The sequence below is a fragment of the Paenibacillus sp. 1011MAR3C5 genome, assembly GCF_003591485.1.
Taxonomy (GTDB): Bacteria; Bacillota; Bacilli; order Paenibacillales; family Paenibacillaceae; genus Pristimantibacillus.
Genome location: NZ_QZCF01000003.1, coordinates 518,852 through 576,522 on the forward strand (window position 1 = coordinate 518,852; position 57,671 = coordinate 576,522).

A 57,671-nucleotide genomic window follows, 5' to 3' on the forward strand; every position below is an offset into this window, starting at 1 on the left:
GGGCGAAGGACGCACATGGCCGAACTTTATGACGGCAGAGGGAATTCTGGGAATTGAACATTATATGTGGAGCGGTATGCCGGACGCGAGACATAATTGTACGGTTCCGTTTACACGCAATGTGATCGGTCCCATGGATTATACGCCGACCGGGTTCTCCAACAAAAATCGTAACACGACGTTAGGGCATCAAATGGCGCTTTCCGTCGTTTATGAATCAGGCGCTGCCCATATTGCAGCATCCATATATTATTTGGAGGCATGGAAAGGGACCGATTTTTTACGCCGCATGAAGCCTGTTTACGATGAGGTGAAGGTACTGTCTGGTTTTCCAGGCCATCATGCAGCCATTATGCGCCGTTCCCAAGAAGATTGGCTGATTGGCTGCATTACAGACGAAGCAATGATCCTGCGTCTGAGTATGGATTTCCTGCCTGAAGGTGAGTTTGAGGCTGATATTTATGAGGATGACTACAGCGGCGAATTGATGAAGGTGAAGCGCATCAAGGTGACTTCTGCCGATGTCATAGAGCTTCCACTGCTGAAAGGCGGCGGTGCCGGCATCTATATCACCAAAGAAATCACGGAGCTGCCAAAAGGAATTTGTTCCGGTTACATGAGTGATGCAAGAACAGAGTACTGGGCAACAGCGGGACAAATGCGGCAAGGTAGCGAGCCTGTCGTTTATGACAATGAACAGGAAGCGGTATTGCTGAATGGCAGCCTTGTGTTTTCAGTGAAAACAACGGATGCGCCTCAGACCATCCGACTGTTCTATGCAGCAACAGAGCCTTGGACACTGCGTGTCAGTGACGGAATCAACAAAGTGGACATGGCCATGCCGCAAAGCGGCTCTAATAAAATATTCATGACCAAGGATGTGGTATTTCCGTTCGCTGGCGGCGAGAGTGCCTTGTTCCTGGAGCGTATTGCAGGAGCTGTGCCGGCTTTGGAAAGAATTCATATTATTGATAACAAGCCGCAGAAGGAATTGTATGTTCCTGTTGGAAAAGGCAGCCTGAGCGGTGGTGCAGAACTTGTGTTGGATGCAGCAGGCGTGGAGAAGGTGACAGGTCTTGGTAATGGAGGCGAGCTTAAGTTCGACCATATCATGGTGCCTAAGGACGGCTATTATTTAATGCGCTTTGACTACTGTGCAGGGGAAAGCCGAGACCTCAGCATAGAGCTTAACGGTGGGGCGCACACGTACAGAACGAATTTGCACAACACAGCCGGCTGGGGCTTCCCGGTATGGGATATAAAGGATCAGCGTGAAATTCGCATCTGGATGCAAGCTGGCAATAATACTATCCGTCTATACAATGATGAAGGCCGGGCAGTTCATATTTACGGTTTTGCAATTATTGGGGATGAGTAAGAAGGCTTTGATGTAAGCGGGAAAAGAATGGGGGAAGTCATCCCTTTCGTGTATTTCGATACACGAGGGGAGCCTTCCCCATTATTTTTTTGAAGAGTCGTGAGAAGTAGTAGGGATCCTGAAACCCGAGACGAATGCTAATTTCCTTAATACTCTGCTCGGTGAGGTCCAGATACTGGCATGCGAGCTGAATCTTAAGTCGTAAATAGTAATCGATGGGGGAGTAGCCTGTCGTTTTTTTGAACACATGCGTATAATGCGGAACCGACAAATTGGCTTGATCCGCTAATTGTTGCAAGGAGATATTCTGCTCCAAGTGATCGCTCATGAATTGGAGCGAGAGCTCCAGATCGTGCTTCTTCTTCTGCTTCCCTGGCACATTGGGTTGTTGTTGCGAGAATCGTAAGAGCGCCGCGAGATGGCAAGCCAATTGTGAGACATAAATAATGCGATTGAGGGAGTAGCCTTTCTGCAGAAGATCATAACATTGGTGGAATAACTCGATTATTTTGGCGGAATTTTCAACCGATACCAGTGTTGGTGCCGTATATTGATCTATGCCTTCAAAGAAGGAATCGGCATTCTCTCCTTTCATATGAAACCAATAAATAGTCCATGGATTGGTTTCGGAGGAGCCGTATTCATGGGGCATATTGGCAGGGATGACCATGACGGAGCCTTTCTGCAGGAGCTGTTTCTTCTGACCACTGAGGCTAACCCAGCCTTCACCAGCAATACAATACATAACGATATATGCAGCACTGCCTGCAGGGCGTTCACGATAGTGATGCAGTGCCTGTGGAAAGTAGCCTATATCGGTTATATACAGCGGACGGATGAGCGGGTGAGTCGCGTATTCGGCAATGATATCATCGGGCAGTACAATCAGCTTTTGGGACATGAATCCGTCTTGTTTTTTTATAGTATCCATACTATACACTATGCTTTTTCCAGAAACGCTTGTCAACATTTAAACGCAACAAAAATCATCATATAATCCATCATCATCATTTGATAGTGAATGGTCTTTCGTGATGAAACCTCGTAGGATAAGGGTAACGAAAATACATCTTGTATACGAAGGGATGAGCGAATTGACACAACAAGCTGAAGTTAAGGTATGGGAAGAAATAATTGAAATTCCTACGTATGAAGTAGGTGAGCCGGATAAAAATCCGATGTTCCTGGAAAAACGCGTCTACCAAGGCAGTTCAGGCCGTGTCTATCCTCATCCGGTTATTGACAAAATCTATGATGATAAAGTTATGAAGCCCTATCAAATGGTGTACCTGGAAAACGAATATATTCAAATTCAGATGATGCCTCAAATCGGCGGACGAATTTATAGAGCGATCGATAAGACGAATAACTATGATTTTGTCTATCACAATCAAGTGATCAAGCCTGCATTAGTCGGTCTGATTGGACCATGGATCTCAGGCGGTATTGAATTTAACTGGCCGCAGCATCACCGTCCGAATACGTATGGACCCCTTGAATACAGCATCGAGGCCAATGAGGATGGCAGTAAAACGGTATGGGTAGGCGAAATCGACCGGATGTACGGCACGAAAGTAACAACAGGCTTCACGCTGTATCCTGGCAAAGCTTACTTAGAGGTCCATGCACAAATGTACAACCGCACATCGGAGCCTCAGACGTTCCTATGGTGGGCGAATCCGGCATTGGCTGCTAATGATCATAGCCAATCGGTATTTCCTCCCGATGTACATGCCGTATTCGATCATGGGAAACGTGATGTATCCAAATTCCCAATTGCAACCGGAACGTACTACAAGATGGATTACTCAGAAGGCGTTGATATTTCCAAATACACCAATATTCCTGTACCAACCTCCTATATGGCTTATCAGTCAGATTATAACTTTATTGGCGGCTATGATCATCAAGTCCAGGCAGGTCTGCTGCATATTGCGAATAAACATGTCTCGCCAGGCAAGAAGCAATGGACATGGGGGCATGGAGAATTTGGTCAAGCTTGGGATCGTAATTTGACAGATGAAGATGGTCCTTACATCGAGCTAATGACCGGTGTCTACACAGACAACCAGCCAGATTTCACATGGCTTCAACCGTATGAAGAGAAGAGCTTTAAGCAATATTTTATGCCCTACAAACAAGTCGGCATGGTGAAGAACGCTTCTATTGATGCGGCTGTGAATCTGGAAGTGACCGGTCAACAAGCGACCGTACATGTCTATGCAACTTCGGTATTCGAGGATGCGCATGTCATGCTCAAAAGTGCTCGTCGAACGTATTTGGACAAGACGCTTAAGCTTTCACCCGTGGATACATTCTCGACTGAAATGGAGATCGATAGGAATGAGCATGAGGAAGATTTAATCCTTGTGGTCTTAACTGCAAGTGGCAGAGAGCTGATCTCGTATCAGCCGAAACCGAAGGGAATCGAGCAAACGCCAGCTCCAGCGAAAGCGATCGGTGCACCGGAGGAATTGAAGAATACAGAAGCTTTATATTTGGCAGGTCTTCACTTAGAGCAGTATCGTCATGCAACGTATGAGCCTGATGCTTATTATTTGGAAGGATTAAAACGTGATCCGGAAGATATTCGCCTGAATAACGCATACGGATTATTGCTGCTGCGCAGAGGGTTGCTAGAAGAAAGTGAAGTGTACTTTAGAAACGCGATTGAGACGTTGACCCGTCATAATGCAAGACCTTATGACAGTGAGCCGTTCTACAACTTAGGCAAAACATTGAAATGGCAAGGCCGCTTGGAGGAAGCGTTCACGACATTCTACAAGGCAGTCTGGTCCGCAGCATGGCAAGCAACCGGGTATTATGCTCTAGCGCAAATTGCTAGTGAGAAGCAGCAATATGAAGAAGCACTTGAACTGATTGACCGTTCTCTTACGATGCAACAACGCAATTACAAAGCTCGTAATCTGAAGAGTGTTATCCTGAGAAAACTCAATCGTCTGGCTGAAGCAAAGCAGCTAACAGAGGAAACCATTTCTCTAGATCCGATGGAATTCGGTTCAAGGAATGAATTGATCTGCATCTATGAGCAATCCGGCTATCAAGAGCAAGCTGATCAAGCGAAGCAAACATTAGTGAATCTGATGCGTGACGACGCGCATAACTATATTGCGCTTGCACATGATTATGCTGATGCTGGGCAATATGTAGAGGCCCTGGATGTATTAGGCCGCATTGCTGAACGTACAAGCGGCAACGTGTATCCGATGGTTCATTACTATCAAGGATACTATAGCATGAAGTGTAATGACCTGGCTGCATGTGATTCCTATTATGGCCTTGCGGAGGAAGCGAATCCTGCTTATTGCTTCCCCAACTCGATTCAGGATTATGTAGTATTGAAGCATGTGACATCATTGCGCGAGAATGATTCAAAGGCACCATACTATATGGGCAACTTGTTGTTTGATAAGAAGCGACATGATGAAGCTGTATCCTACTGGGAGAAATCCGTAGCGTTGAACGATTCATTTGCAACCGTACATCGCAACCTGGCTTTGGCTTATTTCAATAAAAAGCATAATCCGGATGCAGCGCTTACTGCATTAGAGACAGCATTTGCTCTGAATACATCAGACGCTCGAGTATTTTACGAGTTGGATCAATTGTATAAGAAGCTTAATTATTCATCTGAGAAACGATTAGCCCACTTGGATCAATACAAGGAATTGGTGATCATCCGTGATGATTTGTACCTGGAGTATATTACATTGCACAACGCCTTGAGCCGTCATGAAGAAGCGATTGCGTTGATTATGAATCGTAACTTCCACCCGTGGGAAGGCGGCGAAGGCAAAGTGCCGACACAATACGTGTTAGCGCGGGTAGAGTGGGCGAAGAAGCTGCTAGAAGCAGGCCGGGCGAAGGAAGCAATAGAGCAATTGCTCGCAGCGAAGCAGTACCCGTTGAATGTGAACGAGGGTAAATTAGAAGGAGCCCAAGAGAATAACATCCATTATTACTTAGGTCTCTCTCATCAACAACTTGGAGAAAAGGAGCAAGCTATGCAGTATTTTGCAGCAGCTTCCCAAGGGTTGGATGAACCGACAAGCGCGATGTTCTATAATGACCAACCGCCGCACATGATTTTCTATCAAGGTGTTGCTTTACGTCAATTGGGTCATGAGAAAGCAGCTCGCAGCCGGTTCAACAAGCTAGTGGACTATGGAGAGCAACATATCTTCATCGATCAAAAGATTGATTATTTCGCAGTCTCTTTGCCAGACTTCCTGGTATTTGATGAGGATCTGAATAAGAAGAATCATATCCATTGTTACTACATGATGGGGCTAGGTCATTTAGGTCTTGGAAACCAAGCAGAAGCGGTGAAGAACTTTAAGCTGGCGCTTGAACTCGAGCCGAGCCATCAAGGTGCTGCCATCCATATGGAACTTGCGCTTCAGGGCGCATTATAAATAAATTCATTATTCAAGGCTGCCTCTATATACGGTCGTTCCTCAAGAATGGCCTCTATAGAGGTTTTCTCATATTTATCAGAGGAGAAAGGGGAAAACAACCATGTTGCAGTGGAAGCAACATCAGATGGATGACCAGGTGGTATGGACAGGTACGAACTCGATCATCGAACTCACGATTGCTGCTAATCTAGGGAGCAAAGTCATTTCATTGAAAAATCTGAAAACCGGAAGAGAATGGTTATCGAGAACAGATAACCCGCTTGGCAACAATGGGTATGCGAGTTCATTCGCAGATAGTGACGGTAGTGGCTGGGATGAGATGTTCCCAACGATTAATGTATGTCAGTATCCGGAATTTCCTTGGAAGGAGGTACAATTGCCTGATCATGGAGAGGTGTGGTCGATTCCTTGGCATGTCCTCGCACATGAAGGAAAACTCAGTTGCGAGGTATATGGGGTGAGGATACCGTATCATCTGAAGAAAACCTATTCGTTCACGAAAGAACAACGATTACGGATTGATTATTCTGTTCAGAATCTTAGCCCATTTCCCTTCTCTTTCTTATGGGCAGCCCATCCGCTGTTTCAAGTTGAAGAAGGTATGGAAATGATAGTGCCCCACGAAATGAATACGATAGTTGTCTCCTATTCACAAGATGGTCGGATGGGCCAGAGGGGAGATGTCCAGAAGTGGCCAATCCCCTATGCTGATCGAGAACAGATACGATTGAACGTGGTGGAAGCGGCCACGGCTCGTACGGCAGAGAAGTATTATTTTCAAGGTGAGTTAGCCGAAGGGAAGGCCTCTCTCTTGGATCCCGTTACAGGAGAACAATTAACGATGCTATTCCCAAAGGACAAGGTTCCTTATCTGTCCATCTGGGCGAATGCTGGCGGATATCTAGGACAGTATCATGTAGCGATCGAACCGGCTACCGGCTTCCTGGACGATTTATCTTATGCAATGGAGCACAAGTCTGTTGCTGTTGTAGAAGCACACGGTACTTATGAATGGTTCTTGGAAATCGAGTTAATTACGGGAAGGAACGATTCAGAGTATAGATAACAAGGAGAGTTCAATATGAGTAAATATAAACTATGGTATAGGCAACCCGCCGCCAAATGGTCAGAGGGCCTTCCTCTCGGAAATGGAAGAATGGGTGCTGTCATTTATGGGGCCGCAGATTCAGAGACATGGAGCATGACTGAAGTAACCTACTGGTCGGGAAAATCGGAAGCAACAGCTACCACGTCTAAGCGGAAGGCTGATCTTGAAGAGATGAGAAAGCATTTTTTTGCGGGAGACTATCCAACAGGAGATAGACTTGCCAAACAAGTGTTGCAGCCGAAAAAAGCGAATTTTGGAACAAACCTGCCCCTGTGTGACATAAAGTTTTATTTCGAAACCGTTGTTGATTTTGATAGCTTCATTCGCGAGCTGGATTTGGATGAGGCTATTTCGCATACATCCTACAAGGTGAATGGCCATACCATCCGACGTGAAGTCTTCGCTACACATGCGGATGATCTTGTAGCCTCCCGCTTATGGGGGGATATTCCGGGTTCGGTTTCCTTCACGTTGGGTATCGAAGGGCGTACAGAAACCTTCCAAACCGAGGTATTGAACACCGACACCCTAACATTCAGAGGCCAGGCTACGGAGCAAGTACACAGTGATGGTACATGCGGCGTATGGAGTGAAGGTCTCGTGAAGGTGCTAGTATCCGGCGGTACTCTCCGCAGTGAAGCGGGAAAGCTGGTTATATCGGGAGCCGATGAAGCCTGGGTGTATTTTGCAGTGAATACGGATTACCGAAGAGAAGACCCTTGGGAGGAAGATGCCAAGCGCCAAGTAGAACACGCACTTGCCAAGGGATATTCGCAACTTAGAGAGGATCATATATTGGACTATAGTGGACTTTATGCACGTGTTGATCTGGATTTGGGGACGTCCGCACAATCCGCTCTGCCAACGAATGAAAGGATACAGTTGTTCAAAAAGGGGCAAATCGATGATCCTGATTTGTTTGCATTATTTTTTCAATATGGCAGATATTTGACGATTACAGGCTCGCGAGCGGACTCTCCATTGCCTTTGAACTTACAGGGAATATGGAATGATGGTGAAGCTTGCCGTATGGGGTGGAGCTGTGATTATCATTTGGATGTGAATACGGAAATGAATTATTATCCGACCGAAATATCCAATTTGAGCGAGTGTCATTTGCCATTAATGCGTTACATTGAGGAGCTTGCGCATGCAGGACGTTCTACTGCGAGTGATTTCTATGGCAGCGAGGGTTGGGTAGCGCATGTATTCTCGAATGCATGGGGATTCACAGCGCCAGGCTGGGACACTTCCTGGGGGCTTCATGTGACTGGCGGGCTATGGATTGCTACACACCTAATGGAGCATTACGACTATACGCTAGATCGTGCATTCTTGGAAGGGAAAGCTTATCCGGTGTTAAAAGAGGCGGCTGCTTTCTTCCTGGATTATATGACGATTCATCCGTCCTACGGTTGGTTGGTTACAGGGCCATCCAATTCACCTGAGAATCATTTCTATCCAAGTCATAAGAGTCTGGGCGTTCAGCAATTATCAATGGGATCTACCTTGGACCAAGTGCTGGTTCGCGATTTGTTTAACTTTTGTTTGAAATCGGCACAATTATTGGAGAGAGATGTGGAGCTGCAGAAGCAGTTAACGGATGCAATAGCGATCTTGCCTCCATTACAAGTAGGTAAGAAGGGGCAGTTGCAGGAGTGGTTGGAGGATTATGAGGAAGCACAGCCAGAGCACAGGCATTTGTCTCATTTGTTCGCATTATATCCTAGTAATCAAATCACTCCACAAGGGACGCCGGAGTTAAGCGCTGCCTCAAGAATTACGTTAGAGAACAGAATGCTGCAAGATGAACTAGAGGATATTGAGTTTACAGCCGCTCTATTTGGTCTCCATTTTGCCAGATTGCATGATGGGGATCGTGCGCATAAGCATATTGGACATTTGATCGGTGAATTATGTTTTAATAATTTATTCACATATTCCAAACCTGGGATCGCAGGTGCGGAGACGAACATCTTTGTTATTGATGGCAACTATGGCGGGACTGCGGCGATCGCAGAGATGCTGCTACAGAGTCATAATGGAGAAATTCACTTATTGCCTGCACTGCCGGAAGCTTGGTCGAGGGGATCCATCAAGGGATTGCGAGCGAAAGGCAATATGGAAGTGGATGTGTCTTGGGAGAATGGCCAATTGGTAGAATCGACCATTTATTCGCATACCAAAGGCAGTATATGCGTACGTTTTGGGAATGACAAGATATTTGTCCATTTGGAAGCGGGCGGTACATACTGCTTCAATAACCAATTGGATATGGTTTAGAGATTTAGAAAAAAGACACAGCAAGAGTGAACACCCCTTAAAGGTAGTAGTTCTGTTCATTTTCTGATTTATGTATGTTAGGCTGAGTGTCGTTTGCCGACTCTCTGCTTACGTTTTTACGAGCAGTCTCTACGTCTTCTCCCTGCCGAGTCAGCTAGTAAAAGGAAAGAGGTTTCAAACCTATGAACTATTCTCCTATGTCGTTCTTTGTCTATCGCAAGGATATACTCCTGATACTTATAGTAAACAGATCGAATGGATGGAGCGGGATGTATTTTATATCAAAATATATGAAATGAATGGCAACCTTTCAAACATGAACATCGTTCTAATAACAGAAAAGAAAACACTTGAATGGTGGTGGATAGCTATTCAGAAGATGATTATGATTTTTTTTCTAACGTTAATGTTGGCCGGTTGCTCGATGGGGAACAAGACTTCAACAGTTGAGGATTTCCAAGAAGTTGCGACTGACCCTGTTGTAGAAGTGACGAATGAACCGGTTGAGGGAGATAATAATTCGAATATTACCGAGCCAACGTACATCGATGAAAGTAAATATGAAGGTGATCAACTAGGAATAGTACAAACATTGAACCTTATAATTAAAGCGTCCTACGAAAGGAATTATGATGTATATAATTCACTCATAACAGAGAATCTAGGGCCGACAACTAGCTTTAAAAAATACTTTATTAGCATCGATAAGTTAGACTTTTCGGTTATACCAACAGAGTTCACGCCACCAAAAGATATAAAACCTGTTGTCCTGGATTATACGGAGCACATCTATGGGGATAAAGGGAATGATAAAGAAAAGCAAATGTTCTTGTTTCAATTAGAAGATGATAAGTGGAAACTAGACGCAATAACAGATAGATGGTAGTAAGTAAACAATATTACAAATCCCTGTTATTAAATAAAGCCCGACACATAATTGAAGTGCACCCCTTATAGCGGACATTGGAAAAACATCCTAGTGTTAAAGCCGATGAAACTATAGGGGTGCTTTCGTTATCGCGAAAAAGGGGCGAAAATTTTTAACGTACAGCATGGAAACGAAGAGGAGTTGCGTCTACAAGGAATGACGGCAGCGAAAATTGCAGAGGAACTGGGGATCGTTTATGCGGGACGGGTAAAGGTCTGGATGCCGGCACAATACCGGAAACAGCTTATCGGGTAGGGCACTTTCTAAATGCCCACTAAATGGGATCTTGACCAAAAGGCATTATCAGTGGGCGTTTCCTTGCAGGATATGACATGATAATGCTTTTTCCTTTGACAGCATCTTAGTACGCCAAAGACGAGCATTCGAATCCAAAACGAGGCAGCAGCTTGTACATCAGTTGTTTTTCGGGAGCAAAGAATTGTACAATGAAATCCAAGATGTTGCTTGCAAAAATCTCATGATGAAGGAGATAATACGTATGAACTTAAGAATGGAACAACTGGAACGTAGGCTGGTCGAACAACATCATAAAGATTTGTTCCTTCAAACGAAACATACGTTGGCTGCGATTGATGTCCTTGCTGATGAACACCGTCGTTTTCAGTCCATACAAGCGATCAGCGGCGTGAGAATTATAGGTTCAGAAGAGGCATTATTTTATGAGACACTGACACAAGTCAAGGAAACAATCGTTGAAACACTTGAAAAAACACTTGCTGATCTCGAGCATAAGGGTGACAAGCACTACCATAATAACTTCAAGGACGGCGTGGAATAATCGTTCATGTTGGCCAGCTATTAGCTGGCCTTCTTTATTACTCCGAGAATGCAAAAATAATAAGAGACCAGCAACTTGTCCATTCCAAATTACCTTTCTCGCATATGAGATATTGAACTTATTCGTGGTAATGGGAAGAGACGTGGGTTATGGCCAAGAGAGTGGAAAACCAAGTCTATTCTAATCGGGTCGCGAGGTCGGAATTTGATGGAAGCTGGTACAGTTCTAGTTGGCTCTGGAGGAACTAGTCATTATAGTAAACCGCATATTGCCAAGGACCTTTAAGCAGCAATAGAGCAGGATAGGCACAGGATGAATACACTTGGCGAAGCGCTTATTGAACAAGTCATTCCACTGTCTGAACTTGAAGAGCATCTAGCCATTAGTCGCAGCGCATCCGGCTTTTTACACCGAGGTTTTAGATTTGAACGGTCCAGATCGCTTACCTGTGTCACTAGCTACAATCGACCGTACCACTCAGCTAACTCTGCTGAGGGCTGAATATGGAGTTCTTGTTTTAACAGCGATTCATACTGCTTGTAGTGCAATTGGAGGGCCAGTCTGTCCTTCAAAGCGGCAAACCCGTGCATAAGCAGCATATTCGCTTCCTCATCCAATTCGTTGCGCCGTACCAACCTTTTAGCAATCTGAACGGCCTGACGAATCTGATTATTGTCGAGCAGCCACTTGGCTAGACGTTTGGCGAACGCCTCATACAAATCACTGAGCCGCTCGCGCTCCACAAGCGCCCACCCGTACGCTTTGTCATCGAACAAATCGCCTGTATACATTTTCTGAGCGGCAATTGCGGCCTCAATATTGTTCTCATCAATGGTGTGAAAACCGGACAATCGCTCCTCGAATTCTATGAAATCGACCTTGATTGGTTCCAAACTCATCAGATAATGTTCGCGATCAGAGGTGATATTTTCCTTTATTCCGCAAGTAGACAGGGTCCTGCGCAGCTGGTATAGCGCAGTATTGAGATACAACTCCGAATTTTTCTCTTCTCTATCATGGAATAAGTCTTCCAGAATACGAACCTTGGCCACACGATTCCCGTGACAGAGCAACAAATACGCAAACAGCTCCTGGCTTTTGCGGGACATCCACTTCAATGAGTCTCCTTGCACGCTGCTGATTTGCAAACCTCCCAAGCCTGCAACCGACAATCGTTTTGAACTGTCCAAGTTACCGGAATCGAGCTTTTCCACCCGTCCTCTTGCTGCTCTAGCAACGGTTTCTTCTAAGCGCTTCAGGGAAACTGGCTTCACAATATAATCCAATGGATATACGTCAAAAGCATCCAGCGCATACCCCTTATGGGAGGTTACGAACACAATATCCAAGTCGGCGTTCATCTTCCGTAACGCAAGGGCTACTGTCAATCCGCTGTCTTCCGCGATCATGATATCGACAAAGGCAAGATCCACGACATGCTGTGCGGCAAACGCAACCGCTTCTGCACTGCTGCGTACCATCCCGACGATTTCCACGCCTTCTATTCGCGACAATAGCTGGCTCAATGCCGTCAACATCGCCTGTTCGTCATCAATAAGCAGTACTTTCATCGTGGCCCCTTTCCGAGTTTGCCGCGCGAAGCGAAAAGTAAAAAACAGTTTTCTGACGCGGTATGCTCTCCACCCAAATTTGTCCGCCGCTCATCCGCACGAATTGTTGGCAGACCTGCAATCCCAGTCCGGTTCCTCTCTCCCCGGCAGTACCTGTAGTGGACACGAGTCTTAGCGGATCAAACAATTCCCGAACCCGATCTTCATCCATACCCACACCATTGTCGCTGACCGATACGATCACCTGCTCGGCATTGGCATCAGCGCTAACCAGAATTTTCTCGCCTCGCTCGGAAAATTTGATCGCATTCGTCATCAGATTACGAACGATCAAATTGACCGCTTCTCTATCCGCATAAACTTCAATGTCGCTGTCGATTTCCAAATGTATAGCGATTTGTTTGGCTTCACCATTAAGTTGCAGCGTGCGGCACACTTCCTCGACCACGTCGGACAGTCGTAATCGTTCGGGCTGTAGCAGCATGCCTTCCTTCTGGCTGCGAAACCATTCCAGCAAATTTTCGATCATCACAAATGTATGTTGAATTTGCCCGCTTAAGGCATCGATCACTTCCTGATGATTGCGGTTAAACATCCCTTTATCTTCTTTCAGCACTTCAATCAAACTAGCCTGGACGGCCAAAGGATTGCGAATATCATGGGAAACGATTGCGAACAACTGGTCTTTTAGCTGATTAAGCTTAACGATCTGCTCCATCTGCCTTTGCTTTTCTGTAATATCGAACAATATGGATACGGTACCTTGCCCCTTTTTTCCTAGGGAAGCCAATGGATACACCTTAACGGAATAGACCCGGGATTGTCCGTTCACCTGCGCGTCGATCTCCATATCGCTCGCTTCCATTCGCTCGCAGGCTCGAAGCCAGTCTGGCCAATTAGCCAACAATGTGTCGATACGCCGCCCGGCAATCGAATCTTCTCCTGCACCCGTAAATAAGGGGGCGACATACGCATTGCTATCGATGACGCTTCCTCTGTGATTGACAATGAGTATTCCTTCCTCCATCGTCTCCACCACGACTTGTCTTGCAAGCGGAACGACCGAGAACATCCGGTAACGGATCACCATCCACAGCATAGCCATTCCGAGGAAGCCGGAGTATACCGATAGGGGAAGCAGCCACGGCGTAAAGCCGGAGTAAGCGGACTTGGCAACCTCCGTCGCAGCGGGGATACAGCCGCATAGGATGATCCAGATACCGGGCTTGCGCAATTCAGGACGTACTCGGCGCAGATAGATAAACAAATAAAAAACGCAAGCAGCAATAATCAGATAACAGATGATATTAAATGTAATCGAATAGACGGTTTTGCTTATTTCCAAATGCCCTTGGTTGAGTTCTATATGATCAAAAATTAGCTGGTGATAGGGGTTCGTCCATATAAGCAATGACCATAGTATGAAAATCGATAGAATCTGCATCATGCGAATCGGACGTAGATATTCGCTCTTCCCAAACAAAGCCAGCACGAAAAAAATCATCATAGGCACCACAAACAACAAGCTGGTCTGTTCTATATTTCGAAACAGCATTTTTGCAGCTAAGCTTTCGCTGTTAATTTCCATGATCACGCTTCCGGCATAAATCACGCGGCAAATCATGACCCACGCAAAATATCGGATTCCCCGTTCCTGACTGTACAGAAAGGCGTAGCATAAAAACGCGATCATCAAAAAAACAGAAACCAGCATGGCCACATTGGATAGCGTTATACTCATAGCTGCAAAATTCTCCTTGGAACAAGAAACATCTGGAATTTCCGACCAACTCTATTATACGTAAAGATCTTTCGCAATAACAAGTGAACAGCGATTCTTTCATAGTTCTTTCATCGTTCTTTTATAGTTCTTTTATAGCCGTCTGATATGCTGATTTCTATAAAATACTAGGATAATGATGCCTCGGGCTATTAAGAAAAGGAGAACATAATGAGAAAATCGACTTTAATCAAGAAAAAAATAATGATTAGTCTACTAATGCTTATTGCAAGTCTGTTATTTATTCCTACGATTACAGATGCTGCACCCAATGACCCCGTATTTGTATCTGTCACTTCCGAAGAAGCGACTACATTTGCTTTGGATCAGGAGGGTCAGATTTGGGCATGGGGAGAGAATGGCAACCAGTATGGGCAATATGGTGACGGTACAACTGTATCCTCCGCACTCCCCAAAAAAGTTCAAGTGATGAATGGTGGTACTCCGGTTAGATTTACAAAAGCAAATCCGGCAGCCAATCATTCTATAGCCTTGGATAATAACGGGAATATCTGGACGACAGGACATGATTCTGACGGACAATTGGGCAACGGACCGTTAGGCGATTCTCTTACATGGACGAGAATTAACATCCCGGGTAGAACGTTTGTAGATATCGCAGCGACAGTGAATGCTTCATTCGCTTTGGACAGTAATGGTTCCTTGTGGGGATGGGGCTATGAAACAACGTTGACTCCCCAAGTACCGGTGCAGGTGCCAGTGGAAAAGGATGGGACAGCTTATAAATTAAAATCGCTTTATGGACATGATCAAGCAGTTATGGCAATAGATACAGATGACCAGGTATGGTACATCCGTGAGGAAGGACGATATCTCCCCCAACGATACTGGACGATGGCAGGCGTGAGATTCAAATCGGTATCCATTGGTTCCGGTTCAAGCGGAGCGGGGCCATTCGTGTTGGCTCTCGATACTTACGGTAACGTATGGGGCTGGGGAGACAATTCCAGAGGGCAGCTTGGACATGGGCTTTCTCCAAATTTCAGCTACAATCCAATCCCCATTCCGATTAAGAACGGCAGCAATCCGATTGAGTTTGCTCAAATCTCCGCAGGGTATAGTCACACGTTGGGGTTGGATGTTAACGGGAAAATGTGGGTTTGGGGAGTAAATGAACAGGGGCAATTGGGCGACGGTACAACTTCGGACACGTCATATGCTAAGACATATACGGTCTCTTCTTTCGAGGATGGCGTTCTACGTATGGTAGGCTTCAGATCCGTGGAGGGGGGATTGGATAGATCGTATGCCTTGGATCTAGAGGGAAAGCTGTGGCACTGGGGAAATGGAGTATTAAAACCAGCAAAGCTCGGTTTGGCAGTAAGTGCGACGAAGGAAATCACCGCGTTCAGCTTCGCAAGCCCGGCAGTGACGGGAACAGTGAACGAGGCGGGCAGAACGATAAGCATAACGGTACCTTATGGAACAAATATTGCATCGCTGACGCCGACGATTACGCATACGGGTGCAAGCATCTCGCCGAATAGCGGCGCGGCGCAGAACTTTACCAATCCGGTGACATATACGGTGAGCGCAGCGGATGGAAGCACGAAGAGTTACACGGTAACGGTGAATGTGGCCGCCAGCCCGGCGAAGGCGATCACGGCATTTGGCTTTGCATCGCCAGCTGTTGCTGGGACGATAAACGAAGCAGCCGGAACAATCACGGTTCATGTACCATACGGAACGAATGTTACTTCGTTAACTCCGACGATTACACATACGGGTGCAAGCATTTCGCCGACCAGCGGTATGGCACGGAACTTTACCAATCCGGTGACGTATACGGTGACCGCAGCTGACGGGAGCATAAAGAGTTACACGGTAACGGTGAATGTGGCCGCGAGCCCAGCGAAGGCGATCACGGCATTTGGCTTTGCATCGCCAGCTGTTGCTGGAACGATAAACGAAGCAGCCGGTACAATTACGGTTCATGTGCCATACGGAACGAATGTTACGTCGCTAATTCCAACAATTACACACACAGGAGCAAGCATCTCGCCGACCAGCGGTACGGCACGGAACTTTACCAATCCGGTGACGTATACGGTGACCGCGGCGGACGGAAGCACGAAGAGTTATACGGTAACGGTGAATGTGGCCGCCAGCCCGGCGAAGGCGATAACGGCATTTGGCTTTGCATCGCCAGCTGTTGCTGGAACGATAAACGAAGCAGCTGGAACAATCACGGTTCAAGTGCCCTATGGAACGAATGTCGCGTCGCTAACGCCGACGATTGTGCATACGGGAGCAAGCATCTCTCCGAATAGCGGATCGGCACAGAATTTCACCAATCCGGTGACGTATACGGTGAGGGCAGCGGACGGAAGTATGAAGAGCTACACGGTAACGGTAAATGTGGCCGCCAGCCCCGCGAAGTCGATCTCGGTATTTAGCTTTGCATCGCCAGCTGTTGTGGGAACGATAAACGAAGCAGCCGGTACAATCACGGTTCATGTGCCATACGGAACGAATGTCGCGTCACTAACGCCGACGATTACGCATACGGGAGCAAGTATCTCGCCGAATAGTGGCGCGGCACAGAATTTTACCAATCCGGTGACGTATACCGTGAGGGCAGCGGACGGAAGCATGAAGAGCTACACGGTAACTGTGAATGTGGCCGCCAGCCCGGCGAAGGCGATTACGGCATTTGGCTTTGTATCGCCAGCTGTTGTGGGAACGATAAACGAAGCAGCCGGAACAATCACGGTTCATGTGCCATACGGTACAGACATTACCGCATTAACACCAACGATTACGCATACGGGAGCAAGCATCTCGCCGACCAGCGGTACGGCACGAAACTTTACCAATCCGGTGACGTATACGGTGACCGCGGCGGATGGAAGCAAGAAGAGTTACACCGTAACGGTGAATGTGGCCGCCAGCCCGGCGAAGGCAATCACGGTATTTAGCTTTGCATCGCCAGCTGTTGCGGGAACGATAAACGAAACAGCGGGTACAATCACAGTTCATGTGCCCTATGGAACGAATGTCACGTCGCTAACGCCGACGATTACGCATATTGGAGCAAGCATCTCACCGAATAGCGGCACGGCACAGAACTTTACGAACCCGGTATCCTATACAGTGACTGCAGCGGATGGAAGCAAGAAGAGTTACACCGTAACGGTGAATGTGGCCGCCAGCCCGGCGAAGGCAATTACAGCGTTTAGCTTCACGACACCAGCTGTCTCCGGTACGGTGAACGAAGCAGCCGGAACAATCACGGTTCATGTGTTATATGGAACAGACGTTACTGCATTAACACCAACGATTACGCATACGGGAGCAAGCATCTCACCGAATAGCGGTACGGCACAAAACTTTACCAATCCGGTGACGTATACGGTAACCGCAGCTGACGGGAGCAATAAGAGTTACACGGTAACGGTGAATGTGGCCGCAAACCCGGCAAAGGCGATCACAGCGTTTAGCTTCACGACACTGTCTGTTGCTGGAACGATAAACGAAGCAGCGGGTACAATCACGGTCCATGTGCCCTATGGAACGAATGTCGCTTCGCTAACGCCGACGATTACACATACGGGAGCAAGCATCTCGCCGACCAGCGGTACGGCACGGAACTTTACCAATCCGGTGACGTATACGGTGACCGCAGCTGACGGGAGTATAAAGAGTTACACAGTAACGGTAAATGTAGCCGCTAGCCCGGCAAAGGCAATCACGGCGTTTAGCTTCACGACACCGGCTGTTGCCGGTACGGTGAACGAAGCGAGCCGCACGATTGCTGTAACCGTGCCATACGGAACAGACGTTACTGCATTAACACCAACGATTACCCATACGGGAGCAAGCATCTCGCCGAATAGCGGTACGGCCCGGAACTTTACCAATCCGGTGACGTATACGGTGACTGCAGCGGATGGAAGCATAAAGAGTTACACGGTAACGGTGAATGTGGCTACCAACCCGGCGAAGGCAATCACAGAGTTTAGTCTCACGACACCTTCTGTTGCTGGAGCGATAAACGAAGCAGCGGGTACCATCACGGTTCATGTGCCATATGGAACAGATGTTACTGCATTAACACCGACGATTACGCATACGGGAGCAAGCATCTCACCGAATAGCGGCACGGCACAGAACTTTACAAACCCGGTATCCTATACAGTGACTGCAGCGGATGGAAGCAAGAAGAGTTACACCGTAACGGTAAATGTGGCCGCCAGCCCGGCGAAGGCAATCACAGAGTTTAGCTTCATGACACCTTCTGTTGCTGGAGCGATAAACGAAGCAGCGGGTACAATCACGGTTCTTGTGCCATATGGAACAGACGTTACTGCATTAACACCAACAATTACACACACAGGTGCAAGCATCTCGCCGATCAGCGAAGTGGTGCAGGACTTCATTAATCCGGTGACGTATACGGTGACCGCGTCGGATGGCTCCACGCAGAATTACACCGTAACGGTGAGTGTAGCCGCCAGCTCAACGAAGGCAATCACAGCGTTCAGCTTCACGACACCAGCTGCTGTCGGTACGGTGAACGAAGCGAATCATACGATTGCCATCACCGTTCCTTATGGAACGGATGTTACAGCACTAGCGCCAACAATTACACACACAGGTGCAAGCATCTCGCCAAACAGCGAAGTGGCACAGAACTTTACCAATCCAGTGACGTATACGGTGACCGCATCGGATGGCTCCACGCAGAATTACACCGTAACGGTGAGTGTAGCCGCCAGCTCAACGAAGGCAATCACAGCGTTCAGCTTCACGACACCAGCTGCTGGCGGTACGGTGAACGAAGCGAATCATACGATTGCCATCACCGTTCCATATGGAACGGATGTTACAGCACTAGCGCCAACAATTACACACACAGGTGCAAGCATCTCGCCGAACAGCGAAGTGGCGCAGGACTTCACTAATCCGGTGACGTATACGGTGACCGCATCGGATGGCTCCACGCAGAATTACACCGTAACGGTGAGTGTAGCCGCCAGCCCGGCGAAGGCAATCACAGCGTTCAGCTTCACGACACCAGCTGCTGTCGGTACGGTGAACGAAGCGAATCATACGATTGCCATCACCGTTCCTTATGGAACGGATGTTACAGCACTAGCGCCAACAATTACACACACAGGTGCAAGCATCTCGCCGACCAGCGAAGTGGTGCAGGACTTCACCAATCCGGTGACGTATACGGTGACCGCGTCGGATGGCACCACGCAAAGTTACACCGTAACGGCGAATGTTGCAGCAAACTCGGGGAAGGCAATCACAGCGTTCAGCTTCACGACACCAGCTGCTGTCGGTACGGTGAACGAAGCGAATCATACGATTGACATCACCGTTCCATATGGAACGGATGTTACAGCACTAGCGCCAACAATTACACACACAGGTGCAAGCACCTCGCCGATCAGCGAAGTGGCGCAGGACTTCACCAATCCGGTGACGTATACAGTGACCGCGTCGGATGGCTCCACGCAGAATTACGTGGTGACCGTTAACGTCGTTCCTGCAAGTGTGCATCAATTGACTGCGGACAGAGCAGACGGCCAGGTCAACTTAAATTGGGGTACAGTGAAGGGTGCAACCTATTACAAAGTGTACGTGTCAACCGTTCAAGGCCTGTTTGACGAACCGGTTGCTGTATCAGTCACAGATGCGACATACAACATGATGGGGCTGATGAACGGAACGACATATTACTTTATCGTAAAAGCGGGCAATGCAGGAGGTTTGAGTGAGGCGTCGAATGAAGCTAGCGCCACACCAGGTACTGTTCCTGACGCGCCTACCAATGTAATAGCTGTTGCTGGGAATGGGCAGGCAACTGTTTCCTTTACTCCACCAGCCAATGACGGTGGTTACGCCATCACCAGCTATGAAGTGACTGATTCATCGGGAGGAATTGTACGAAGCGGATCCTCAAGCCCAATCACGATGACTGGCCTGACCCCTGGCATAAGTTATACCTTTACAGTTAAAGCGATCAATGAAGTCGGAAAAAGCATGGCCTCTACTGCATCCAATGCAGTCATCCCAAGCTCCCCGACCGGCGGCGGCAACGGCAGCAGTAATAATAACAGTGAGACTGCAGCTTCACTAGCGGACGTCTTTCTTAACCATGAAGTGGTCGATGCGGGAGCGCAAACTACAGTGGATCACGGCAACAAGATGCTGACGATCATTGTCGATCGGAACAAGCTTGTGAATCGACTTGCGGCGGTAGAACAAGGCGCGCTCATCACTTATCGGGTGAACTCAAGCTTTGATAGGGTTGTGGCTGAAATGGATGTCCCTTTGGTCAGAAGCATGGCAGCAAAGCAAGCTGTCATCACTTTCGAAACCGACAAAGCCAAGTATGTGTTGCCGGTGCAGCAAATCAACCTTGAAGCTTTGGTCAGCCTGTTTGGCGAATCGGTCGCCCAGCAGGACATCAAACTAAAAGTAGAGATTAACACACGGGGAGCAGAGGACACGGCTAATACGATCAAAGATGCCGTATCCCAAGGCATGTTCACCCTCCTGGTGCCGCCGATTGAATTTAACATCCAGGCGACATACGGAGAGACAACAGTCGAACTTTCGAAGTTCAACACTTTCCTGGAACATTGGATTGCGATTCCGGACAATGTGAACCCGGATTCGGTGACAGCAGCCGTAGCCGTTGAACCAAATGGTATGTTCCGCACTGTACCAATCCAAGTCGTTGAGATTGAAAATCAGCATTTTGTAAAAGTCAGAAGCCTGAATAACGGCACGTTCGCCATTGTATCTCATGCTGCAAAATTCAATGATGTGACGGGTCACTGGGCCGAACAGGCTATCCGCGACATGGGTGAGCGGATGATCGTTGAGGGTGCAGGCAACTTGTTTGAGCCAGATCGGGAAATTACCCGCGCGGAGTTTGCCGCCATACTCGTTCGTGGATTAGGGCTGCCTATGGAGAATGGAGCCGCTCCATTCTCGGATATTCTCCAGTCAGCTTGGTACAACGATGTCGTGAATACAATATATACCTATCGCTTGATTACTGGATTTGAAGACGGCACGTTTAATCCGAATGATCGAATATCTCGCGAGCAAGCGATGGTCATGTTATCCAGAGTCATGACACTCACCGGACTTAAAGCCAAGCGGACCGGCCAAGCGGCAGATGAAATACTGCTTCCGTATACGGATGCGGCTTCTGCCTCCAAATGGGCGTTGGGCGGAATTGCAGATTGTATCCAGTCAGGAGTCATAATGGGGAAAAGCGGTGCAAAACTTGCGCCACAGGACTTCGTGACGAGAGCCGAGGCTGCGACCATCGTGCAACGCCTGCTACAGCTATCTAATCTAATCTGATTTTGGCTAACATGAGGTTATCCCGCACGTGCTTATCTGCGTGCAGGATAACCTTTTTTCTCAATAGCGTGCATTCTCTAGCTAGTGGCTCGGCTTCTATGATGGCGCATTCCGATATGCATTCACGATGAACGGTAAGCTGTTTCCTGACACGCTCATGTTCTCCGTCAATGAAGGCGATCTGGTGAAAATGACGATTAAGCCACATATAAAGTACAGAAATGAAGGGAAAATATTTATTATTTCCGTAATGGAGAATTACTTGTTTTATAGGAATGTTGCATGAATCCGTCCCGCCTTCACACAAGGCGGCTTTTCTTTTGCTCGAATTACGCTTTCCATGGTGACGCGGATATGAGCAGTTTGCTGGTGGTAAGGACTACGGGAACAGTTTTAAATGCAGTAATTTTCATATATAATAACTTGACTGGCAACCGCGGTCAGAAATCGAGCTTTCGTAAGGTGACTCTCCGCATCCATAAATCTTTGAATGACTAAACTATAAGTAATTGAGGGAAGCGAATGAATTTTTTGCGGGAGTTTTTTGCCAATAGTATAGTAAGAAGAATCCTGTTCCTCTTACTGGTCGTTTTGTTGCTGTACAGCTTGAGAGACATGCTCAATTTGATGTTGCTGCTGTTTCTTGTTACCTTCGTCATGGGACGCCTAGAGGGCTTTCTTACGAAGAAAATATCTAAGTTGTTCCCCATATCTCCCATTGTCGTTAATACGGTATTGTACGCTGTATTAATATTTGGGCTCGTATATGGAATTATCAATTATATTCCGAAGCTCATTAATCAAATTTCCGATTTATATGTGTCCATGATCAAATTCTTGGACACACCTCAGTCGGATGAATTTGCTGAGTTTGTCTCCTCCACGCTTAACAAACTGGAATTAGAGCAATACGGGGGCTATGCATTAAATTATATTGTGAAACTCGGTAAATGGGCAGAGGTAATTGTTTTTGTTATCGTATTGAGCTACTTCTACTTAATCCAGAAGCATACCGTCAATCATTTTACGGAAAAGTTGAGCAAGAGCAAAATTAGTTGGGCTTACAATGAGTTTAAATACTTTGGCCAAAAATTCACCTCTTCTTTCGGTAAAGTGATTGAGGTTCAGCTGATGATTGCCGTATTCAACACGATTCTGACGATTGTCGGTTTGTGGATTATGGGCTACCCTTACTTGTTCGCTCTAAGTATCACGGTATTTTTACTGAGCCTTGTGCCGGTAGTCGGTGTTGTGATCTCCTTCATTCCGATCAGTATTATCGGTTACCAGATAGGCGGTATTACAACGGTCATTTGGGCGATTATTATGATTTTGCTTATCCATGCAGTGGAGACATACTTCTTAAATCCTAGGTTATACGCTCACAAAACAAAGCTGCCGATGTTCTACACCTTTATTATTCTCATTTTCTCCCAGCATTTCATGGGGATCTGGGGACTTATTATTGGGATTCCGATCTTTATGTTCCTGCTTGATATTTTTGAAGTGGATCAAAGCAACAATAAAAGTTCAGAAAAAGAAGCGGCACAGCTATCAGGAGAGAACCCTAGCTCCAAATAGAATATGGAACAGGCCTGCTCTCCAAAAGGGGGCAGGTTTACTTTTTTTCACTGATAAGTGACAAGTGCATTAGAGTACAGGAAAGTTGTTTCAAACGGAATCAAAACCTGATCGATGTAGATCGGTATCTTCCTGGGCAGTTGAATGGACTATTCCGCTATCAACTGTACGCGCTGTAACTAAGGCAAATGCCGACAGAGCGAGCGTTGCGACCCGGTACTGCTTACCATGGGGGCAAGCAGATGGAGATGCCTAACCGAAAAAGGAGAACAACAGATGACTATAATCGATAAATTGGCAACGTCGCTCAATCGCAAAGACGAAGGTCCTAATCAGGAACTGGCGCAATATATTGCCGACATTGAAGATAGAGAAGCTGTGAGAGAGCTTATGGATCACTTAACTAACAAAGACAAGGACATCCAAAGCGATTGTATTAAAGTACTCTATGAAATTGGAAATCGCAAGCCGTCTTTGGTTGCCGGATACAGCAAAGAGTTTTTAACCTTGCTTGATCATAAGAACAATCGACTGGTTTGGGGCGCTATGACAGCACTAGATGCGATAACTCTTGAAAGTCCGGAAGTTATATATGCAGCACTTGATCAGATTGTTGATCGTATGGACAAAGGATCGGTAATCACCAAGGATCATGGAGTCAATATCCTGATTAAGCTTTGTTCTGTCCCATCCTATGCTGATCATGCATTCACCTTGCTCATCGAACAGCTTAAGAGATGTCCGACCAATCAACTTCCCATGTATGCGGAGAATGCCATATCCATCGTTAACGATACTAACAAAGCTCCATTCATCCATACGCTTTTCTCACGGCTCGACGATATCGACAAAGACACCAAACGAAAGCGAGTGGTGAAAGTGATTAAGCGGTTGAGTTGATTCGCTAGCTATTGGTAATATTATATAGATGATATCTGAAGACTAAAAATAGATAAGTTGTGTTACTATGAATATATTTTCAAATGATAATAGCGCTGTATCTATAAGAGAGGAATTGAACAGGCAGTGAATAATAATTTTTGGCGTGATTTACCTCGCCCGTTTTTTATACTTGCACCAATGGAAGATGTAACGGATGTTGTTTTTCGTCATGTCGTAAGCAAAGCAGGCAGACCTGATGTGTTTTTTACCGAGTTTACAAACACGGAGAGCTATTGTCATCCTGAGGGGACTTATGGCGTACGAGGACGTCTAACGTTCACCGAAGATGAACAACCGATGGTGGCTCATATTTGGGGGGATAAGCCTGAATTTTTCAAGGAAATGAGTATAGGTATGGCTAAGCTTGGCTTCAAAGGTGTGGATCTCAATATGGGATGTCCCGTGCACAATGTTGCAACGAAAGGGAAGGGAAGCGGCCTTATTCTGCATCCAGATCTTGCGGCAGATATTATTCAAGCAGCAAAAGCGGGAGGATTGCCGGTCAGTGTGAAAACTAGGCTTGGCTACAACGATATAGAAGAATGGCGGGATTGGCTAACCCATATTTTGAAGCAAAATATTGCTAATCTGTCTATTCATCTCCGTACAAGAAAGGAAATGAGCCTGGTAGATGCGCATTGGGAGCTCATTCCGGAAATTAAGGAGCTTCGTGATCGTATAGCACCAGACACTCTGTTGACAATCAATGGAGATATTCCTGATCGGCAAAAGGGGCTAGAGCTTGCTGAGCAATATGGTGTAGATGGGATCATGATTGGGAGAGGGATATTCCATAATCCTTTTGCCTTTGAAAAAGAACCGAGAGAGCATAGCAGTGACGAATTACTGGATCTGTTAAGATTGCATCTTGATCTTCATGATAAATATGCAACAGAATTAACGCTGCGTCCATTTAAAACACTTTTGCGTTTTTTTAAGATATATGTCAAAGGATTTCGAGGGGCAAGTGAATTGCGAAATCAATTGATGAGCACGAAGTCAACGAATGAGGTGCGTGAACTTCTTCATACCTTTGAAAAGAATGTGGATGATGGGATTGAAGAGCATACGGATGTAGAGCATAGGAATGAAGATAGAAATTGTTAACGATAGATACGCTTCTCTCACACGACTCGCCGATATTGAAAAAGACACCAAACGAAAGTGACTGGAGAAAGTGATGAAGAGATTGAATGCTCACAAATAAGCAGAAGTGCACCCCTTAGCATAGACATTGGAAAACCTCTTTCCGATGAAATTCTAAGGGGTGCATTTTTATGACGAGGTACACGCTGCATTGCGCCTGATCTCGTCGGCATGGGCGATTCCGATAAGCTCCCGTACAGCGGGCCTGACGCGTACACCTTCGTCGAACACCGCCGCTATCTTGATAAGCTGCTCGAACAGCTGGGAGTCAGCGAGCGAGTGACGTTCGTCGTACATGACTGGGGATCGGCGCTGGGATTTGATTGGGCGAAGCGTCATCCCGGCGCGGTCAAAGGCATCGCTTATATGGAGGCGATCATTATGCCGGGCAGCTGGGATGATATGTCGAAGGAAGGGCGCCAGGTGTTCCAAGCGCTTCGGTCGCCAGAAGGGGAACGGATGGTGCTGGAGCAAAATTCGTTCATCGAGTTCAATCTGCCGGTTAACATTTTGCGCAAGTTGACGGATGAAGAGAGCGCTCAGTACCGCCGTCCGTTCTTGGAGCCGGGTGAAAGCCGCCGTCCCATGCTCAGTTGGGCGCGCCAGCTGCCGATCGGCGGCGATCCCTCCGATCTAATAGCGATTGTCGCCGAATACGGCGAATATCTGGCGAAGAGCGCCGTTCCCAAGCTGTTCGTTCATTGCGAACCCGGCAGACTGCAGCAAGCCCACATCGATTTCTGCCGTACTTGGCCATCGCAGACGGAAGTTACGGTACCGGGTCTTCATTACCCGCAAGAAGACGCGCCCGAAGCAGTCGGCGAAGCGCTTGCCGTATGGTTGGGAAAATTGGCGTAAGGTATGGCGGTGTTGGTGAAGGAAAACTAATCGTTAAGCTGATTGGCGCATCGCATACTGCAATGGAGCGGGAAAAGTCCCGCTTCTTTTTTTTGATAACAGTTCCGCCATTGCCTGCTTCGCTAAAGAAAAGTATAATTGATAATAATTATCATTTCGTGGCAAGGAAAAAGTTTACTGTATGCAGACATGCGGTATAGAGGGTGACAGAATGCAAAAACCAATGCAAAAAACAGATTTAAGCGAGGTTAGACACTATATAGAAGAGAATTTCACGAAGCAATTGACGTTAGATCATTTGGCAAGTCTGACGGGCCTAAGTCCCAGCTACTTCTCCTCGGCGTTCAAGCAAGAGTACATCCAAAGTCCAATGGAGTTTGTTACCCAGCTGCGTATTCAGAAGGCTAAGCAATTATTGCAAAAGGAAGACGCTCGATTGAAACTTATAGCTGAGGCTGTTGGATACAGCGATGAATTTTATTTTAGCCGAGTGTTCAAAAAGGTTGAGGGCATATCGCCTACGATGTACACCAGCCAGCAAAAATCCCATATCGGTGTGGTAACCGGCAACATGATGGGTTATTTGCATGCGGCAGGCATCGTGCCCTTTGCCGCACCGTTAAGCGCAAAGTGGACTCCCTATTATTATAATCTGTGGCTGCATCAAATCGAGCATAAGGTATCCTTGACGAAAAATAAAAATTACTGCATCCCGAGTGAGCTGTACCATTTGCCAATGGATCTTCTCATCTCTCCCAAGGATATGCCGTCGGAGCTGGTCAAACGGATGGAGGATCATTTTCCCGTCTATTGGCTGGATGATAAGCAAGATTGCTTCATCGCCTTATCGGAGCTTGCTGCCCGATTGAACAAACGAGAAGAGGCGAAGCAGTGGATCGCACAGTATCAAGCAAGATTGAATAACATTCGTCAAGGGTTAGACTGGGCGGCTAATCCGCCTAAGGTTCTAGTTATTCGCATTTATCAGCAGCGAATATTTGCTTATTGCAATTCAGGCATTCAACATCTTTTATTCAAAGATTTAGGGGCGGTATCCAGTTACGAGCATCAGGGCTTATATAATACCGAAATTTCTATTGATGAGTTGGGCCAATTGGAGGTAGACAAGCTGTTTACAATCATATGCCCCGACGATGAGTCGCGAGCAACCTGGCATCATTTGCAACGGGATGCTGGATTCAAAGGACTGGAGGCTATCAAACATCAACAAATCTTTGTTATTCATTCCGATCCGTGGTTTGAATATTCTCCTGTTGCTTTAAGACGAATGCTAGAGGAAGTTGCCGTGATGATGCTACCTTGAAAATGTACATGGCCAATCGTAATATGTTGCATGGTCAACGAGCCTTATCTCTTATATACTCAATAATGAGAATGATTATTATTGAGAATTCGGGAGAGAGGGAAAGTCAATCATGAAGTGGTTCCATGCAAAAAATATAGGTTATGCAGCAATGGTTGGTTTATTATCTATTGCACTGGCAGCTTGCGGCAGCAACAAGGAAGCCGATCCTGGGGCAACGGCTACTCCCGCACCAACAAGCGAATCGAGTTCAACGGATGAAACAGGCGCAAACGAATCGAATTCGTCTCCAAGAGAAGCGTTTGACGTAACGGATCAGGTAGGCAATACCGTAACCATACCCGGAACGGTACAAAAGGTGTATGCGCCTGGTTTGGAGGATTACTTGGTTACACTCGGCGTAACGCCAGTAGCCCAATGGTCCACTGGCGAGAAACCGCAGCAATATTTGCAGGATACGCTTAGTGGTGTCAAAGAAATCAGCTTTGCCAATGGCGTTCCATCTCCGGAATCTGTTGTAGATTTGGAGCCGGAACTAATTATATTCCCAACCGCTTTCTATGCGCAGAATGGCGTTCATGAGAACTATTCGCAAATCGCTCCGACTTACGTATTCAAGAATGCCCTTGGCAACGTAGTGGAAGCAACGGAAACGATTGCGAAGTTGCTGGGGCTAGAGGATAAAGCAACAGAAGCTATTGCTGCTTACAATACCAAGCTGGAAGAAACGAAAGCGAAGCTAACCAGCCTTTCAGCCGGCAAAAAAGCGATATATATTAATGCGAATGCCCGTGCAATCTTCTTGGTAGGCAACTTCCATTACGGCGGTTATGTGCTCAGTGAGCTGGGATTTGCCCAGAGTGCTCTAGTAGAAGGAGAAATGTCCGCTGATATTTCGCTTGAAATGCTGTCTGACATAGACGCCGATTATATATTCATTAACAACAATGATGGTCTGGGAGATGCTTTCCTGGCAGACATCAAAGCTAGCCCGTTATGGACCGCGCTGCCAGCCGTTCAAGCTGGCCAAGTGTTCGACGTAAAAGGCGATCACTGGAGATCGAGCGGATTAATTGCTTACCAGAAAACGATGGACGATATCGTGGCGTTCTTGCAGCCATGATCATTAAGCCATACGTTAAGCACAATTATGAAACGATGTTGATGACGAGTAAAAGCAAGCATTTGGACTATGAAATTTTCATAGCAAAACCTTTTGATGAGCCTGCAGAGGGCGGATATGGTGTCATCTATGTGCTGGACGGCAATGCACTATTCGAAACCGCCGCCGAAATCACGCGATTGTTGACGCGCAAGCCCAAAGGATACCAGCCGGCTATTATAGTCGGCATCGGGTACCCTGGCGGCGAAGCCTTTGATACCGTGCGTCGAACCTATGATTTGACGATGCCGGCCGAGCCTGCCAATTTACCGCAGCGTCCGAACGGAGAGCCTTGGCCTGAATATGGCGGGGCAGATGAGCTGCTTGCCTTTTTTGAAAAGGAGTTAATGCCGGCTATGGCACAGCGGTTCGCCATCAATAAGCGGAAGCAGGCATTGTTTGGTCATTCGTTCGGAGGATTGTTCGTTCTTCATGCTTTATTCACACAACCGGCATTGTTCTCCCATTATATCGCAAGCAGTGCTTCCATCTGGTGGAATGATTACGGGTTATTAGATGAGTATGAAACGTTCAAAGCAGATTTGAAAAGCAATGCTCTTAGTCAATTGCCCAAAACACTTATGATTGCCGGTGAAAATGAGCTTGATCATATGGTCAAGGATAGTCTGAATTTATGCGCTGACATGATGTCGCTGCGCATTCCAGGCTTTGAAGCAAGCTGGGCACTGCTTGAGCAAGAGGAGCATGTGAGTGTAATTCCTGGTGCGATTAGCCGGGCAGTGAAGTTTTTGCTTGCTACAACATCGGAGAATCGTTAGACAGCATATTCGTTCTGCATTGGAGCTGGCCCTTGGCTGGCTCTTTTTGCAAAGCGAAGGGGAAGGGTTGGAAACATTGGCCTCAAATGTTCAAGAATCATCATCAACAAGTGCAAAGAAGTTCTCCTTTGTACTATTGCTTATATTCATGCTCTTGCTATTAATGGGAGCATTAGTGCTTGCTATGGCGCTAGGAGCGAAAAGAATCCCATTTGCAGATGTGCTCATGTCGATCTTTTATTTTGATCAAACGTCTACTTCTCACAATGTGATTCAGACCATTCGCTTGCCACGTGTACTTGCGGCTATGGCTACAGGAGCCGGGTTTGCCGTAAGCGGAGCCATTATGCAAGGCATTAGCCGCAATCCATTAGCTGACTCAGGTATTCTGGGGTTAAATGCCGGGGCAGGCGTCATGCTGGTCCTTGCCATGGTGTTCCTGCCGGCGCTTTCATTTACCGGCACGCTTTGGCTATGTGTATTAGGAGCGGCATTAGGAGCGGGTCTAGTATTTGGTGTCGGCTTATTAAGCAGGCGAGGCTTGACGCCTATTCGGCTTGTATTGGCCGGCGCTGCAATATCTGCGATGCTGACTGCTTTGAGTGAAGGGATAAGCATCTTTTTTTCAGTGGCGCAGCAGGTGGCTTTTTGGTATGGAGGAGGGTTAAGCGGCATTAAGATGGCACATTTACAGCAAATGCTGCCGTGGATGCTCCTGGCTCTATTGCTTGCTATCGTCATTTCAAGATCGATTACCATCCTATCCGTAGGGGATGAAACAGCGGAAGGGCTTGGCGTTCGTACTAAGCTGATTAAGAATCTCTCCCTGGTTGCTGCCTTCCTGTTGGCCGGGATTTCATGTGCGCTAGCCGGATCGGTAAGCTTTATCGGATTAATTGCCCCTCATTTGGTACGTTATTTGGTCGGGGTAGATTATCGCTATATCATTCCGCTATCCGCCATTATGGGAGCTATTCTTGTTGTGCTTGCTGATTTGGCGGCGCGAATCGTCAATGCCCCTTATGAAATTCCAGTAGGTGCTGTCATTGCGGTTATCGGCATTCCGTTCTTTCTCTTTCTGGCGCGCAAAGAAAGGCGGGAGCTATAGTGAAGGTAAGATGGAAATTTATCATCATTGCCACATTCATCCTTCTCGGTTTTATCTACAGCATATCTACCGGTCAAAGCAGCTTAAGCTTGCCGGAATTATGGCAAACCATATGGGGGAATGGCACGGCAAGGCAGGAGCTTGTCCTGTTTCAGTTCCGCATTCCTCGCATGCTGTTGGCTTTTCTAGTTGGCGGAGCATTGGCGCTGGCAGGCATGCTGCTGCAAGCCATCAGCCGCAATGCATTGGCGGACCCGGGAATATTGGGGATCAATGCGGGAGCGGGATTGTCGATGATGCTGTTTTTACTTCTGCAAAATAGCTCTACCGGCTTGCATACGAATGTTCAGCCGTTCTATGCTCTTATAGGCGGATTTATTGTGGTTGCGCTGTTATTTTTGCTTTCCTATGATCGACATCATGGGATTATACCCATTCGATTAATCTATACAGGTGTTGCTATTGCTGCTGCGATTAGCGCATGTCTGATTGTACTGACCTACGTGCTGGACCCATCGCAATATCAAATGATCAAGGTGTGGCTGGCAGGGAATATAGGGAATAGCAACTGGAATCATGTCTATGCCATGCTGCCCTGGGTCATTATCATTGTCCCTTTAATCCTTCGTCATCATCGCATATTGGATGTGCTGAAGTTTCACGATCCGGTAGCCATCAGTGTAGGCGTGTCTGTCAACAAATATCGTATTTGGTTTTTAGTATGCAGCGTATTATTGGCAGCGCCAGCGGTTGCGGTCAGTGGAAGCATCGGATTTGTAGGGTTAGTCGTTCCGCATTTGGTCAGACGGCTATTTCGCGGGCATAAATTAATGATTCCCGGATGCTTGTTGATCGGGGGCGGATTAGTAGTAATCGCAGATGCTCTGGGCAAGATGGCCGTAGCCAATACGGAAATACCGGCAGGCGTAATCGTCGCCTTGATTGGCGCTCCTTACTTTTTATACTTATTAATTAAGAGCGATAAATGACCATCCCAACGAAATCAGCTACTTGATGCCAGGGAGCGAGTGTGGAATCGTAATGAACTTGGCTGCTGCTATGGCAATTACGTAATTGAAGCATAAAGCCGAACCTTGACCTCTCCCATAGCGGGCGAGGTTTTTTTATGTGAAACGCCGGTCCTAATTGGGCTATCGGTTAAGTTCGGTCTTTGCAGAAGTAAAATTTGATATGGGGAGAATGAATTGTTTACAATAAAGGAAGCATGGAAGACTTAATGACGATGAAGGGCTATTATCCATTATTCGTAGGGATGAGGAATAGATTCGACTAATAGAAAGTTGGGATCAAACGGAATGAAAATATTGCTTCTAGTCGTTATAATCGCTTTAGTCATTTATTTGATACAAAAATATTACCCTCCGCTTGGAGGCAGAAGCTCAGCTGAGAGTCATAAAAGGATTATGGCCTCCCCTCAGTTCAGCGACGGGAAGTTCCGCAATCAAATGCCAACGACAATGGTGAACAGTATAAAGGATACCTTCGAGGCACTTATTAAAACGATTAAAGGGACTCCGAACAGCAGGCCGAAAGGCAGTGTGCCGGTCGAACCGTTTGATTCGAAAGCTTTCATGGAGAATAAGGATGATCAAGTGATCTGGTTCGGGCATTCCACGCTATTGCTGAAGGTGGATGGGGTGAAGCTATTAATAGACCCTGTCTTCAGCGACTATGCTTCCCCTGTCCGATTCTTCGGTCCCAAGCGCTACAGCGACAAGCTGCCGGCAGAGATAGAGGATTTGCCTGAACTGGACGCTGTTCTGATATCGCATGATCATTATGATCATCTGGACTATGCATCGATCCGCAGGTTGAGAGGTAAAGCGAAGCAATTTATTGTTCCGTTAGGAGTGGCCGGTCATCTTGCGAAGTGGGGAGTCGATCCTGACCGCATCATAGAGCTGGATTGGTGGGAGGAGCAGCAGCTTCATGGACTAACGTTAATCAGTACGCCGGCCAGACATTTCTCAGGCCGGGGCGGCGGCGCTAGGGCTACCTTATGGAGCTCTTGGGTGATTGTTAGTGATCAAACGAGAATATATTATAGCGGGGATAGCGGATACGGGCCGCATTTCAAGGAGATTGGAGATAAATTGGGACCGTTCGACCTCACTCTCATCGAGACGGGGCAATATGATGAGAAGTGGGCGAATATTCATATGTCTCCTGAAGAGTCGTTGCAAGCTAACCAGGATGTGCAAGGCAAACTAATGATCCCAATCCATTGGGGCGCCTTTACATTAGCGCTGCATAGCTGGACAGACCCTGTAGAGCGGGCAACACGTGCAGCCGAACTTCTGAACACTGTCTTGGTGACACCTAGAATAGGCGAAACCGTTACAATAGGAGCATCGGAATACCCTTCAACGAATTGGTGGAAATAACATTTATTATAGAGGGATCAAAAAGAGCGAAAAGACAGCACAGAACCCGAATGACGAGTTCTGTGCTGTCTTTATGTATTACTGAATACGTTCTGCTCGTATAGTTTGCGAATGATCGTTAAGAAAGGAAGGTTTTTCTGTGAAAAAGAAACGCATAACAATAATGTCTTTATTGTTTTTTTTCATAGCTATTGGAAGCATAGTTGGATTCGCATTGAATAAAAACAATCATCAGAATGATCATGCCACTGCTGTTCATGCACAAAATGGTAGCCTTGAAGATGAATTCTGGAATGTGGATTTAATTATTCAAGGAACTGTTATAGGTCAGGAAGAAACTTTTCAAAGAGATTCAGGTGTAAAAATCAAATATGACAATTCTTTTCCCGTTACCCCTGCAATTGTTCAGGTTAACAAAGTTCTATACGGAGAGACAGATCAACAAAACATTACGTTGCTGCAGCATGGCTCCAATGACAATAAAACAGATAGTAGTAAAATGGTTAAAGAATCTGAAAATGTGATCCTGATTCTAACAAGAACGGAATCAGGACATTATTGGTCATATAACTTCGAAGATGGAATCTGGATAATGAATAACGGAAAAGTAAAATCCCAAACCCAAAAAGAAATATTAACGTCAGGAAGATCCGAGCAAGACTTAGAAAAATTCATAGACAAAATAACTGCGGCAGCTAAAAATAAGAGAAAACCATTAACCGAATAGTAGCCTTCATTGGAATTTTTGTATCTAACCAAACATTCCCGTTCCTTCTACGTTCCGAGAGGCTATACTGCAATTAACAGCAAATCGGATGAAGGTTAGAGATGCGCTGCTAGCGTCTATACAAGCCCAGCCTAAGTGGGGATGGGTTGGGAATGAGCATATCGAGCTGGTCGTACGCCAGTCGGATAAGCAGCGCTTTGAAATCATAAATGGACGTATACGAGCCAGATACGGACATAGCCATGACCGTGTCAATTATTCACCGGCAGAGCCTCCAGCCATCCTATATCATGGCACCAATAAGCAGCGCCAAGCATTCGGGAGTAACGTTCTACTATGCCGGGAATGAAGTATGGTTAGCGGATCATGTTCCAGCAGCAAGCTTTACAATAAAGAATCCAGAGAAATAAGGGGAAATAGAGAGATGAATCAATCCAACCATTATCCGATCATTGATATCGGCGTAAACTTAATGCACCGGTCGTTCCATCAGGATAGGGAGCAAGTCGTACTGAGAGCGTTAGATGCGCAGGTATCACCGCTTATAATTACAGGTACGAGCGTAAGAAGCAGTATGGAGGCATCACGCTACGCGGCTCAATACCCTGGAAAGCTGTATGCCACAGCAGGCATGCATCCCCATGATGCGAAGAGCTGCACAAGCGAGACCATTGCGAAGCTAAGAGAGCTGGCAGCGTTGCCCCAGGTTGTAGCAATTGGGGAATGCGGTCTGGACTACAACCGTGATTTCTCGCCGAGAGATGTGCAGCGCAAGTGGTTCGAGGAGCAGATTCGGCTGGCGCATGAGCTGAATATGCCGCTGTTCCTGCATGATCGGGAAGCGTTCCCCAACTTTGTAGCCATTCTGAAAGAACATGCCGTCTCCAAAGCGGTTGTACATTGTTTTACAGGTACGGCTTACGAGCTTAGAACTTATCTCGATATGGGCTTCCATATCGGAGTTACCGGCTGGATCTGTGACGAGAGAAGAGGGAAGCATCTGAAGGAGCTTGTCCGCATGATTCCGCTGAACCGTCTCATGATTGAGACGGATGCGCCGTTCCTGGCTCCGCGCGACTTGAAAGAGAAGCTAGCGGATGGACGGAACGAACCTTCGATTCTGCCTCATATCCTCCATACGGTCGCTCGCTGCATCGGGAAATCGGCAGAAGAGGTTGCGCAAGCGACAACGGAGACGGCAAAGGCGTTTTTCCGTATCTGATCGTTGCCGTTCGCAAGCAGCAACAGATCGAAAGCATAGAATGGCGGTGCCAGGATTGAACTCCTGAGCACCGCCATTACTCATTTTAATGTGATTTTAATGTGATTCTTTGTCGATCAAGCTAAGCTTGATTAAAAGACGTTTCAGGATGACAACGGCTTGCGCCCGGGTCGCTTGCTCCTGCGGAGCGAAGGAGGTACTGGTTACGCCATTCATGAGGCCTTCGTCCAGCGCAAAAGCTGCCGCATTGCGCGCCCAGTTGCTAATAGCGCCGCCATCGGAGAATGCCTCCAAGGCAGATAATGATGTGGAATCGCCTTGTTTCTCTACGAAGTTAGCTGCACGCAAGGCAAGCACTGCCATCTCTTCGCGGCTTATCGTTTGTGACGGACGGAATGTGCCATCCTCATAGCCTTCGATCAGACCAGTCTTAGCTGCCGTTGCAGCATAGCCGGCAAACCAATTGGACGTTTGAACATCGCTAAACGGCGATCCGTCCAGTTCTTTCAGTCCAAGCGCGCGAATGAGCAATGCGACAAACTCAGCGCGGGTTATGGATGCATCCGGCGCGAACAGACTCTCGGACATGCCTTTCACAAGCAGCTTCGAGGCAAGCCATTCGATATCGGCCCGGGCCCAATGGTTCTCTAAATCTTGAAAGGATTTGGAATAGGAGATGACCGCATATACGCTGTTGCCAGCATGCTTAATCGTCACGACCGTCGCTCCGTCTACTGTAGTGAAACGAGCAGGAATAAAGGATAATTCCCCAGTTGTTGGATCAATTGCAACCGCAGTTGCTTGGCTAATCAAGTTGCTAGGCAATGTGAATGAACGTTCAACATAACGGTTGCCGAAATCACTGAAGGAGACCGATCTGTCGCCAGCTTTTAAGGTGATGCGGAAATCGTAAGCATCGCCGATTAATAAGCCGCCTTGAGCTTCAATGGCGTCTGTTATGCCTTTGGCGTCCGCTCCAGATTTCTTCTCTACTGTGATGATCGCTTGAGCATTGCTCGCCTGGTTGCCTAGCAGTGCCGACAACGTGGCCGCGTCTATCAAATTCGCCGGCAGCCGGTAGGCAGTACCGCCTGTCTTGATAGTCAGAATAGCGTCTTTGATCGAATCGGCAGCCTGCAGCAGCGCTTGCACAGGAACATTAACGATGGAAACAGGTTGATCCCCCGAAAAATCGAGAATCATTTCCTTTTTGTTCTTCCCATCCTTTTGCAGCGCTGCAATGGCTGTGTTGATCATATCTGGATTCAGGGTGACGGCTGCAGCAGGATTTCCGTTTTCGTCCGTCGTTTGGACTTCGTCAGCCGTCATCACTACGCCGGTATTCGTCATGTTGGGTTCCGGTTCTGTTACCCCGCCGCCGCTGCCGCCATCGGGAGGCGTAACAGATGGGGTATACGTCATTTGTATCGACAGCTCATTCGTCTTTAATTCATCTACATATACAGATATGGTTACAGTATTGGCCCCCTGCTTCAGATTAACGATGCCTGTGAAGTCCCCGCCGGAAGCAACCGTTGCCTTTTTATCATTTAAGAAAACATCCACTTTCGAGCCTGGGCCTAATACTTTTATATTTCCTTTCAGCGTGGCATTTGCGGACGACACCGTCTTGCCGTCATAGTCCATATACCCCGTAAGCGCAGCCGCCCGAACATTGTCGCCTACATCATACGTGCTTGCGACAAGCTGCCGCTTCGTGCGAACGCCGTTCTCGTCGAGTGCCGATATGACCATGCCCCCAGGCGTAATAGCGCTGTTGTTGTCCTCAGGCACGCCCCAATTCCAGTCGATGGCTTGCTTTTTGTTGACGACCTTCGTCACCTTGCCTGAGTCGTCCACAACAACCTCAACACCAAACTTGTTGGTGCCGGTTGACGTTCCGAATTCTTCATCCATCACGTTCAGATCGCCGAGATTGCGGCTTGTATTGTAGAAGCTGCCCTCGATGAACGAAGAGGAATCACCCGGAACACTCATTCCCAGTTGGTAGTCCTTTACATATTCCTTATCCTGAATAGAGGCTTTAATGATCGGCCAATTGGCAAGCGACGCATCGAACAACATTAATCCGTCCGAGCTGCCAAGCGCCGTTTGGAAGATTTCCCGCTGAAGAGCAGGGGACTGCAGATTAGACAAGGCCATACCCGAATAAAGCGGTACCTCACCGTTGGTTACAATCGAATCCAGCGTAACGTAACGTTGAATTTCTTGTGTTGTGCTATAGTAGGTTCCCACCATTAGAAAGTCCAGGTGGCTGATATAGCCGGTATTGTAATACTCCTCCGTATAGATCGTATCGTTCGGGAATTTGAGACGGTCGTCATACCGGAAGTCTTTGCTGCCCCAATGGACGCCATTCAAATAATAGGATTCGAACCATGCGCCAACATAGGCGGAGGTTTCAATCTTCTTCTCTTTCTCCGCAGAATAGCGGTCAACAAGCGCTCTTGTTTCTTCTACAAAGCTTGTAATCGTGGCAGACCGGAACTCCCACCAGTCTTGAATAAGCGGTCCATTGACCCGGTTGCCGTTCTCATAATAAAAAATATCATTCGGCCAGCTGCCAAGCGATTTCCCGCGTTGTGCCAGAAACGCCTCGAATTTGGCCTTCGTGACATCGCTGAAATCGGCTGTCTCGTTATCGTAGCGTGCCCGGTCAAGGACAATGCCGTCCACGTCATAGTTTTTCAACACTTCCTCGAAGGTCTTCAATTGGAACTGACGCGTATCATCGTTTGCTGGATTGACGAATAATACGGCAGCGCCGCCAGAAGCGTCTGACAAGCCTTTTTTGCCATATTCGCTTTCTCTTAATGCTAATATTTGCCCGTTATCTTCCGGACGGAATACATGCTCCTCCCACTCCGGATGCTCATGAATGATAGCGAAGTCCTTCACGGCGATGGAGCCTTCTGCGAACACATTAAATGCGGCATGAACCTTCATTCCAAGCGCATGGCCGTGTTCCAGAAACAGCTGGAGCAAGTCCAGATCGGGATTGGAGCCTTTCCGGTCGCCGGCAACCATTTCACTGACATACGGACGGCCCGTCAAGTCATTTTTCTTGTAGGAAACGTAGCCCTCCACGCCTTTCACATCAAACATAACGTCTGTGACCCCGGCGTCTTTCGCTTTGGTCAGAAATTGGAGGACGCTCTCGCTGGACTGAAGCTTCTTGGCGTTCGATGCTTGATCTACCCAAAGCATGATTTGTTTGTCATCATTCAGGGAAGGCCTGCTGTACACAATGATGGATTTCGTGTCCAAGGCAGACCCGTCCTTGGACAACACAACATCGAGATAGTTCGGGCCGGCAGCAAGCGGAATTTGCATGCTGAATGTGCCGTCTGTTTGCAACACAGCCGATTGTTCGCCGATCGCAACGGATGCGCCGGTCTGATTCGTCACTTTGCCGGACACGGTCGCGGTCGCCTCTGGAGTCGTATACATGTTCATGCCATCAAGCTCCATACGCGGAAGAGCGCCAGTGCCTTTCATCAAATCCTTTACCGCTACGACATTTCCGTTCTTCCGCAGCTTAACCATATCGCCTACCTTAAACTTGGTCGCCAGATACTTTTTAATATCATAGGTGGCATAACTATTGTCTTGAGCCATGACGACATATCCGCCTGGCGGAATGTCAAGGTCGCCGCCCTGCGACCAGGATGGGGCGGAGTTGCCAGTTGCTGCATTGAACATCGTGGTCACCTTGCCGGTCGCATCGACTTGAATGGCCACATTGGTATTTCTAACCGAGACCTTGCTTCCGTATTCGTTCGTGAATAATGCAATGATATTAGGAATGGAGGATACATCTGTGTCGATATAATCAATGGGTTTCTTGGGTCCCTCCACAATGACGGTTACATCCGCTGGCGGTGCTTCAATCTCGATCAGATCGCCGCTTTCCTCCTTCGGTATGAAATCCTCCGCTGTCACGATGGCACCGCCTTTTTCGAGAGTAATGGCGTCTTCTGCATGAAAGGTAGTATATAAGGCCTTGCGAAAGTCTTTGTCCAGCCAATTGTTGTCGTTGGCAAGAATAACGTAGCCGCCGGGCGGAATCGTCACTTGCTGTGCAGCGTCCCAAGCAATCGGTTTATTCGTCACGGGATCAAGGCCTCCTTGCGGCCCGATCCACTTCAGAATGGAGCCATTCGCGTCGACTTGGATGGCCACATTGGTGCTTTTGACGAAAACCTCGTTGTTATTGCCGGCTACGTTCGTCACGCTAGTCCCGCTTGTGAACAAGGCTAAGTAATCCTGCCGCTGCGGGCTATCCACATTCGTATTGATGTAATTAAGCTCCAGCTTGGTGCTGCCGTCCGCAGCGACGGCATACACCGAATCGTCGACAGAAGCGGCTTCACCTTCAGCTTGCGCCATGGTTACCCCATTCGAAAAAACTGAAGCAAACAAGCAGACGATAAGAAAAGTAATGAAGTTTTTCCCGTACTTTCTCATAAATCCACCTTCCCTTTGCAGTTGTTTGGATACGGTTTCATTATAGGCAGGGGCGCTTTCCAGATTATAGAGGCGATGATGACAACTTATGGGACATCGATGACATTTGTAAGGGAAAGACCACGGAAGTTCCGGCTGAATGCAATATTCGATGTCGAGCAGGAAAGAGGATAATGTGAAAGCGGTGTCAAAGTTACTAAGGGTACCACTCTAAAAAAAGGAGTGAAGGAGGCATCGCTGTGAGCATACATAAGGTGGCGATCATCAAACTAAGCGTTGTCATGATTATTAGTCTCTTGGCTGGCTGTGATTCTCGTTCTCTGTCTGGATTAGACGAAAGCGGGGAGGGATTATCCGATAGCAACAGGCCAATGATCAGAATGGTGGTCAATAATTCAGAACGCAAATTTCCAGAGGGCATGGATGAAAATGATAATCCCTATTTGAGTTACATTGAGAATGCCACTGGAATGAACATCACTTTGATGGTTCCGCAGTTCAATGGTTATCAAGAAACGTTAAATACGATCATGAATGCAACAGATCAGCCGGATCTCATTCAAACAGCGGACCCGATGTGGATATACCGATATGTGACCGAACAAGAGCTCATGCCGCTTGATGATCTAATTGCAGCCTTTGCTCCGGAATTGTTTGAGCTATTTCCTAAGGAAGCGTGGGAGGCTGTTACCTTTAACGGACAAATCTATGCGATCCCCAGCCTGAATGAAGTATCGGGCAATGAAGTGATCTATGCGCGCAAAGACTGGCTGGATGCGTTAGGCTTGGAGCCGCCGCGCACATTAGAGCAATATTACAATGTGATGTATGCGTTTACTTATGGAGATCCTGATCAAAACGGTGTCGATGATACCTATGGACTCACCATTATTCCATCGGGGTTATCGCGAACAGCTCCATTCTTCGGCGCTTTCGGCGTTCCGCGCGGACTAAGTCAAATAAGCATGTGGAAGGAAAAGGACGGGAAGCTCGTATACAGCGGGGTTTTACCGGAAGCGAAGAGCGCACTTGGTTATCTGGCGAAGCTGTACGGGGATGGGATACTCGACAGGGAGTTTATTCTGAACAAATTGAGCAGCTTCAAAGACAAAATTATTGATGGTCGTGTCGGTTTGTTCTCGGCTGCTTGGTACGATACGCGGGGGCCTATTCTTGAAAATATGAAAAAGGATCCGAAGGCGGAGTGGGTTCGATTGGAATACCCCGTTGGCTACGATGGAGAATACGGGACAGCCGAATATGACTTGATTCAGTCCTATAGTGTCATTCCGAAGGGGAGCCTGCATGCGAAAGAAGTGATCGAGGTGCTCCATTTCATTGCAGGCGAAGGATATCGAGAATTAAAGCTGGGATTCGAGGGTGAAGTATGGACGAAGCAAAATGGTATCTTAGTTACAGATTTTGATGAGCATGAAAAACATATCTATCGTGGCACGCTGCATGCATTAGCTGATCCGAACGATGGGGCTGTTCGCAAGGATCGGCTGAACTCTCTCGGTGAGCAATATGATTTGAATGAAAATGTGGAGTATATTGTCCAAAATGTGCTTCACAGCGATTATCGCGGCCCCCAAACCGTCTCTATGAGAAAATACGGCTCTCAGCTTCAAAAGCTGGAAGAAGAGACTTATTTGAAAATCATTATGGGCTTAAGCGTTGATCAAGAATTCGAAAAGTTTGCAAAGCAGTGGAATTCGAATGGCGGCTGGGAAATTACGAATGAAGTGAATGCGTGGTATAGACTTCAGACGAAAGGGGAGGATTAAGAGCTTGCAAAATGTATGGACTACCCTTTCGAATGCGTACCGCCAGCGCATACAAATCCGGCTGACCCTTTACTTTTTGCTCATATTGATCCCTTTAGTGGGCATCAGCTTGTTTTCAAGCATTAGTTCGATGGATATTTTAGAGAAACAGACGGATGAGCGGACAGAAACGGGCTTGCAATCGGTGCTCGACAATATCGATATCTCTCTTCAGGACCTGGAAAATTTGCTGGTGCTATTATCGGTGGATTATAGTATAAAGCTAACCTTGCATGAAGCGAACGCCATATTATTAACATCGGACCTGTACGGCCTATATTCGATTATGGATCGCCTGACGAATGTGGTAGCCATTAATGGACATATTCGGGAGGTTTCGATCCTGCATTCCGAATCGGGCATGCTGATCTCTACGCAATATGGAGCGAGAATCCTCCAGCACGAGAATGAAGCGTGGTATAAAGCTGTTACGGAGGCCAATGGCAAGACGGTGCTTTACAACCCCCTCCCGGGTGAAGAGAATATTTTCGGTCCCGAGACGATTTCATTTATGAGATTGATGGATTTGCAAAATAAAGAGGACGGCTCTAATGTCCTGGTGCTCACAGTAGATAGAGGACTGCTTCAGGAGAGAATTCAAAGCGTGCAGCCGTCCCCAGGCTCTTCCATCTATTTGTATTCAGCCGATGGTGGGCTTGTTGCGGGAACCGATCAGAACTATCTGAGGGATGAGTGGGGAGGTTCCAGCGGCGGCGAAAAGCGGGCAGGCCAAGATATGCTGGTGTGGCGGATGCAGTCCGAAAGCTCAGGATGGTCGGTCGTGATGATCCAGCCCGAGCAGGAGGTATATCAGAAATCGAGACAGCTCTCGCAAATTACGATGCTTATTATTGGAATAAGCATCATGCTTGCCCTGTTTATTTCTTATGGGGTCTACAAGTGGATTTCATCGCCTTTAAGAGAGCTGATCTACGGAATGAAGCAAATGAGGATGGGGAAGCTGAACATCCGGTTAACGCGTAAACGGACGGATGAATTCGGTGCGCTGACCGACGCGTTCAATCAGATGATCGCCGAGCAGCAGCTGCTTATTCGTGATGTCTATGAGCATCAGCTGCAATCCAGCAAAACAGAATTGAAATTTCTTCATTCGCAAATCAATCCCCACTTTCTGTATAATACGCTGGACTCGATTTACTGGACTGCCAAAAACTATGATGTGAATGAAATTAGCGAAATGGTGCTTAATCTATCGAAGTTTTTCCGTTTAAGCTTAAGCAAGGGACGGGAGATATTTACGGTAGCGGAGACGGTTACGCATCTTGAATATTATTTGCGCGTACAGCAGTTTCGCTTCATGGATCAGTTCACGGTCCGCTTCGACATTGCCGAGGATACGAAAGAACTGGGAGTCTTAAAGCTGCTCCTTCAGCCCATTGTAGAAAATGCGATCTTGCATGGCCTCGAGAAGAGAGGCGCAGGCGGTGAATTGGTCATATCGAGCAGTCTAAAAGGGGACAATCTCTGTCTGTCGGTTAAGGACAACGGAATGGGCATAAGCGAGGAGAGGCTCGATTTCATTCGAAGCGAAATTGAAAAGCTCAATCGCCAGGAAAATTTAGTGACAATTACGGAACATTCAGTGAAGGATCTATTCGGTCTCCGAAACGTGGTTGGACGAATGAAGCTTTATTACGGCATAGAGGCGATGCTGTTTATGGATAGCGTCTGGCAGGAAGGAACGACGATAACTTTACAAATTCCACTCCAAAGATTAATGGAGAAGCCGGCCTGAACGGAGCGAATACACGCTCTGTCCAGGTCTTTCTTTTCGTTTCATAGTCATCAAATTACCAAAACACCGCAACATCCTCCCCTATTCAACCTTGCCGTTACTCCCTAAAATGAGGGATAACAACAGGCTAAGGAGGGATTCAATGACCCCATCCTACTTTAAAAGGCTTCGGCTTGATGTAGTGAGAGAATGGGATTTGTATCTAATGCTCATTCCAGGAATACTCTTTTTACTTCTGTTCAAGTACACGCCGATGTATGGGATTGTTATTGCGTTCAAAGACTTCAACATTTATGACGGATTGGCGGCAAGTCCATGGGTCGGCTTGGAACATTTCGAGAAGCTGTTTTTATCCGAGGATTTTGCGAGAGTGTTTAAAAACACATTGATTATTAGCATCTACAAGATCTTCTTTTTATTCCCTTTGCCGATTATTTTGGCTGTACTGATGAATGAGATTAAAAATATGGTGTTTAAACGCGGAATCCAAACGATTGTATATTTGCCTCACTTTTTGTCATGGGTGATTGTAAGCGGTTTATTCCTGCAGCTCCTGTCCACCAATGGCGGATTAATTAATAAGATGATCGTTGGATTAGGCGGAGAGTCTATCGCGTTCTTTATGAATACAGAGGTATTCCGGTCGGTGCTTATCTCGTCTGCGGGATGGAAGGAAGTAGGCTGGGGGATGATCATTTATTTGGCATCCATCGCGACCATCGATCCTCAGCTGTACGAAGCGGCCAAAATCGATGGAGCCAGCAGATTCAGACAGATCTGGCATATTACCATTCCCGGCCTGGTGCCAATCATTATCCTTATGTTTATCCTTCGTCTCGGCAATATATTGGAGGCAGGCACGGAGCAAATACTCGTCATGTACAACTCTATCGTATACGAGGTTGCGGATGTCATTGGCACCTTTGTCTATCGAATCGGTCTTGGCCAGCAGGATTACAGCTTTTCGACAGCGGTCGGACTCTTTGATTCCGTCATCGGTTTTATTCTGATTATTACAGGAAATTATTTAAGCCGTAAGTTTCTTAAACGGGGCATTTGGTAGAAAGGGGGCTTCTTATGCGGCAAAAAACATCGATTCTAGACAAAGTATTTGTGGTTTCAAACTATACGTTCTTTATCTTTATGGGCGTTATCACCATATTCCCGTTTCTTAATTTGATAGCCAAGTCCATGAGCAGTGAAGCGGCAGTTATATCGGGGCAAGTCAATCTGCTGCCTGTCGATCTGCAATTCGGAACGTACGCCTATGTCATTAGCGACAAATTATTTCAAAGCGCCTTCATTAATTCGGTTATCGTAACGGTGGCCGGTACGCTGTTAAGTCTCATCATGACCGCGCTGTCTGCTTATCCGTTGTCAAAGCCGAAGCTGCGGGGACGCAAGATTTTTATTCTCATGTTCGTGTTCACGATGCTGTTCAGCGGGGGCTTAATCCCGACGTACTTATTAATAAGAGAATTAGGCCTCGTGAATACGCTGCCGGTGCTTTTCCTGCCGGGCATGATCAGTGTTTTCAATATGCTGGTTATTAAAAGCTACTTTGAGAACATACCGGAAGCGCTGGAAGAATCGGCAAAGATTGACGGCGCCAGCAATATTCGAACGCTCTTCCAGGTCGTGCTGCCCCTATCGTTGCCTGTCCTCGCGACGATTGCTTTGTTCTATGCGGTAGCCTTCTGGAATGACTTTTTTACCGCGATGATTTACATCAATAGTCCCGACCTTAAACCGTTGCAGCTCTATCTAAAGGAACTATTGGCTTCCGCCAACAATATATTTTTGAAGCTGGATACGATCGATGTCAATATGGCAATGAATGTTTCGCCGCAGGCGATACAATCGGCGTCCATCATCGTCGCAACCATACCGATCTTGCTAGTTTATCCTTTCTTGCAAAAGTATTTTGTAAAGGGGGTCATGCTTGGCTCTGTAAAGGGATAAAAGAATCTAATAGGCAACGGTATTGCACAAAGGCTGGTTCAATTCAAAGGGAGGTTACGACCATATGAAGAAAACGATTACTCTGCTGATGTTGATCGCAGTTATGATTGTATCTGCATGCTCTAGCTCAGGCGATGGAGGAAAGAACACGAATAAGGAAACGGCATCGCCTACTAGCGCTGGAAACGCAACGAATACGCCAGTAGCAACAGAGGATGCCCTGAGCGGCACAAAGCCGCAGCTCAGACAGCTTCAGCCGTTCGACCGATTCGATCCTAATACCTACTTTACTGCAGGGTTCCTGGAAGAGAAAACCGGCTATAAGACGACCTACGATATGCTGCCTGAAGAGCTCCCCAATGAAAAATTGAATCTGCTGATGTCCAATCGTGAAAAATACGACATTATGCGGCTGACCAAAGAACAGTTTTTCACTTTGGCAGAAGCGGGCGCTTTGGAGCCTTTGAACGATTTGATTGATAAATATGGTTCAAATCTGAAAGCAGGCATTGAAGATACCACCTGGTCGGCTGCTACAATAGACGGGAACATTTACGCCATTCCGCAAGGCGGAACCGGTATCTATGCCAGCTCTAGCCTTGTCATTCGCAAGGACTGGCTCGAAGAGCTTCAATTGGAAGTGCCTACTAATCGTGACGAGCTGTACAATGTGCTCAAGGCCATCAAGGATAAGAAGGGTGTTATTCCTTTCACTGGAACGGGGCAAGTGAGCGTCATTCCTGAGATTGCCTCCACATTTGGAATTGCCAACACCCTTACCAACAATGCCTGGCTGGAAGTGGACGGAGGGGTGATTCATCAGGCCGAGCATCCAAGGATGAAAGAATATTTGTCCTTCATGAATAAATTATACAAAGAAGGACTCCTAGACTCCGAGTGGCCGATTAATACAAGCTCTGTCGCAATCGAGAGATTCACAAGCGGCCAGTCTGCCATGATGAGCTTGGCTTGGTGGAGCGCGCCATCGGTCGTGAATGCTTTAAAGAAAAACTTCCCAGATGCGGAATTCGTCACGCTGCCATTCTTGAAGGATGAGCAAGGCGTATCGACGATTGGCGTCAACACAGGCATTACTTACTTTATGGCGATTCCAAAATGGTCCGAAAATAAAGAGCATGCGATGAATTATATGAATCTGAAATTGGAGAAGGATTTGTTCAAGGAGATTGTTATCGGCCAGGAAGGCGTTCATCACAAGTTCGAAGACGGCAAATACTTCCCGATTCTTCCCGCCTTTGATGATCTGAATAATGCGAGCTTCTATCTGACTGGCGTCGATGAAAGCGTCTATTCGACTTATTGGCAGGCGAGGGTAAGGAAGGATCCGATCTTGTTTAATTATTTTGAAGAGCTGCAGCAGCTGGCAGACGGCCTGTTTGTCATTGATCGTTTGTCCAATGCACCGCCGATTGCGAGCATCTCCGAACATTCGCAGAAGCTGACCAAGTTCTCGAATGATACGTATTTGCAATTTATCGCCGGAACAGCATCACTGGACACATTCGACAGTTATTTGGCGAAATGGAAAGCAGATGGCGGCGATGCGATGAATAAAGATGCCAATGCATGGTTTAGCACGCAAAAGTAATCCATTGAACCACCTCTTATAATGTAAGTTCAAAAAGTCCGGTTTTCAGCATCGAGAAGATGGGATGAAGCTAGGAAATGAGGAGCGGAGCGTAGTGGAAGCTACGTGAGCACCGGAAGTTCCGGCTGAATGCCATATTCGATGTCGAGTAGGCTTCCTGATCCCCTTCGTGATCAAAAGTGGACTTTTTGAACCACCTCTAGTAGCAGCCAAGGGAGAATCTTTGCCATCGATTGAGTGATGGTTGGCAAGGATTCTTCTGGTATGATGAAGGAAATGCGGACATCCATGTCGCATGCCATACGCTTAGGAGGGCTGCTCATGTATTTAATGATCGTCGAGGATGAACCAAGGCTGCGCAACAATTTGGCGCTAGAGATTCCTTGGGAGGATCATGGGATTGAGGTCATCGGGCTGGCGGAGAGCGGCGAAGAAGCGCTTAAGCTGTTCGACCGCAAGAAGCCTGATATTATGCTGCTGGACGTGCAAATGCCTGGCATGAGCGGGCTTGAGCTTGCCAAGCTTGTGCGGCTCAAAGATCCCTATATGAAAATGATCGTCTTAAGCGGCCATGACAACTTTGAATTTGCCCAGATTGCCATGGAGTCGGGGATCAGCAAATATTTATTGAAGCCTGCTGGAGACAGTGAGATTTTGAGTGCTGTTCTGGAGAGCGCCGCCGAATTGCGCGAGCAGCTCGATGCGCTGCATAACCAGACTCTATTAACACAGAAGTGGACACAGCATCTTCCGCATCTTCGCGAGCTGTTCCTGATGAACTGGCTGCAAGGCAAATATTCGCAATGGGAGATTGAGAAGCATAGCTCGGATATGATGATGGACTTGGAGACACCAAGACTATATTGCGTAGCTATTGTAGATATGGACCCCTTGCAAGCGGCTGAAACCAGATTTCGAGCAGACGACACTTCGCTGCTGCAAGTTTCGTTAAAGTATATCGCAAGCCAAGATCTGGAGCCGGAATGGATGTTTCTGGATTCGAACGGGTCGACAGTCATTCTCTTCCATACCTGTTCCATTGAAGATCCGGAACCCTTTATTCTTTATGTGAATGCCACGATAGGCAAGCTGCTTAATATTGTGAAGGAAAGTCTCAAGCTAACCGCGAGCGCGGGAATTAGTGAATATACCGATCAAGTAATCGACATGAACAAGCTCTATGAGCAAGCGCGTCAAGCTCTGCAGCGGCGCATTGTTTATGGGAAGCATATCGCGATTTCGTATCAGGCCCGATTTGAACGGGATATGCTGGACCTCGGCCAATCGAATAGCGAGCGAGAGCTTGAGATTGGAATTGAAACAGGGAATCTGGCCAAGGCACTGGAAGCATTTGATAAACAATGGAATTCGTCAATGCTTACAGCGGATACAATGGATAAGGTCAACGAGATTATCCTTTACTTCGGCAGCTTGATCGTACGGCTGATTCAGCAGCGCGGCTGCTCGGTGAAGGAGGTCGCGGGAAGCGATTTTTCTTACTTGCTTCATTTGCAGTCCTTTGCTACCAAGGAACAGGTCTACGAATGCTTGCAGCGGATCATCCGCAATTTCATTGCCTATCAGCATGCAAAGAGAGGAAGCGCGGGACATCGCATGGTGGAGGCGGCGCTTCAGATTATCGAAGACGGTATTCAAGAGGATTTGACGCTATACCATGTGGCGGAGCGGCTCTTTATCAATTCTTCGTATTTGAGCCGGCTGTTCAAGCAAGAGACGGGCAAATCTTTTTCGGCCTACGTATTGGAGCATAAGATGGAGCGCGCCAAATCGATCCTGCTAAAGGGAGCGAAGGTATACGATACGGCAAGCGCAGTAGGCTACCGGGATTTAAGCTATTTTACCAAAGTGTTCCGAAAGTATTGGGGCGTTACACCGGGCGAATTTTCAAAATTAGAAGCGAATTAAGGGAGGCATACGAATGTCCAAAATAAAAGTTGCGATTATCGGTTGCGGTACCATTGCCAATCACGCTCATATTCCATCTTATATGAAAAATGAAGATGCGGAGATCATATATTTTTGCGATATTAACAGGGAACGGGCAGAAAAAGCGGTGAAGGACTATGAGTGCGGAAAGGCCATTACAGATTATCGTGAACTATTAAATGATCCTGAAGTCGATGCCGTATCGATCTGCACGCCGAATAATGTCCATGCATCAATTGCCATAGACTGTATGAAAGCAGGCAAGCATGTACTGTGCGAAAAGCCTGCGGCAAGAACCTATGCGGAAGCGCTGGAGATGCAAAAGGTTCAGCATGAAACGGGAGTCACCTTAAATATCGGCGTCGTCAACCGTTTCAATACAAGCGTGAATCGAATTAAAGATATGATCCAGGGCGGCGAGCTGGGCGAGCTGTATCATGTCTATGTCAGCTTTCGCGCGCAGCGCAGCATTCCGGGCCTGGGCGGCGACTTCACCACGAAAGCGGTGTCGGGCGGCGGCGTACTGATCGACTGGGGCGTGCACTACTTGGATATTGTGATGTATTGCGCCGGCGATCCGGAGCCGCGTACCGTATCCGGCCAAGCGTTCTCCAAGCTAGGCAAGGATATGAAAAATTATGCCTACCTCAATATGTGGGCCGGTCCGCCGAAATATGACGGCACGTATGATGTTGACGATTTTGTTACCGGGATGATTCGTACTTCCGGGCCAACGATTTCCCTGAACGGCGCTTGGGCGCAAAATATTGGAGTTAGCGAGACGTATATCGATTTTTTGGGCGATAAGGCGGGTATTCGCTTGCAGTATGGCGCTGACTTTAAGCTTTATAGCGCTCAGAACGGCGCTTTGCTGGAGACCATCCCTCAATTCAAGGAAGGCAATCATTTTCAGAATGAAATCGACAGCTTCATCGCGTGCATTCGAACGGGCGAGAAGCTGCCATCCCATATTGATACGGTCATTCTGTCTTCCAAAATGATTCAAGCGATTTATGATTCATCAGACAATGGCCGGGAAATCTCTTTCTAGCGAGAGGAGAACGCGATATGAAAAAGATAGGCTTTATCGATTATTACTTGGATGAATTCCATGCGAACAAATATCCGAATTGGATGGAAGAGGCGTCCGGCGGAACGATGAAGGTTGCTTATGCTTACGGGAAAATAGACAGCCCTAACGGTATCAGCAATGCGGAGTGGTGCCGCAGCCATGGAGTGGAACTGCTGGACACGATTGAAGACGTTGTGGAGCGCAGCGATTATTTGATCGTGCTGTCGCCAGACCATCCAGAATATCATGAGGAGCTGTCCGATCTTCCGCTGAGATCCGGCAAGCCAACCTACATCGATAAGACCTTCGCTCCAGACAGGGCGGCGGCAGAGAGAATGTTCCAGCTTGCTGAGCAATATGGAACGCCGATGTACTCTACGTCTGCGCTTCGTTATGCGGCTGAATATACGGCTATGGCTGATCCGCAATCAGAGGCGGAAACGATCAGCAGTTGGGGGCCGGGCCTCTTCTCTAATTACGCCATTCATCAAATCGAGCCTATCGTGGCATGTATGGGAGCTGGAGCGAAGAGAGTGATGTTTACGGGTACAGCTGAGTCGCCGGCACTGCTGATTGATTACGGCAACGGAAGACAAGCGACATTGCATCAATTGGGCTGGGAGTGCCCATTTATGATGGCCGTCAAATATAAAGAAGGCCCCACCGTCGTGAAGAAGGTTGAATCTCCATTTTTTGAGCTGTTTATTGAGAGCATGGTGTCCTTTTTCCGAACATCGATTCCTGCAGTAGCTTCGTCTGAAACACTGTCTGTCATTACGATTATTGAATATGGCATTAAGGCTATGGAGAAGCCTCATCAATGGGTACAGCTGCCTTAATTTGATGGGGATAGACATTAGCGGAAGAGGAGTGGCTATTACAATGGTACAACACTTGAATGCAGATATCGTCATTATCGGAGGCAGTACCGGCGGAGTCGCAGCAGCATTAGCAGCAGCCAAAGCGGGCAAGCGTGTCATTATGACGGAGGAAAGCGATTGGATTGGCGGTCAGTTGACGAGTCAAGCCGTTCCCCCGGACGAGCATGCATGGATTGAGCAATTTGGCTGTACGGCAAGCTATCGTCAATTTCGAAATCGAGTAAGGCAATACTACATGAATAACTTTCCTGTCACGCCGGAAGCGCGTATGCGACGAGCCTTTAACCCCGGGAATGCATCTGTCAGCAAACTATCGCATGAGCCGAGAGCAGCTCTTGCTGTGCTGCGCGATATGCTTGCTCCTTATGTGCATAGCGGCCGCCTGACGGTTCTGGAATATTACAAGGTGGAACAGGCAGAGACGAATGGCGACCGAATCGTTTCGACGCAATTGAAGCATGTGCTGACAGATGAGAAAGTGATACTGACGGGGGCCTACTTCCTGGATGCAACCGATGAAGGAGATGTATTGCCTCTGGCGAGCGTAGAATACGTAACAGGGGCAGAGTCGGTGGAAGATACGGGCGAGCCCCATGCGCTGCCGGGCAAGGCTGATCCTATGGATATGCAAGCTATCACATGGTGCTTCGCCATGGACCATATCGAGGGCGAGGACTTTACGATAAGAAGGCCGGACCAGTATGACTTCTGGCGAAGCTATCGCGCGGACTTCTGGCCGGATAAGCAGCTGAGCTGGGCGGGAGTGGTGCCTTATAATCTTAAGCCGACAACCTACAGCTTATTCCCGGATGGCAAGCACTTCTCCTTATGGCAATATAGACGCTTGATCGATCGTCAGCTGTTCGTGCCGGGCACCTTTGAAAGCGATCTGACAGTTGTGAATTGGCCGCAAAATGATTACTGGCTGGGGCCGGTCATTGATGTAAGCGCCGAGGAGAGAGCGAAGCATCTGCACAATGCGAGGGAGCTGAGCTTCTCGCTGCTATACTGGATGCAGACAGAGGCTCCGCGTCCGGATGGAGGCGCTGGTTATCCTGGGCTTCGTCTTCGCGGCGATGCAACCGGTACGATAGATGGTTTGGCGAAAATGCCGTATATTCGTGAATCGCGCCGGATCAAAGCGGAATGTACGGTGCTTGAGCAGCATTTGAGCCCGGATTGCCGCAAGGACGGGAAGGCGGAACGTTATCCCGACAGTGTAGGGATTGGGTCTTACCGGATTGACTTGCATCCAAGCACATCGCTTCGCACTTATATAGATGTAGCTTCCTTGCCGTTCTATATCCCGTTAGGCGCCTTGATCCCTGTGCGGATGGACAATTTGCTGGCAGCCTGCAAAAATATCGGAACGACCCATATTACCAACGGTTGCTACCGGCTGCATCCAGTGGAGTGGAATATAGGGGAAGCAGCAGGTTATTTGGCTGCTTACTGCGTAGAGAATGGGCTGAGACCGCGTGATGTTCGCAACAATGCGGAGCAGCTTGAGCAATTCCAAAAGCTGCTGGTAGCGGAGGGCATCGAGCTGGATTGGCCATCTGTCCATTCGGTATAAATGCCGCCCATCGAATAAAGAATCGCATAGCGAGAATCGGATTGTCGAGAAGGAGCTGTCCCGAATGTCTGAAGTGACATAGGGGCAGCTCTCTTTTTGAGTCGGAAATTTCGTTATTGTTATTGTGCGTACGTACTGTGGGGCATTGCACGCTCATGGGTGGGATTAAGTCGATATAATCGACTTAAATGCCTGTAGCAGCTTCATCTAACTCGAATAAGTCGGTAGTGCCGACTTAAATGCTCTTAGCCGCCTCGTCTGACCTTAATAAGTTGATCAGATCGACCTAATCCGCGAATCCGTCTCGACCGTCCCGTACAAGTCAATGTTATCCTGATCGGAGCGAGAGTGTGATCATTCGAGTCATCTTATCAAGCAAGCAAACCTGCTTATGGGACAGCCTCTTTTTCATTGTGAAGAGGAACATGGCAGTAGTGGAAGGACCGCTTACCTCTGTCTGTCCCTTTTGCATTGTCTGCAAAAATAAGCGATGATCACTATTAGCAGGGGAGGAGAACGATGGATCGTATCCAGTATGTATCACAATTTCATTTGATGCGCTCACTTTCGGAGACTGATTTGACCGAGATGGATAAGCTGACCATCATTACAACCGTCAGGATAGCGAGCTTGCCGTCTCTGTCGATGCTTCAACTCTATCTGAGCTAGCGCAGATGAGCTAATCGCCCGGACGCATCCGGACGAGGATGTGAACGAGCTGGTGTTGTCGGCGCTTGAGTTCGATAACGAAGGAGCCTTCCGGTTGGGTTATGATGCGGGGGAGACGCCGGCTGGACAGCTTTACATATACGCGCTCTTTTCGGCGGCGTTGGAATTAGACAGTACGCTGGTGTATGAGACGTATTAGTTATTTCGGTGACGTAATCAGGGGCAAGTTTAACCTCTCTCTACAGGGAGGTTTTTTGCGTTAAGTAGTACTCGTGACGGACTTGGGAGGATAATATTTACATAATGGAAGGACTGCTCTTGTTTCTGGCGAATAAGTCCTAAGAACTAGAAAATTCATAGGGCTAGGAGCGGAGCATAGTATGTGGGCAGAAGTGGCTGCATTTTTCAAAGCTAATACAACAGAAGCAGTTCTCATATCCATCATTGGCACGATATTAGTGTGGATGTATAAGCAGTTCAAAGGCATGATCGATCGTGAGCAGCAGGATAAGTTGACGATAGCTCAGCTGAAGCAAACCTTATTTACGAAGCTTGAGCTAAGCATTGCAAGTGTGCTTCATCTAAATAGCGAGGACAGTAAACAGCATATGTATGTCCTTCTTGGAGAATGCGGTCCATATTTGACTAAAACGCAGCGTACGATTATTCGGGATTACTATAAGCATTTTGACCGTTCATTGTTGTATTCCTTGCATGCTTTAGTCATGACTGAGGTAGACAAGCTGACGAGGCAATTGGAAAAATTAAATGAGAATAAGGACAGTAGTGAATGGCTGCATTATATTCAAAGGTTGTATGCCCCGATCTGGCCTATCATAGTGCTGGCAATCATGATATTGTTTGTTTTTGCGGTCATCAGCCTTGTACAAATGGGTTCTACTTTATGGCTTAAGTTGAATCTGGTGTTATTAGGCGTTACGATTTTTATTGGTGCGACGATTGCTGTAAGTATAGTGTCCTTTATTGTGAAGCGAGAGTTAGGCAAGCAAGGAGGGATACGATGGTCTGTCATTGCACTTATTATTTTTTCACCAGCGCTACCATTTGTGCTTAATCGGATAGATGCTTCGATTTACGTATTTGTTGCCCAGGTGCTGGGGCTGGCCTACATCTCATACAGCAAAAGACCACGCGAAGTCATAATGCCTTAATTTCGAATTTGACTCCGCCAACCCTAATAAGATAACATGTAGGTAATTCCCATTAAGGAGAGAATTTAATGTCTGGGGCCGTTCTTAACTAATCAAATTCCATATTAGAGGTATTCGGCAAAGCTGGATGGACCATGTGCTCATTTGAGGGTGGTTTGTTTTTTGTTGGCTAATCGGATGCTTCGGAATTAGTTAAGAACTACGGATTAATCTAACCTTAGGGGACGCCTATACCATTGCGCCTTCATCCGTACTGAGTTCAGTGCGGATTTTTGCGTTTTTGGAAGATTTTTCAGGCATCTGCAATATAGGGCAGAGATGACGTATGTTCATCTCTGCCCTTTTTGCGTTTCACCAAAAAATGAGGAGTGATGACATGTCAGTGTTAATTGTGCGGATAAGACCAAAGCGGAGAAAAACAATTTTTTATACGAGTCAGGAGGATGAAACGAATGAACAATTACGTGGAACAAGTGAGCGAGCAGATGACTTTGCAAGAAGGGACGCAGGTCATTGAACAACTGCTGCTAGAATCCTATTTGCAGCCAGGCATATCAACAAAGGAACTGGCTAGAAAGACGTTGCTTCCCGTACCGGTCGCAGCTGCCGTGAAGCGGGAGCTAATCAAAGCGGGAGCGCTCGTTCAAGAGCGGGGCGTTCGATGTACGCCAGAGGGTGCTGCCTGGATCGAGGAAGAATGGGGATACCGCGGTCTCTACCGCTCATTCCATCAAGCTTTGCTTCATACAAACGAATGGGTTGAGGATCTGAATGTTATTCTGAAAAAGCTGAATACCCTGTTCCCGCTGCGACCGTCCGTTGACGTGCGCATTGATCAATCCAAGTGTACGCCGGAGACCAGTCTGCGCCGGGCCATTCTTTGTCTCCAGCAGCATGCGCTGATCGGCAAGCGGATACTATGTGTGGGGGATGACGATCTGGTGAGCGTGTCGATCGGTTTGCTGCTTAAGAAGCTGTTCCCGAACGGTGGGCATACGGCGACGAGAATAGATGTGATGGACATCGATGAGCGATTTATCGGTTACATTGAAGCTGTGGCGAAGGAGTATGACTTGCCCATTCGGTGTCATCGCATCGACTTCAGGGAGCCGCTTCCGCTTACGCTATGCGGTCAATACGACGGATTCTTTACGGATCCGCCGTACACGCTGCAAGGGATGAGCCTGTTCGTATCGCGTGGCATTCAGGCGATGAAGCGATTGAAGGGGCTGCCAATCTTCCTATCCTTCGCGCATAAATCGCCGGCTTTCATGCTTGCCATGCAGCGGGAATTTGTCCGGATGGGGTTAACGGTATGCGCAAACTTCCCTCACTTCAACGAATATGAAGCTGCTGAGATGATTGCGAACCGCAGCCAAATGTTCATTCTACGCACGACGGACCAGACAGAGCCGGAGCATAGCGGGGCTTTCACCGATGCCCTGTATACGGGAGAAGTCAAGCAGACGCTGCGCACCTATCGATGCAAGCAATGCTCGCAGCATGTCTTCGTAGGCATCAAAGGGGAGATTGCGACGATTGAGCAGTTGAAGAACGAGGGCTGTCCTTCTTGCGCGAACGATACGTTCAATATGGTGGAGAAGAGGGCGGTTTCCGGTTTGGGCGATTCAGGCTAGCGTCAGGCGATGCTAGATTCTATAAAAATGTTCCAGAATATATGCATATTCATGAATGAACATCGTAAGACGGGCTATCCTGATAGTATTGGCAGGTAATCCGGTACGAAAGTAGGGTGGGAAACATGATTGGCATTCATTCTGCACACCGCAGACTTGCGGAACTAACCCTGAAGGCGAAGTCGACAGGGGGCAATTATGATCGGCTTTCGGCTGTGGAGAAACAGGAATTAGCCCATTGTCTGACGGTCAATCTGGAGCTGGTACGGAAGCTCGATTCGTTGAAATCACTGGCATTCGTAGCGTACGAGCAAGGCGATATGGTATGGCATGAGGAGATTTGCGAGAGGCTTGAAGAGATGGAAGCGGGCTTGCTGTAGCGGACCCAAATCAACTAGTCTCAAAGCATTCCATTCTTCATAAAATTTGCTATGATAGAGAAGTTGGGGGAAACTCTGACATCGATATCATAATGATGAATAATGGGGTGTGCGGAATGTCGTTGTTTAATCGAATGATGGCAAGTGTGGGAATCGGTTCTGCGAAGCTGGATACGCTTCTGGAGAAGACGGCTTATTATCCTGGAGAAGAAGTCCGGGGAGTTGTCCGGATTCAGGGAGGCGCGGTCGGGCAACGGATCGAAGGCATCGACTTGACCATAATGACCACGTATTTAAAGGAAATAAACGACAGCAAGATTCCGCAAAACGTTCAGCTCGGAACGGTTCGTGTATCGCCTCCGATTGATGTGCAGCCGAATGCGGCGCTAGAGCTACCATTCTCGTTCTATCTGGCCTCGAATACGCCGCTTACGATGGGCAGATCGTCGGTCTGGATCAAGACTACAGCGGATATCCGCTCGGCAGTGGATCCGACGGATAATGACCGGATTGAGGTCGTGCCTACTCCTGCTATGCGTGCGGTCATGCAGGCAATCGAGCTGCTCGGATTCCGTATGCGCGAAGCGGAGACTCTGTATGCCCCTCGGCTTGGCGGCCAGCATTCGCCGTTCGTCCAAGAGTTCGAATGGGTGCCATATTCCGGCGCCTATCGGGGCAGGTTGGATGAGCTCGAAGTCGTATTCCTGCGCAATCAACCGTCGGAGCTGGAACTGCTGCTTCAGATCGACCGGAGAGCGACAAGCTTGTTCGGCATGTTCGCCGAAGCAATGGACATGGATGAAAGCTTCGTACGGGTAACCGTTACGAATGCCGATGCCCAGCGCGGTCCGCAGCATGTCGCATCGCTGCTGGATCAAGTCATTTCCAGATACGCACATTAACGCAGCACACGATAGGTACTTTCGTCGGACCGCATGGCATGCTTACTCAGCTTGCTATGCGGTCTGTTTTTTCTTTATGATTATGTTGGCAAGCATATAGATTACCTTGACCAGAAAGGTGTTGCAGATGTTCATCACAATTATCGTACTTGTATTGGCTGCTGGCATTATTGGGGCCAGCTTTTATTTCTATAACGTAGCTATCGCGCGTGCAGACAAAAGCTTCTTGAACGGCAATCCTGATCTCGAAGTCGGGGCAAGCGCTGAAAATCCGTACGAACGCAACGACCAATGGTGGGAAGCTCAACCGTTCGAAGAATGGAGCATGGAGTCGGAGGATGGCCTGCGCCTGCATGCCTACTATTTGGAGGCTAGCCAGCCATCCGATATCACGGTCATTATCGCTCACGGCTATTCGGGTCATGCGGCTTTGATGACCAATTTTGCGCAGATGTACAGCGAGAAGCTGGGCTATAATGTATTGCTGCCGGATGCCAGAGGGCATGGGCGCAGCGGTGGCCGGTATATCGGCTTTGGCTGGCCGGAGCGCAGGGATTATGTGGGCTGGATCAGGAAGGTTATCGAGAAGAACGGCGGGCAATCGCAGCTCATTCTGCATGGCGTGTCGATGGGAGGGGCGACGGTCATGATGACAAGCGGAGAGTCTTTGCCTCGCCAGGTCAAAGCGATTATTGAGGATTGCGGGTATACATCTGCGAAGAAGCAGCTTGCCTACCAGCTGAAAAGAATGTACAAGCTCCCGTCCTTCCCGCTGCTTCAGACGACGAGTCTGGTGACCAAATGGCGGGCGGGCTACAGCTTCAGCGAAGCGTCTGCGCTGGAGCAGGTGAAAAAGTCGAAGACGCCGATTCTGTTCATCCACGGCGATACGGACCTGTTC

General features: G+C 47.5%; 40 protein-coding genes (2 of these 40 running past the window's edge). 36 read left to right on the forward strand and 4 right to left on the reverse strand.

Annotated elements, in window-relative coordinates; translation table 11 throughout:
* Positions 1–1,378 carry the 3' portion of a glycoside hydrolase family 97 N-terminal domain-containing protein gene (locus tag D3P07_RS12110; RefSeq protein WP_119800478.1) on the forward strand. It extends 1,175 nt beyond the left edge of the window, so only the last 1,378 of its 2,553 coding nucleotides appear in the window; its start codon lies off the left edge, out of view; it ends in the stop codon at positions 1,376–1,378.
* A gap of 37 nt (positions 1,379–1,415) precedes the next feature.
* On the opposite strand, the gene D3P07_RS12115 is transcribed toward D3P07_RS12110, so the two are convergent.
* Complete coding sequence (locus D3P07_RS12115; RefSeq protein ID WP_119800479.1) at positions 1,416–2,309, reverse strand: AraC family transcriptional regulator; 894 nt, start codon at positions 2,307–2,309, stop codon at positions 1,416–1,418.
* A gap of 154 nt (positions 2,310–2,463) precedes the next feature.
* Between D3P07_RS12115 and D3P07_RS12120 the strand changes: the two genes are divergently transcribed.
* The 5 genes from D3P07_RS12120 to D3P07_RS12140 all read left to right on the forward strand — a co-directional run bounded on the left by D3P07_RS12120 (position 2,464) and on the right by D3P07_RS12140 (position 10,935).
* The gene (locus tag D3P07_RS12120) at positions 2,464–5,814 is read left to right on the forward strand and encodes a DUF5107 domain-containing protein (RefSeq protein WP_119800480.1); all 3,351 of its coding nucleotides are present in this window, start codon (positions 2,464–2,466) and stop codon (positions 5,812–5,814) included.
* 103 nt (positions 5,815–5,917) lie between these two features.
* The gene (locus tag D3P07_RS12125) at positions 5,918–6,883 is read left to right on the forward strand and encodes an aldose epimerase family protein (protein WP_119800481.1); all 966 of its coding nucleotides are present in this window, start codon (positions 5,918–5,920) and stop codon (positions 6,881–6,883) included.
* A 15-nt stretch (positions 6,884–6,898) separates the two neighbouring features.
* On the forward strand, positions 6,899–9,208 hold the full coding sequence (locus tag D3P07_RS12130) for a glycoside hydrolase family 95 protein (RefSeq protein ID WP_119800482.1): 2,310 nt from the start codon (positions 6,899–6,901) through the stop codon (positions 9,206–9,208).
* 259 nt (positions 9,209–9,467) lie between these two features.
* Positions 9,468–10,094: a lipoprotein gene (locus tag D3P07_RS12135; protein ID WP_119800483.1), complete on the forward strand. Its 627-nt coding sequence runs from the start codon at positions 9,468–9,470 to the stop codon at positions 10,092–10,094.
* A 541-nt stretch (positions 10,095–10,635) separates the two neighbouring features.
* A complete protein-coding gene (locus D3P07_RS12140) occupies positions 10,636–10,935 on the forward strand; it encodes a hypothetical protein (protein WP_119800807.1) in 300 nt (99 codons plus the stop codon).
* Between the two features lie 458 nt (positions 10,936–11,393).
* Here D3P07_RS12140 and D3P07_RS12145 read toward each other — a convergent pair whose 3' ends face one another.
* Complete coding sequence (locus D3P07_RS12145) at positions 11,394–12,506, reverse strand: response regulator (RefSeq protein WP_119800484.1); 1,113 nt, start codon at positions 12,504–12,506, stop codon at positions 11,394–11,396.
* Positions 12,487–14,247: a sensor histidine kinase gene (locus D3P07_RS12150; protein WP_119800485.1), complete on the reverse strand. Its 1,761-nt coding sequence runs from the start codon at positions 14,245–14,247 to the stop codon at positions 12,487–12,489. The genes D3P07_RS12145 and D3P07_RS12150 overlap by 20 nt, the downstream gene beginning before the upstream one ends.
* 210 nt (positions 14,248–14,457) lie before the next feature.
* Between D3P07_RS12150 and D3P07_RS12155 the strand changes: the two genes are divergently transcribed.
* From D3P07_RS12155 to D3P07_RS12220, 14 genes are all read left to right on the forward strand, one after another.
* Positions 14,458–21,639: a DUF5018 domain-containing protein gene (locus tag D3P07_RS12155; RefSeq protein WP_119800486.1), complete on the forward strand. Its 7,182-nt coding sequence runs from the start codon at positions 14,458–14,460 to the stop codon at positions 21,637–21,639.
* A 522-nt stretch (positions 21,640–22,161) separates the two neighbouring features.
* Entirely contained in the window at positions 22,162–23,220 is a 1,059-nt protein-coding gene (locus D3P07_RS12160) for an AI-2E family transporter (RefSeq protein ID WP_119800487.1), read from the forward strand.
* Positions 23,221–23,496: 276 nt separating this feature from the next.
* Positions 23,497–24,120, forward strand: a complete 624-nt coding sequence (locus D3P07_RS12165) for a HEAT repeat domain-containing protein (protein WP_119800488.1) — start codon at positions 23,497–23,499, stop codon at positions 24,118–24,120.
* Positions 24,121–24,300: 180 nt separating this feature from the next.
* The gene (locus tag D3P07_RS12170) at positions 24,301–25,269 is read left to right on the forward strand and encodes a tRNA dihydrouridine synthase (protein WP_119800808.1); all 969 of its coding nucleotides are present in this window, start codon (positions 24,301–24,303) and stop codon (positions 25,267–25,269) included.
* A gap of 189 nt (positions 25,270–25,458) precedes the next feature.
* The gene (locus D3P07_RS12175; RefSeq protein WP_259391491.1) at positions 25,459–26,166 is read left to right on the forward strand and encodes a haloalkane dehalogenase; all 708 of its coding nucleotides are present in this window, start codon (positions 25,459–25,461) and stop codon (positions 26,164–26,166) included.
* 211 nt (positions 26,167–26,377) lie between these two features.
* Entirely contained in the window at positions 26,378–27,490 is a 1,113-nt protein-coding gene (locus D3P07_RS12180) for a helix-turn-helix domain-containing protein (protein WP_182914283.1), read from the forward strand.
* 112 nt (positions 27,491–27,602) lie between these two features.
* Positions 27,603–28,613: an ABC transporter substrate-binding protein gene (locus D3P07_RS12185; RefSeq protein ID WP_119800491.1), complete on the forward strand. Its 1,011-nt coding sequence runs from the start codon at positions 27,603–27,605 to the stop codon at positions 28,611–28,613.
* Between the two features lie 41 nt (positions 28,614–28,654).
* Positions 28,655–29,431: an alpha/beta hydrolase gene (locus D3P07_RS12190; protein ID WP_259391461.1), complete on the forward strand. Its 777-nt coding sequence runs from the start codon at positions 28,655–28,657 to the stop codon at positions 29,429–29,431.
* A gap of 67 nt (positions 29,432–29,498) precedes the next feature.
* Positions 29,499–30,539, forward strand: a complete 1,041-nt coding sequence (locus tag D3P07_RS12195) for a FecCD family ABC transporter permease (protein ID WP_483870196.1) — start codon at positions 29,499–29,501, stop codon at positions 30,537–30,539.
* Positions 30,539–31,528 carry a FecCD family ABC transporter permease gene (locus D3P07_RS12200; RefSeq protein WP_182914284.1) on the forward strand — a complete coding sequence of 330 codons (990 nt, stop codon included), beginning with the start codon at positions 30,539–30,541 and terminating at the stop codon, positions 31,526–31,528. The genes D3P07_RS12195 and D3P07_RS12200 overlap by 1 nt, the downstream gene beginning before the upstream one ends.
* Positions 31,529–32,005: 477 nt before the next feature.
* Complete coding sequence (locus tag D3P07_RS12205) at positions 32,006–32,944, forward strand: MBL fold metallo-hydrolase (protein WP_259391462.1); 939 nt, start codon at positions 32,006–32,008, stop codon at positions 32,942–32,944.
* A gap of 139 nt (positions 32,945–33,083) precedes the next feature.
* Positions 33,084–33,671 (forward strand): hypothetical protein, encoded by a 588-nt coding sequence (locus D3P07_RS12210; protein WP_119800495.1) that lies wholly within the window; start codon positions 33,084–33,086, stop codon positions 33,669–33,671.
* 88 nt (positions 33,672–33,759) lie between these two features.
* Positions 33,760–34,020 (forward strand): RNA 2'-phosphotransferase, encoded by a 261-nt coding sequence (locus D3P07_RS12215; RefSeq protein WP_259391463.1) that lies wholly within the window; start codon positions 33,760–33,762, stop codon positions 34,018–34,020.
* 75 nt (positions 34,021–34,095) lie between these two features.
* A complete protein-coding gene (locus tag D3P07_RS12220) occupies positions 34,096–34,893 on the forward strand; it encodes a TatD family hydrolase (protein ID WP_119800496.1) in 798 nt (265 codons plus the stop codon).
* A gap of 96 nt (positions 34,894–34,989) precedes the next feature.
* On the opposite strand, the gene D3P07_RS12225 is transcribed toward D3P07_RS12220, so the two are convergent.
* The gene (locus D3P07_RS12225) at positions 34,990–39,381 is read right to left on the reverse strand and encodes an S-layer homology domain-containing protein (protein WP_119800497.1); all 4,392 of its coding nucleotides are present in this window, start codon (positions 39,379–39,381) and stop codon (positions 34,990–34,992) included.
* 239 nt (positions 39,382–39,620) lie between these two features.
* Here D3P07_RS12225 and D3P07_RS12230 point away from each other — a divergent pair, with 239 nt between their 5' ends.
* From D3P07_RS12230 to D3P07_RS12305, 16 genes are all read left to right on the forward strand, one after another.
* Positions 39,621–41,168, forward strand: a complete 1,548-nt coding sequence (locus tag D3P07_RS12230) for an extracellular solute-binding protein (protein WP_119800498.1) — start codon at positions 39,621–39,623, stop codon at positions 41,166–41,168.
* 4 nt (positions 41,169–41,172) lie between these two features.
* On the forward strand, positions 41,173–42,963 hold the full coding sequence (locus D3P07_RS12235; RefSeq protein ID WP_182914285.1) for a cache domain-containing sensor histidine kinase: 1,791 nt from the start codon (positions 41,173–41,175) through the stop codon (positions 42,961–42,963).
* A gap of 142 nt (positions 42,964–43,105) precedes the next feature.
* On the forward strand, positions 43,106–44,026 hold the full coding sequence (locus D3P07_RS12240) for an ABC transporter permease (RefSeq protein ID WP_259391464.1): 921 nt from the start codon (positions 43,106–43,108) through the stop codon (positions 44,024–44,026).
* Between the two features lie 14 nt (positions 44,027–44,040).
* Positions 44,041–44,925, forward strand: coding sequence for a carbohydrate ABC transporter permease (locus D3P07_RS12245; protein ID WP_119800501.1), 885 nt, complete (start codon positions 44,041–44,043; stop codon positions 44,923–44,925).
* A gap of 64 nt (positions 44,926–44,989) precedes the next feature.
* Positions 44,990–46,534 carry an extracellular solute-binding protein gene (locus D3P07_RS12250; RefSeq protein WP_119800502.1) on the forward strand — a complete coding sequence of 515 codons (1,545 nt, stop codon included), beginning with the start codon at positions 44,990–44,992 and terminating at the stop codon, positions 46,532–46,534.
* A 321-nt stretch (positions 46,535–46,855) separates the two neighbouring features.
* Positions 46,856–48,460, forward strand: coding sequence for a response regulator (locus tag D3P07_RS12255; RefSeq protein WP_119800503.1), 1,605 nt, complete (start codon positions 46,856–46,858; stop codon positions 48,458–48,460).
* 13 nt (positions 48,461–48,473) lie between these two features.
* Entirely contained in the window at positions 48,474–49,532 is a 1,059-nt protein-coding gene (locus tag D3P07_RS12260) for a Gfo/Idh/MocA family protein (protein ID WP_119800504.1), read from the forward strand.
* Between the two features lie 17 nt (positions 49,533–49,549).
* Positions 49,550–50,392: a Gfo/Idh/MocA family oxidoreductase gene (locus D3P07_RS12265; RefSeq protein WP_119800505.1), complete on the forward strand. Its 843-nt coding sequence runs from the start codon at positions 49,550–49,552 to the stop codon at positions 50,390–50,392.
* Between the two features lie 43 nt (positions 50,393–50,435).
* Positions 50,436–52,010: an FAD-dependent oxidoreductase gene (locus D3P07_RS12270; RefSeq protein ID WP_119800506.1), complete on the forward strand. Its 1,575-nt coding sequence runs from the start codon at positions 50,436–50,438 to the stop codon at positions 52,008–52,010.
* A gap of 519 nt (positions 52,011–52,529) precedes the next feature.
* Positions 52,530–52,679, forward strand: a complete 150-nt coding sequence (locus D3P07_RS27785; RefSeq protein ID WP_182914286.1) for a hypothetical protein — start codon at positions 52,530–52,532, stop codon at positions 52,677–52,679.
* A gap of 40 nt (positions 52,680–52,719) precedes the next feature.
* On the forward strand, positions 52,720–52,878 hold the full coding sequence (locus D3P07_RS12280) for a hypothetical protein (RefSeq protein ID WP_259391465.1): 159 nt from the start codon (positions 52,720–52,722) through the stop codon (positions 52,876–52,878).
* Between the two features lie 181 nt (positions 52,879–53,059).
* Positions 53,060–53,851 carry a hypothetical protein gene (locus D3P07_RS12285; protein ID WP_119800507.1) on the forward strand — a complete coding sequence of 264 codons (792 nt, stop codon included), beginning with the start codon at positions 53,060–53,062 and terminating at the stop codon, positions 53,849–53,851.
* Positions 53,852–54,303: 452 nt separating this feature from the next.
* Positions 54,304–55,488: a bis-aminopropyl spermidine synthase family protein gene (locus tag D3P07_RS12290; RefSeq protein ID WP_119800508.1), complete on the forward strand. Its 1,185-nt coding sequence runs from the start codon at positions 54,304–54,306 to the stop codon at positions 55,486–55,488.
* Between the two features lie 125 nt (positions 55,489–55,613).
* Positions 55,614–55,868 (forward strand): DUF7667 family protein, encoded by a 255-nt coding sequence (locus D3P07_RS12295; RefSeq protein WP_119800509.1) that lies wholly within the window; start codon positions 55,614–55,616, stop codon positions 55,866–55,868.
* 116 nt (positions 55,869–55,984) lie between these two features.
* On the forward strand, positions 55,985–56,770 hold the full coding sequence (locus D3P07_RS12300) for a sporulation protein (RefSeq protein ID WP_119800510.1): 786 nt from the start codon (positions 55,985–55,987) through the stop codon (positions 56,768–56,770).
* A gap of 127 nt (positions 56,771–56,897) precedes the next feature.
* Positions 56,898–57,671, forward strand: the 5' portion of a protein-coding gene (locus tag D3P07_RS12305; RefSeq protein WP_119800511.1) for an alpha/beta hydrolase. 156 nt of this gene lie beyond the right edge of the window; the window shows 774 of its 930 coding nt (coding positions 1–774); it begins with the start codon at positions 56,898–56,900; its stop codon lies beyond the right edge, outside the window.

Coding starts and splice junctions, on each gene's coding strand:
- D3P07_RS12115 (WP_119800479.1), bottom strand. CDS start 2,309: ATGGATACTATAAAAAAACAAGACGGATTCATGTCCCAAAAGCTGATT.
- D3P07_RS12120 (WP_119800480.1), top strand. CDS start 2,464: ATGAGCGAATTGACACAACAAGCTGAAGTTAAGGTATGGGAAGAAATA.
- D3P07_RS12125 (WP_119800481.1), top strand. CDS start 5,918: ATGTTGCAGTGGAAGCAACATCAGATGGATGACCAGGTGGTATGGACA.
- D3P07_RS12130 (WP_119800482.1), top strand. CDS start 6,899: ATGAGTAAATATAAACTATGGTATAGGCAACCCGCCGCCAAATGGTCA.
- D3P07_RS12135 (WP_119800483.1), top strand. CDS start 9,468: ATGGAGCGGGATGTATTTTATATCAAAATATATGAAATGAATGGCAAC.
- D3P07_RS12140 (WP_119800807.1), top strand. CDS start 10,636: ATGAACTTAAGAATGGAACAACTGGAACGTAGGCTGGTCGAACAACAT.
- D3P07_RS12145 (WP_119800484.1), bottom strand. CDS start 12,506: ATGAAAGTACTGCTTATTGATGACGAACAGGCGATGTTGACGGCATTG.
- D3P07_RS12150 (WP_119800485.1), bottom strand. CDS start 14,247: ATGAGTATAACGCTATCCAATGTGGCCATGCTGGTTTCTGTTTTTTTG.
- D3P07_RS12155 (WP_119800486.1), top strand. CDS start 14,458: ATGAGAAAATCGACTTTAATCAAGAAAAAAATAATGATTAGTCTACTA.
- D3P07_RS12160 (WP_119800487.1), top strand. CDS start 22,162: ATGAATTTTTTGCGGGAGTTTTTTGCCAATAGTATAGTAAGAAGAATC.
- D3P07_RS12165 (WP_119800488.1), top strand. CDS start 23,497: ATGACTATAATCGATAAATTGGCAACGTCGCTCAATCGCAAAGACGAA.
- D3P07_RS12170 (WP_119800808.1), top strand. CDS start 24,301: ATGGAAGATGTAACGGATGTTGTTTTTCGTCATGTCGTAAGCAAAGCA.
- D3P07_RS12180 (WP_182914283.1), top strand. CDS start 26,378: ATGCAAAAACCAATGCAAAAAACAGATTTAAGCGAGGTTAGACACTAT.
- D3P07_RS12185 (WP_119800491.1), top strand. CDS start 27,603: ATGAAGTGGTTCCATGCAAAAAATATAGGTTATGCAGCAATGGTTGGT.
- D3P07_RS12190 (WP_259391461.1), top strand. CDS start 28,655: ATGACGAGTAAAAGCAAGCATTTGGACTATGAAATTTTCATAGCAAAA.
- D3P07_RS12205 (WP_259391462.1), top strand. CDS start 32,006: ATGCCAACGACAATGGTGAACAGTATAAAGGATACCTTCGAGGCACTT.
- D3P07_RS12215 (WP_259391463.1), top strand. CDS start 33,760: ATGAAGGTTAGAGATGCGCTGCTAGCGTCTATACAAGCCCAGCCTAAG.
- D3P07_RS12220 (WP_119800496.1), top strand. CDS start 34,096: ATGAATCAATCCAACCATTATCCGATCATTGATATCGGCGTAAACTTA.
- D3P07_RS12225 (WP_119800497.1), bottom strand. CDS start 39,381: ATGAGAAAGTACGGGAAAAACTTCATTACTTTTCTTATCGTCTGCTTG.
- D3P07_RS12240 (WP_259391464.1), top strand. CDS start 43,106: ATGACCCCATCCTACTTTAAAAGGCTTCGGCTTGATGTAGTGAGAGAA.
- D3P07_RS12245 (WP_119800501.1), top strand. CDS start 44,041: ATGCGGCAAAAAACATCGATTCTAGACAAAGTATTTGTGGTTTCAAAC.
- D3P07_RS12250 (WP_119800502.1), top strand. CDS start 44,990: ATGAAGAAAACGATTACTCTGCTGATGTTGATCGCAGTTATGATTGTA.
- D3P07_RS12255 (WP_119800503.1), top strand. CDS start 46,856: ATGTATTTAATGATCGTCGAGGATGAACCAAGGCTGCGCAACAATTTG.
- D3P07_RS12260 (WP_119800504.1), top strand. CDS start 48,474: ATGTCCAAAATAAAAGTTGCGATTATCGGTTGCGGTACCATTGCCAAT.
- D3P07_RS12265 (WP_119800505.1), top strand. CDS start 49,550: ATGAAAAAGATAGGCTTTATCGATTATTACTTGGATGAATTCCATGCG.
- D3P07_RS12270 (WP_119800506.1), top strand. CDS start 50,436: ATGGTACAACACTTGAATGCAGATATCGTCATTATCGGAGGCAGTACC.
- D3P07_RS27785 (WP_182914286.1), top strand. CDS start 52,530: ATGGATCGTATCCAGTATGTATCACAATTTCATTTGATGCGCTCACTT.
- D3P07_RS12285 (WP_119800507.1), top strand. CDS start 53,060: ATGTGGGCAGAAGTGGCTGCATTTTTCAAAGCTAATACAACAGAAGCA.
- D3P07_RS12290 (WP_119800508.1), top strand. CDS start 54,304: ATGAACAATTACGTGGAACAAGTGAGCGAGCAGATGACTTTGCAAGAA.
- D3P07_RS12295 (WP_119800509.1), top strand. CDS start 55,614: ATGATTGGCATTCATTCTGCACACCGCAGACTTGCGGAACTAACCCTG.
- D3P07_RS12300 (WP_119800510.1), top strand. CDS start 55,985: ATGTCGTTGTTTAATCGAATGATGGCAAGTGTGGGAATCGGTTCTGCG.